Annotated in this window: 24 protein-coding genes and 3 pseudogenes (1 of these 27 cut by a window edge); 19 read left to right on the forward strand and 8 right to left on the reverse strand. The window is 65.7% G+C overall.

The features are described 5' to 3' along the window. The 7 genes from AC1DR7_RS02985 to AC1DR7_RS03015 form a co-directional block, all read left to right on the forward strand. Positions 1-220, forward strand: partial view of a SapC family protein gene (locus tag AC1DR7_RS02985; protein ID WP_478051600.1) — the 3' end only. The gene continues 539 nt to the left of window position 1, outside the view; the window shows 220 of its 759 coding nt (coding positions 540-759); its start codon lies off the left edge, out of view; the stop codon is at positions 218-220. A 21-nt stretch (positions 221-241) separates the two neighbouring features. Further along, the gene (locus AC1DR7_RS02990; protein WP_478051599.1) at positions 242-1,243 is read left to right on the forward strand and encodes a cupin-like domain-containing protein; all 1,002 of its coding nucleotides are present in this window, start codon (positions 242-244) and stop codon (positions 1,241-1,243) included. 13 nt (positions 1,244-1,256) lie between these two features. After that, positions 1,257-2,786, forward strand: coding sequence for a tryptophan halogenase family protein (locus tag AC1DR7_RS02995; RefSeq protein ID WP_478076389.1), 1,530 nt, complete (start codon positions 1,257-1,259; stop codon positions 2,784-2,786). A gap of 64 nt (positions 2,787-2,850) precedes the next feature. Continuing rightward, positions 2,851-4,344, forward strand: coding sequence for a xylulokinase (gene xylB / locus AC1DR7_RS03000; RefSeq protein WP_478051598.1), 1,494 nt, complete (start codon positions 2,851-2,853; stop codon positions 4,342-4,344). Positions 4,345-4,388: 44 nt separating this feature from the next. Further along, on the forward strand, positions 4,389-5,723 hold the full coding sequence (gene xylA / locus AC1DR7_RS03005; RefSeq protein WP_256774338.1) for a xylose isomerase: 1,335 nt from the start codon (positions 4,389-4,391) through the stop codon (positions 5,721-5,723). 47 nt (positions 5,724-5,770) lie between these two features. Beyond that, positions 5,771-7,180 (forward strand): sugar porter family MFS transporter, encoded by a 1,410-nt coding sequence (locus AC1DR7_RS03010; RefSeq protein ID WP_256774337.1) that lies wholly within the window; start codon positions 5,771-5,773, stop codon positions 7,178-7,180. After that, entirely contained in the window at positions 7,177-9,741 is a 2,565-nt protein-coding gene (locus AC1DR7_RS03015; RefSeq protein WP_478076390.1) for a glycoside hydrolase family 3 N-terminal domain-containing protein, read from the forward strand. The genes AC1DR7_RS03010 and AC1DR7_RS03015 overlap by 4 nt, the downstream gene beginning before the upstream one ends. A 17-nt stretch (positions 9,742-9,758) precedes the next feature. Here AC1DR7_RS03015 and AC1DR7_RS03020 read toward each other — a convergent pair whose 3' ends face one another. After that, positions 9,759-10,814: a LacI family DNA-binding transcriptional regulator gene (locus tag AC1DR7_RS03020; RefSeq protein WP_457318997.1), complete on the reverse strand. Its 1,056-nt coding sequence runs from the start codon at positions 10,812-10,814 to the stop codon at positions 9,759-9,761. 111 nt (positions 10,815-10,925) lie between these two features. Here AC1DR7_RS03020 and AC1DR7_RS03025 point away from each other — a divergent pair, with 111 nt between their 5' ends. The 8 genes and pseudogenes from AC1DR7_RS03025 (at position 10,926) to AC1DR7_RS03060 (ending at position 24,345) form a co-directional block, all read left to right on the forward strand. Continuing rightward, positions 10,926-13,040: an alpha-glucuronidase family glycosyl hydrolase gene (locus tag AC1DR7_RS03025; RefSeq protein ID WP_478051920.1), complete on the forward strand. Its 2,115-nt coding sequence runs from the start codon at positions 10,926-10,928 to the stop codon at positions 13,038-13,040. 23 nt (positions 13,041-13,063) lie between these two features. After that, a complete protein-coding gene (locus AC1DR7_RS03030; protein ID WP_478051918.1) occupies positions 13,064-15,049 on the forward strand; it encodes a sialate O-acetylesterase in 1,986 nt (661 codons plus the stop codon). Continuing rightward, positions 15,049-16,740 carry a glycoside hydrolase family 43 protein gene (locus AC1DR7_RS03035; protein ID WP_457319102.1) on the forward strand — a complete coding sequence of 564 codons (1,692 nt, stop codon included), beginning with the start codon at positions 15,049-15,051 and terminating at the stop codon, positions 16,738-16,740. Before AC1DR7_RS03030 ends, AC1DR7_RS03035 begins: the two co-directional genes overlap by 1 nt. Before the next feature lie 71 nt (positions 16,741-16,811). Then, a complete protein-coding gene (locus AC1DR7_RS03040; RefSeq protein WP_478052720.1) occupies positions 16,812-19,436 on the forward strand; it encodes a glycoside hydrolase family 3 protein in 2,625 nt (874 codons plus the stop codon). A 10-nt stretch (positions 19,437-19,446) separates the two neighbouring features. Further along, positions 19,447-20,919: pseudogene (locus tag AC1DR7_RS03045) on the forward strand (MFS transporter); the annotation flags it as partial. A 24-nt stretch (positions 20,920-20,943) separates the two neighbouring features. Then, the gene (locus tag AC1DR7_RS03050; RefSeq protein WP_478052721.1) at positions 20,944-21,909 is read left to right on the forward strand and encodes a glycoside hydrolase family 43 protein; all 966 of its coding nucleotides are present in this window, start codon (positions 20,944-20,946) and stop codon (positions 21,907-21,909) included. Further along, positions 21,899-22,753, forward strand: a complete 855-nt coding sequence (locus AC1DR7_RS03055; protein ID WP_478051629.1) for an aldose epimerase family protein — start codon at positions 21,899-21,901, stop codon at positions 22,751-22,753. The genes AC1DR7_RS03050 and AC1DR7_RS03055 overlap by 11 nt, the downstream gene beginning before the upstream one ends. 200 nt (positions 22,754-22,953) lie before the next feature. Beyond that, on the forward strand, positions 22,954-24,345 hold the full coding sequence (locus tag AC1DR7_RS03060) for an aldehyde dehydrogenase family protein (protein WP_478051628.1): 1,392 nt from the start codon (positions 22,954-22,956) through the stop codon (positions 24,343-24,345). Between the two features lie 458 nt (positions 24,346-24,803). On the opposite strand, the gene AC1DR7_RS03065 is transcribed toward AC1DR7_RS03060, so the two are convergent. From AC1DR7_RS03065 to AC1DR7_RS03080, 4 genes are all read right to left on the reverse strand, one after another. Then, positions 24,804-25,082, reverse strand: a complete 279-nt coding sequence (locus AC1DR7_RS03065) for a hypothetical protein (protein ID WP_256774328.1) — start codon at positions 25,080-25,082, stop codon at positions 24,804-24,806. Positions 25,083-25,574: 492 nt separating this feature from the next. Further along, positions 25,575-25,835 (reverse strand): hypothetical protein, encoded by a 261-nt coding sequence (locus AC1DR7_RS03070; RefSeq protein ID WP_457319194.1) that lies wholly within the window; start codon positions 25,833-25,835, stop codon positions 25,575-25,577. Beyond that, positions 25,832-34,543 (reverse strand): GH36-type glycosyl hydrolase domain-containing protein, encoded by an 8,712-nt coding sequence (locus AC1DR7_RS03075; RefSeq protein ID WP_478076391.1) that lies wholly within the window; start codon positions 34,541-34,543, stop codon positions 25,832-25,834. The genes AC1DR7_RS03070 and AC1DR7_RS03075 overlap by 4 nt, the downstream gene beginning before the upstream one ends. Positions 34,544-34,648: 105 nt before the next feature. Continuing rightward, positions 34,649-35,026, reverse strand: coding sequence for an SDR family oxidoreductase (locus tag AC1DR7_RS03080; protein ID WP_457322154.1), 378 nt, complete (start codon positions 35,024-35,026; stop codon positions 34,649-34,651). A gap of 156 nt (positions 35,027-35,182) precedes the next feature. Between AC1DR7_RS03080 and AC1DR7_RS03085 the strand changes: the two genes are divergently transcribed. From AC1DR7_RS03085 to AC1DR7_RS03095, 3 genes are all read left to right on the forward strand, one after another. Next, entirely contained in the window at positions 35,183-36,025 is an 843-nt protein-coding gene (locus tag AC1DR7_RS03085) for a glycosyltransferase family 32 protein (protein WP_478076392.1), read from the forward strand. A 50-nt stretch (positions 36,026-36,075) separates the two neighbouring features. Continuing rightward, complete coding sequence (locus AC1DR7_RS03090) at positions 36,076-38,241, forward strand: family 16 glycosylhydrolase (protein ID WP_478076393.1); 2,166 nt, start codon at positions 36,076-36,078, stop codon at positions 38,239-38,241. A 78-nt stretch (positions 38,242-38,319) separates the two neighbouring features. Next, positions 38,320-38,442 carry a DNA-binding protein gene (locus tag AC1DR7_RS03095; protein ID WP_457321864.1) on the forward strand — a complete coding sequence of 41 codons (123 nt, stop codon included), beginning with the start codon at positions 38,320-38,322 and terminating at the stop codon, positions 38,440-38,442. Positions 38,443-38,877: 435 nt separating this feature from the next. Here the strand turns inward: AC1DR7_RS03095 and AC1DR7_RS03100 are convergent, their stop codons facing one another. Further along, entirely contained in the window at positions 38,878-39,543 is a 666-nt protein-coding gene (locus tag AC1DR7_RS03100) for a hypothetical protein (RefSeq protein WP_478051927.1), read from the reverse strand. A 413-nt stretch (positions 39,544-39,956) separates the two neighbouring features. Then, positions 39,957-40,909: pseudogene (locus tag AC1DR7_RS03105) on the reverse strand (serine hydrolase domain-containing protein). A 206-nt stretch (positions 40,910-41,115) separates the two neighbouring features. On the opposite strand from AC1DR7_RS03105, the gene AC1DR7_RS03110 reads away from it, so the two are divergent. Continuing rightward, positions 41,116-41,682 carry a hypothetical protein gene (locus tag AC1DR7_RS03110; RefSeq protein ID WP_478051928.1) on the forward strand — a complete coding sequence of 189 codons (567 nt, stop codon included), beginning with the start codon at positions 41,116-41,118 and terminating at the stop codon, positions 41,680-41,682. 9 nt (positions 41,683-41,691) lie between these two features. On the opposite strand, the pseudogene AC1DR7_RS03115 reads toward AC1DR7_RS03110, so the two are convergent. Continuing rightward, positions 41,692-42,130 (reverse strand): annotated as a pseudogene (locus tag AC1DR7_RS03115) (hypothetical protein); the annotation flags it as partial.

Here is a 42,130-nt window from a genome sequence, read left to right on the forward strand (position 1 = left end):
CGAACCGCAGCATCGGGTCAGCGTCAACGGCCTGCACGCGATCGACCGGGACCGCCTGGCCCTGCTGGACGGTCCCGCGCTCGCCGAACTCAACCGTGCCGGCTATCTGGAAGGTGCTTACCTGATGCTGGCCTCGCTGCACAACATGCGACGCCTGATCGCCGAGAAGCAACGGCGCCTGCGCATCGCCGATGTCGCCACTGCGGCCGGCAGGAACTGACGGGTGCTGGACGGCGTTGCCATGCGGACACTGGAGGACGTGGAGCCCACGGCACTGCCGTTGGCGTCACTGGTGTCCGCCGGGGAACCGGTGGTACTGCGCGGCATCGCACGCGACTGGCCGCTGGTACAGGCCGGGCTGCGCTCCGCGCAGGAGGCGCTGGGCTATCTGCGCCGCTTCGAGGCGGGCGTGCCTGTCCCGTATTCGTTCGGCGGGCCCGAGATCGAAGGGCGTCCGTTCTACAACGACGATTTCACCCGCTTGAACATTGAGGTTCGGCGCGGCCTGCTGACCCAGGTGCTGGCCGAGATTGAAGACACGCTCGAGGCACCACGGCCACCTACTTACTATGTCGCTTCGCTGCTGATTGATCGGGCGCTCCCCGGCTTTGCGCAGGCCAACGATGCCGGCCTGGCCGGGCAGGGCATCGAGGCGTCGGCGAGCATCTGGATCGGCAACCGGGTGACGGCCTCCTGCCATTTCGACACCCCGGACAACCTGGCGTGCTGCGCCGTGGGCCGGCGCCGGTTCACGCTTTTTCCGCCGGAGCAGATCGACAATCTGTATCCGGGGCCGCTGGAGCCTACGCCAGGCGGGCAGGTGGTGAGCGTAGTGGATTTCGACCGCCCGGATTTCGCGCGCCACCCGCGCTTCCGTGATGCACTGGCAAGCGCGCAGACCGCCGTGCTGGAACCGGGCGATGCGATCTTCATTCCGAGCATGTGGTGGCACCACGTGCGCGGCCTGGCGCCTTTCAACGTGTTGGTGAATTACTGGTGGCGAAGTTCACCGGCCTTCCTTCCCTCGCCGCTGCCGGCCCTCCACCACGCGATGTGGGCCGTGCGCGATCTGCCGGCGCGCGAAAAGCAGGCCTGGGCAAAGATCTTCGAGTACTACGTATTCGGTCCGGGTGCGCGTGCAGGACAGCACCTGCCCGACGCTGCCCGGGGCGACCTGGCACCGTTCGACGAGACGCAGGCGCGCCGCATGCGCGCCCAGCTGCTGGCTCGACTCAACCGCTGATGAGGGCACCGCATTGAACGTGGCGAACACAACCGAAGGGCGTATCCGCAAGGTCGTCATCGCCGGTGGCGGCACCGCAGGCTGGCTGGCCGGCTGTGCGCTGGCGCACCAGTTCCGCGACCAATTGGACATCACCCTGGTGGAGTCCGAGCAGATCGGCACGGTGGGTGTCGGCGAGTCGACCGTGCCGCCCATCCGTGCGTTCCACCGCTTTCTGCAGATCGACGAGCAGGAGTTCCTGCGCGCCGTTGCCGGCACGTTCAAGCTCTCGATCTCGTTTGAGAACTGGCGTCGACCCGGCGATCGTTTCATCCATCCGTTCGGCACGATCGGGCAGGGAACCCTGGCCACGCCGTTCCACCACTTCTGGCTGGACAGCCTGCGCCGCGGCATGCCGTCGGAACTGGGTGACTTCTGCCTGGAAAGCGTCGCCTCGCGCGGCGACCAGTTCTCGCTGGATACCCAACCCCGGCTCAACTACGCCTATCACTTCGATGCCGGGCTGTATGCCAAATTTCTGCGACGCAAGGCCGAAGGGCACGGCCTGCGACGGGTGGAAGGCAAGATCCGCGAGGTCAAACAACACGCCCATGACGGCTCCGTCGCGTCACTGGTGCTGGAGGATGGGCAGGTCATCGAGGGCGACCTGTTCATCGACTGCACGGGATTCCGCGGCCTGTTGACCGAGCAGACCCTGCAGACCGGTTATGAGGACTGGCACGAATGGTTGCCCAGCGATCGCGCTGTTGCGGTGCAGACCGAGTCCATCGCGCCGCCGGTGCCCTACACCCGTGCGATCGCGCACGAAGCCGGGTGGCGATGGCATATCGCGCTCCAGCACCGGGTCGGCTGCGGGCTGGTGTTCTCCAGCCGGCACATGTCCGATGACGAGGCGCAGGCCAAGCTGCTGCGTGACGTCGATGGCCCGCCGCTGCGGGATCCGTGGCTGGTTCCGTTCCGCAGCGGACGTCGCCTTAAGGCGTGGAACAAGAACGTGGTGGCGCTCGGGCTCGCCAGTGGCTTCATCGAGCCGTTGGAGTCGACCAGCATCCACCTGACCATCAGTGCCGTGGTGCGGCTGATCCAGCTGTTCCCGTTCGACGGCGTCAGCCCGACGCTGATGGCGCTGTACAACGATGTCAGCCGGCAGGAGATGGAGCATGTGCGCGACTTCATCATCCTGCACTACCACGCCAACCAGCGCGACGAGCCGATGTGGAAAGCCTGCCGTGAGATGGCGCTGCCCGAGTCGCTCGCGATGCGGCTGCGCGCCTGGCGCGAACGTGCCCATGCCTGGCAGGACCCCGGTGAGCTGTTCCGTGTGGAGTCCTGGACCAGCGTGTTGATGGGGCAGGGGATTGCGCCGGGTCCTGCGCACCCGCTTGCACGTGCCATCGACGATGCGGATCTGCGCACGCTGTTGGCGCGGATCCGGCAACCGGTGCAGCACGCCGTCGCGACGATGTCCTCGCAGGCCGYGTTCATCGATCGCTACTGCAAGGCTGCGCAGGACGTATGGCCACGGGCCTCAGCCCTGGCATAGCAGAACAGCATGCTGCTGCCTGGAAATGGTAGCGCTACCTTCATGTGGGGACGGAGTGGGAAACATGGAACTGGTTGCCGGAATAGATGCAGGTACGCAAAGTCTCAAGGTCGTGGTGTACGACCCTGCCGGGCGCCGTCTGGTTGCCAGCACCAGCGCGCCCCTGGACCTGGCGTCCGCCGCCGACGGCAGCCGTGAACAGCAGCCGGCCGAGTGGGTGGCAGCACTTCATAGCTGCTTCGCTGCGATTGATCCCAAGGTCCGATCCCGTATCGCCGCGCTGGCGGTCTCGGGCCAACAGCACGGCTTTGTACCCGTCGATGCAGCCGGGGAGGTCCTGGCGCCGGCCAAGCTGTGGTGCGACACCAGTACCTCGGCCGAGTGCGTGCAGATCATGGACGCACTCGGCGGCACGGCGCGCACCATCGCACTGGCCGGCAACCCTGTCCTTACCGGCTATACCGCCTCCAAACTGCCGTGGACCAAGACGCATCGTCCCGAGGTCTACGCGCGGCTTGCCACCATTCTGCTGCCGCACGATTACCTCAATTTCGTGTTGACCGGCCAACGCTTCTGCGAATACGGCGATGCGTCGGGGACGGGCTGGCTGGACGTGCGAACCCGCACCTGGTCGACCGAACTGCTGCGCGCGACCGATTCGCAACGCGACCTCGCCGCCTGCCTGCCGCGCATTGCCGCGCCCGAGGAGGTGTTCGACATCGACCCGACCACGGCGGCGGCCCTGGGGCTGCCCGCGACGGTGAAGGTCGCCGTTGGCGGGGGCGACAACATGATGGCGGCCATCGGCACCGGTTGCGTCGTGCCCGGCCGCCTGGCGATGAGCCTGGGTACCTCGGGCACCCTGTTCGCCTATTCGGACACGCCCGTGGTGGACCCGGAGGGGGCGTGGGCTGCGTTCTGCTCGTCCACCGGCGGCTGGCTGCCGCTGATCTGCACGATGAACTGCACCGTGGTGACCGAACAGGTCGCCGACGCCTTCGGCTTCAGCACCCGCTTTGGCGATGGGCACCTGCGGGCCACGCCGCCCGGCGCCGACGGGCTGGTGATGCTGCCGTTCCTCAATGGCGAACGCACGCCGGACCTGCCCCTGGGCAAGGGGGTGCTGGCGGGCCTGGACACGACCAACATGACCCCGGCGCACTTCTACCGCGCGGCCATGGAAGGGGCCACGTACAGCCTGAAGTACGGCTACGACGCCTTTGTGCGCGCGGGCATGCAGTTCGACCGCATCGTGCTGACCGGTGGCGGCAGCAACAGCGCGCAGTGGCGGCAACTGGTGGCCGATGTGTTCGGCCTGCCGGTGGACGTGCCGATCCAGTCCGAAGGCGCGGCGTTCGGTGCAGCACTGCAGGCCCTGTGGGCGCTGGGTCACGCGCGCGGCGACGCGACCTCCATCGCCGAGCTGACCGACCGGCACGTTGCCGTCGATCCGCTGCAGTCCGCACAGCCGGACCCGACGCGTACGCACGCCTACGCCACGGCCTATGCACGTTTCCTGCGACATCTCGACGCCCTCATGCCGCTGTATCGCGGCTGATCCCCTTTTTCGCGACACCTCGCACAACGGAAGGAACACGCACCATGAGCAATCAGCCCTTCATCGGCGCCAAGACGTACTTCCCCGGCATCGGCCGCATCCCCTTCGAAGGCCGGGGCTCGGACAACCCGCTCGCGTTCAAGGTGTATGACGCCAAGAAAGTCATCGGTGGCAAGACGATGCAGGAACATCTGCGTTTCGCGGCCTGCTACTGGCACACCTTCTGCAACGCCGGGCATGACCCCTTCGGTCCGGGCACGCGTCATTTTCCCTGGGAGGTCGGCTCGCCCATGGCGACTGCCGAGGCGAAGGTGGATGCGGCGTTCGAATTCTTCACCAAGCTGGGCGTGCCGTACTGGTGCTTCCACGATATCGACCTGGCGCCGGATGCCGACGATGTCGGCGTGTACGAAAAGAACCTGAAGCACATGGTGGGCCTGGCCAAGGCCCGCCAGGACGAGACCGGCGTGAAGCTGCTGTGGGGCACGGCCAACCTGTTCTCGCACCCGCGCTACATGAATGGTGCGTCGACCAATCCGGATTTCGCCGTGGTGGCGCGTGCGGCGGTGCAGGTGAAGGCGGCGCTGGAGGCGACGGTGGAACTGGGGGGCGAACACTACGTGTTCTGGGGTGGCCGCGAAGGTTATGCCTCGCTGGTGAACACGCAGATGAAGCGCGAGGTCGACCACCTCGCGCGGTTCCTCGGCATGGCGCGGGACTACGGCCGCAGCATCGGCCTGAAGGGAAACTTCCTGATCGAGCCCAAGCCGATGGAGCCGATGAAGCACCAGTACGACTTCGACAGCGCCACCGTCGTCGGCTTCCTCAAGGAGCATGGCCTGGACAAGGATTTCAAGCTCAATATCGAGGCGAACCACGCCACGCTCTCCGGCCATACGTTCGAACACGACCTGCAGGTTGCCTCGGACCACGGTTTGCTGGGCAGCATCGACGCCAACCGCGGCAACGCGCAGAACGGCTGGGACACGGACCAGTTCCCGACCGACCTGTACGACACGGTGGGCGCGATGCTGGTGGTGCTTCGGCAGGGTGGGCTGGAAGGTGGCTTGAACTTCGACGCCAAGTTGCGTCGCGAATCCACCGATCTCGAGGATCTGTTCATCGCCCACATCGGTGGCATGGATGCGTTCGCGCGAGGGCTGGAAGTGGCCCACGCACTGCTGAACGACTCGCCCTTGGAACAGTGGCGAAACGCGCGCTACGCCAGCTTCGACAACGGTCCCGGCAAGCAATTCGCGGGAGGCGCGCTCAGCCTCACGGATCTGGCCGCATTGGGCGCCAAGGGCGGGGAACCCAGCCAGATCAGCGGCAAGCAGGAGCGCTACGAGAACCTGCTCAACCAGTACCTGCTGCGCTGAGCGTGACCGCTCGCAGCGATGACACCCAACCGGGGAGGGGCAGGGCAATGAACCAGGCAATGAGCGGCGGGGAGAACACCCGACTGATTGTGTTGATCAGCGTGGTGGCGACGATTGGCGGATTCCTGTTCGGGTTTGACAGCGGCGTCATCAACGGCACCCAGGACGGCCTGCACCAGGCGTTCAGGTCCGGCGAGTGGATGCAGGGGTTCGAGATCGCCTCGATGCTGTTGGGCTGCGCCATCGGTGCCTTCAGCGCCGGCCGGCTGGCCGACAGCCTGGGACGGCGCAACGTGCTGATCGTGTCGGCGGTGTTGTTCCTGCTGTCGGCGATCGGCGCGGGCGCGGCGTCCTCTTCGGTCATGTTCATCCTCGCGCGGGTGATGGGGGGCTTTGCCGTGGGGGCGGCCAGCGTGATCTCGCCGGCGTACATCGCCGAAGTTGCGCCGGCGCGTTACCGGGGCCGTCTTGCCACGGTCCAGCAGATCGCCATCATCAGCGGCCTCACCGTCGCGTTCCTGTCCAACTATCTATTGGCGGCCACCGCCGGTGCCTCGACCGAGGCGCTGTGGTGGGGGCACGCGGCGTGGCGGTGGATGTTCTGGATGCAGGCGGTGCCCTCGCTGTTGTTCCTGGCGCTGTTGCTGACCATTCCCGAAAGCCCGCGCTACCTGGTGGTGAAGCGCCGCAAGGACGAGGCGCTGCACGTGCTTACGCGGCTGTTCGGTGGGGCGGAGGCGCAGGCCAAGCTTGCCGAGATCGACGCCTCGCTGTCGACCGACCACCATCGCCCGCGGCTGTCGGATCTGCGCAACAAGGTGACCGGCCGGATCCGCCCGATTGTCTGGGTCGGCGTCGGCCTGGCCATCTTCCAGCAGCTGGTCGGCATCAACGTGGTGTTCTATTACGGCGCCGTGCTCTGGCAGGCGGTCGGCTTCTCCGAAAACGACGCACTGCTGATCAACGTGCTGTCCGGTGCGCTGAGCATCGGCGCCTGCGTGGTGACCGTGCTGCTCATCGACCGCATCGGGCGCAAGCCGCTGCTATGGGTCGGCTCGGCCGGCATGGCAGTGTCATTGGCGCTGTTGGTGGTGGCATTCGCCAGCGGCTCGCTGGTGGACGCCCGCCTGCAGCTGCCCGGGCACATGGGCACGCTGGCGCTGGTGGCGGCCAATGCCTACGTGGTGTTCTTCAACGTCTCCTGGGGCCCGGTGATGTGGGTGATGCTGGGTGAGATGTTCCCCAACCAGATCCGTGGCTCGGCGCTGGCCGTGGCCGGTGCGGCGCAATGGACCGCGAACTTCGCCGTCACGGTGACGTTCCCCATTCTGCTGGCCGCCATCGGGCTGGCGGCGACGTACAGCATCTACCTGGTGGCGGCCATCATCTCGGTCGTCTTCGTGCTCAAGTATGTGCACGAAACCAAGGGCAAGGAACTGGAGCAGATGGAAGGATGAACACGATGACCAATCCACGCCTTACCCGCACCCACCGTGGCGTGCTGCTGGCCGCGCTGATGCTGGCCCTGGTTGCCTGCGGGAACGAAGACAAGCCCGTTGCCGCCGCGCCGGCCGACCCGGAGCCGTGGCCGCAGGTCGCCTGGCCGCTGGCCGAGGACGCCGCGCTGGAGAAGCGCATCACCGACCTGATGGCCACACTGACGGTAGAGGAGAAGGTGGGCCAGCTGGTGCAGGGAGATATCGCCAGCATCACGCCCGATGACCTCCGCAAATACCGGCTCGGCTCGATCCTGGCCGGCGGCAACTCCGACCCCGGCGGCCGCTACGATGCCGCGCCTGCCCAATGGTTGGCGCTGGCCGATGCGTTCTACGAGGCGTCGATGGATACCTCGCAGGGCGGCAAGGCCATTCCGGTGCTCTTCGGCATCGATGCCGTGCACGGGCAGAGCAACATCATCGGCGCAACCCTGTTCCCGCACAACATCGGCCTGGGCGCCGCGCGGAACCCGGAACTGCTGCGGCGGATCGGTGAAATCACCGCGCTGGAAACCCGGGCGACCGGCATGGAGTGGGCCTTCGCGCCAACCGTGGCGGTACCGCAGGATGACCGCTGGGGGCGCACCTACGAGGGGTATTCCGAATCGCCCGAGGTGGTGGCCAGCTATGCCGGCGCGATGGTCGAGGGCCTGCAGGGCAAGGTGGGCTCGCCTGCGTTCCTTGACGGTCGGCATGTGATCGCCTCGGTGAAGCATTTCCTCGGTGACGGCGGCACTGCCGATGGGAAGGACCAGGGCGACACCCGGATCAGCGAGGCCGAGCTGGTGCGCATCCACGCCGCCGGGTATCCGCCGGCCATCGCGGCCGGCGCGCAGACCGTGATGGCGTCCTTCAACAGCGTCAACGGCGAGAAAATGCACGGCAACAAGCCGTACCTGACCGATGCGTTGAAGGGCCGGATGCATTTCGGTGGTTTCGTGGTGGGCGACTGGAACGGCCACGGGCAGGTCAAGGGCTGCACCACCACCGATTGCCCGGCCACCATCAACGCGGGCCTGGACATGGCCATGGCGTCGGACAGCTGGAAGGGCTTCTATGAGACCACGCTGGCCGCGGTGATGAAAGGCACCATCCCCCAGCAGCGCCTGGACGATGCGGTGCGCCGGATCCTGCGGGTCAAGCTGCGGCTGGGGTTGTTCGAGGCGGGCAAGCCGTCGTCGCGTGCGGTCGGTGGGCAGTTCGCGCTCGTCGGTGCACCCGCGCATCGAGACGTTGCACGCCAGGCGGTGCGCGAGTCGCTGGTGCTGCTGAAAAACCAGGGCGGTGTGCTGCCGCTGTCGCCGAGGCAACACATCCTGGTTGCCGGTGACGGGGCCAACGATGTCGGCAAGCAGGCCGGCGGCTGGACACTGAACTGGCAGGGCACCGGCACCACCCGAAAGGATTTTCCGAACGCGGACACCATCTTCGAAGGCATTGCGCAGCAGGCGAAGGCCGCCGGCGGCCACGCCGAGCTTGCAGTGGACGGGACGTACGCGACCAAGCCGGATGTCGCCGTGGTGGTGTTTGGGGAAAATCCCTATGCGGAGTTCCAGGGCGATCTGCCGACACTGGCCTACAAGCCGGGAGACGATGCCGACCTTGCCCTGATCAAGCGACTGAAAGCTGACGGCATTCCGGTGGTCGCGGTGTTCCTGAGCGGGCGCCCGTTGTGGGTCAACCGGGAGATCAATGCCGCCGATGCGTTCGTGGCCGCGTGGCTGCCCGGGTCGGAAGGCGCCGGCATTGCCGACGTGCTGCTGCGTGGGCCGGACGGCCGCGTGCAGCACGACTTCAAGGGCAAGCTCAGTTTCAGTTGGCCGCGCACGGCAACGCAGTACGCCAACAACGTCGGGCAGAAGGACTACAACCCGTTGTTCGCCTTCGGCTTCGGCCTGACCTACACCGACAACGGCGATCTGGCCGCGCTGCCGGAGGTCTCCGGCGTCACCGGCAACGAAGGGGCGGTGGGTGTGTTCTTCGCGCGCGGCGATGCCGGGTCCGGCATGGCCCTGCGGCTGGAGGGCAGCACGGGGCAGGGCGTGACCGTCACCAAGGTGCCGGAATCCCTCGAGGGTGGCCTGCTGAATGTCACCGGCGTGGATCACCTTGCACAGGAAGACGGTCGCCGGCTGGCGTGGACGGGCAAGGGGGAAGCGGTGGCCGCGCTGCAGTCGCACACGGCGCTGGACCTGCAGCGCGAGAGCAACGGTGACCTGATGCTGTTGACCACGCTGCGGGTTGAGACTGCACCCCAGGGCGAGGCATGGTTGGCGGTGGGCTGCGGCACGGGTTGCTCGGCACGCGTTGCGCTGGGGCCGACGCTGGCAAAACTGCCTKTGGGCCAGTGGACGCGCGTGGGCGTGCCCTTGAAGTGCCTGGCGGCGGCTGGCGCGGATGTCGGCAAGCTGGACCGCCCCTGGTCCATCGGGACGGCGGGCGCGATGACGCTCTCGGTGTCACGCGTCGCCCTCGGCGCGTTGAACGAAGCGGAGGCCACCGTCGCATGCCCGGGCGCGTGACGATGCGTCGTGCGCCCTCAGCGCCTGGGCGGGCGCGCGACCGAGTCGCGCACCACCAGCCGGTGTGGCACGACGTGGTCGGTCAACACGCGGGTCTGGTCGCGCTTGCGGCGGATGGTGCGCAGCAGGATATCGATGGCGGCGTCGGCCATCGCGGCGATGGGTTGATGGATCGTGGTGAGCTCGGGCCAGACGGTTGTTGCGGCCGAGGTGTCATCGAAACCCACCACCGACAGGTCACGGGGCACCTCCAGGCCGCGGCGGTGTGCGACGGAGATCGCCGCCGCGCCCATGTCGTCGTTGCTGGCGAAGATCGCGGTCGGTGGCCGAGGGTGGGACAGCAGCGCTTCGGTGGCGGCAAGCCCCGAACGGTAGGTGTAGTCGCCCTGCTGGACGAGGCCGGTTTCGACCTGCAGCCCGGCCTCATGCAGGGCGGTGACAAAGCCATCGTAGCGACGCGCGCTCGCGCTCAGGTCGTTGCGGCCGCGGATGAAGCCGATGCGACGGTGACCGTGCTGGATGAGGTGTTCGGCCATCTCCTTGCCGGCGTGGAAGTCGTCGATGCGGACGCAGGAAATATCGTCACTGAGGTGACCCGATGCGATCGCCACCACCGGGATGCCCGCTTTGACCAGTTCGGTCACGGCCGGCTGCGATTCGCACAGCGGGGGCGGCAGAATGACGCCATCCACGCGTCCGTCCAAGGCACGCGCAGCCTTGCGCTCGGCGTCGGGGTCCAGGTTGTCCCAGTAGTGGATGACCAGCTGGATGGCCGCGTTGGACGCCACCCGCAGCAGGCCGACCAGCAGCTCACGCAGATAGGCACCGCTGGGATTGGTGTAGATCAACGCAATGCGCGTGTGGTGTGCGGCGGCCAGCGAACTGGCGGCCAGGTTGGGCGTATAGCCGAGTTCACGCACCGCGCGCATGACGCGTTCGCGGGTGTCATCGCGCACCTTGCCCTGGTTGATCGCCCGCGACACGGTCATCGGCGATACCCCGGCCAGGGCCGCCACCTCGTCGATCGTCACACCGCTGGCTTTGCGGCGGACCGACTTCTTCGGCTTGTCCAATTCGCGCTCCCGTTCTTCTTTTTGACGCTGTCGCAGCCAAAGCACGTCCGGAGCTTACAAGGTTTGCCGTCCACGCTGCGGCTGCGTTCAAGTGTCGCGCGGTGTCATTGGATGCTCGGCGCAGCAGTGGCGCTGTTTGCCTGCGTGGGCAACGTGCGCGCAGAGGATGGGTACGCGCTCTGGCTGCGCTACGCCCCCGTCGAACCCGCGCGCGCGGCCGACGCCCGCATGCGCTTGGCAGAGGTGGTGGCCCCTGACAGAACGCCCACGCAGCGTGCCGCGCGCGAGGAGCTGGGGCGTGGTCTGCGGGGTCTTACGGGCAACGCTCCCCGGATGCAGGGTGTGGCTGCAACCAACGCTTCGCTGGTGCTCGGTACACCGCAGTCGTCGACACTGATCGCGCCATTCCGCGAAGAGATTGAATCGCTCGGCGATGAAGGCTACCTGCTCCGGCGCGCGCGCATTGACGGGCGCGACGTGCTGCTGGTGGCCGCACGCCGCGATATCGGTGTCCTGTACGGCGTGTTTCATCTGCTGCGACTGCTGCAGACGGGCGCGTTGCCGGACGCGCTTGAGGTGCGCGAATCCCCCCGTCTGCGGCTGCGCTTACTCAACCATTGGGACAACCTCGATGGTCATGTCGAACGCGGCTATGCCGGCCGCTCACTCTGGGATTGGCAGACGCTGCCGGAGTGGCGCGACCCGCGCTATACCGACTATGCGCGTGCCAACGCCTCGCTCGGCATCAACGGCACCGTGCTGAACAATGTAAACGCGAGCGCACAGAGCCTTGCGCCGGCGTATCTCGCCAAAGCCGCCGCGCTGGCAGACGTGTTCCGGCCGTACGGCATCCGCGTATACCTGAGCGCGCGCTTCAGCGCGCCCATCGAGCTGGGCGGGCTGAAGACAGCCGATCCGCTCGACCCGGACGTGCAACGTTGGTGGCGCGACAAGGCTGACGAGATCTACGCGCGCATTCCCGATTTCGGTGGCTTCCTGGTCAAGGCCAATTCGGAAGGACAGCCCGGACCGCAGGACTATGGCCGTTCGCATGCGGACGGCGCCAATCTGCTGGCTGACGCGCTGGCACCCCATGGCGGCGTGGTCATGTGGCGCGCCTTCGTCTACGCGCATGAGGTGCCCGAGGACCGCGCCACGCAGGCCTACACCGAGTTTGCCGGCCTGGACGGTGATTTCCGCCCGAACGTGATCGTGCAGGTGAAGAACGGTCCCATCGATTTCCAGCCGCGCGAGCCGTTCCATCCGCTGTTCGGGGCCATGCCGCGCACGCCGTTGATGATGGAAGTCCAGATCACCAAGGAGTATCTCGGCTTTGCCACCCATCTGGTGTACCTGGGGCCGTTGTACGAGGAGGCGCTGCAGTCCGACACCCACGCCCGCGGCGAGGGCTCCACGGTGGCAAGGTCGCTGACCGGCATTGCCGGCGTCGCCAACCTCGGCAACGACCGGACCTGGAGCGGGTCGCACTTCGATCAGGCCAACTGGTACGCCTTCGGTCGTCTCGCCTGGAATCCGGATCAGTCCGCCCGCGACATCGCGACGGACTGGGCGGCCATGACCTTCGCGCCGGATCCTGCGGTGGTGGCGCCCATTGTCGAGATGATGATGGCCTCGCGCGAGGCGGCGGTGAACTACATGACCCCGCTGGGCCTGCACCACCTGATGGCACGGGGGCACCACTACGGTCCCGGTCCCTGGGTGGACGGTGGCCCGCGCGCGGACTGGACGTCTGTCTACTACCACCGCGCTGATCGCGATGGCATCGGCTTCGACCGGACCGCCCGTGGCAGCAACGCGGTGGGCCAGTACGCACCCGAGGTGGCCGCGCTGTATGGCGACCTGGCGCGGGTTCCCGAGCCGCTGCTTCTGTGGTTCCACCACGTGCCGTGGGATCACCGCATGGCCTCCGGCAAGACACTATGGAACGCGCTGGTCGGGCGCTATTCGCAAGGCGTGGACCAGGTGCAGGCCATGCAGGGGACGTGGGCGAGCCTGCGCGGCAGGGTGGATCGGCAACGCTACGAACAGGTCGCCGCCTTTCTCCGCATCCAGCGGCGCGAAGCACAGTGGTGGCGTGATGCAAGTGTGGCGTACTTCCAATCTGTGAGCGGCAGGCCGCTGCCTGCGGGCGAAGTCGCGCCGCCGCACCCGCTGGCATGGTACGAGGCCCTGCAGTTTCCGTCCGCACCGGGAGATGGGCGATGAGTCGGAGCGCTTGGATCGGATGGATGTTGGCGGCCGGGTTGGCGAGCTGCGCCAACCTGGCGCTGGCGCAGGAACGGGGGGCCGCGCTGCTGCATCCGCTGTTCCAGGATCACGCGGTTCTGCAGCGCGACCAACCCTTGCCGGTCTGGGGCCGCGCCACGCCCGGCGCCAAGGTTTCCGTGACCTTCGCACGGCAGGCCGTCACCACGCGCGCCGACGCCAGTGGAGGCTGGCGCGCCACGTTGCAGCCGACGCCCGCTGGCGGTCCTCACCAACTGACCGTCCGCGCGGGGCCGGCTGTCCAAGTGGTGCGTGACCTGCAGATGGGCGATGTCTGGTTGTGTTCCGGGCAGTCGAACATGGAGCTTCCGGTATGGCGCACGCTCGACGCGGTCAGCGAGATCGCTTCGGCCGCGCAACCGACGATCCGGCTGCTCACCGTGCCGAAGGCGGCAGCCGTCACGCCCCAACTTACGTTCCAGACCCCCGTGTCGTGGACACCCGCGTCTCCGGATACGGTGCGCGACTTTTCTGCTGCCTGCTTCTACTTTGCGCGTGACCTGCAGAAGACCGTCAACGTGCCGATGGGGCTGATCCAGTCGGCGTGGGGCGGCTCGCGGATCGAGGCATGGACCAGCGCCGACGCCCTGCGCAGTCAGGGCGGCATGGAACCGGCGCTGGAGGTGCTCGCGCGGTATGCCACCGACCCCGCCGCGGCAAACGCACACTGGGGCAGGCAGTGGCAGCAGTGGTGGGCAACGCGTGCGGGTGCCGTCGCCGGCGACACCCCCTGGCAGCCCGGCGCGGACGGCGCGGGATGGCAGGACGCGCCGGCCATGCTCGGGGCATGGGAGCACTGGGGCGTGCCGGCGCTTTCGCACTACAACGGCATGGTCTGGTACCGCACCCACGTGACCCTGACGGCCGCCCAGGCCGGGCAGGGGGCACGCCTTGAGCTGGGTCCGGTCGATGAGACGGACATGACCTGGGTGAACGGCGTGGCCGTGGGCAGCCAGTACGGTCCAGGCGAGGCGCGGTCGTATCGGTTGCCACCCGGTTTGTTGAAGGCCGGTGCCAACACGGTGGTGATCAATGTGCTGGACACCTACGGCGACGGTGGTCTGGCGGGTCCCGCGAGCGTCCATGCCGTCCACCTGGACGATGGCATGCGGATCGTCCTGGATGCGGCGTGGCAGTACCGTGCGGCACCCGGTGCGCAGGCACCGCCACTGGCGCCGTGGCACGCGGCCACGGGGATGTCGACGCTGTACAACGGCATGATCGCGCCGCTGGGCAGCTATGGCCTGCGGGGCATTGTCTGGTACCAGGGCGAATCGAACACGGGCGACGGCGCCGCCTACGCGGCACGGTTGCGTAGCTTGCGCGATGACTGGCGCAGTCAGTTCGGCACACAGTTGCCGGTATTGGTGGTGCAGTTGGCCGGATACGGCCTTCCACCTCAGGCGCCGGTGGAGAGTGGTTGGGCGCAGGTGCGCGAGGCGCAGCGGCGCGTTGCGGCGGAAGACCGGCACACCGGGCTTGCCCTGGCCATCGACATCGGCGATGCGTACGACATCCACCCGCCCAACAAACAGGAACTCGGCCGACGCCTGGCCCAGGTGGCGCGCCATGTGGTCTACGGCGACCGGACCGTTGCGCCGTCCGGCCCCACGGCACACCACGCATCGCGCACGCGGGATGGTGTGCGGATCGCGTTCGAGCATGTCACCGGCAGCCTGGTCACCATCGGTGCGAACGGCCCCATAGGATTCGAGCTCTGTGACGCCGACGCACGGCACTGCCGCTATGCCGAGGCGGTGCTGGATGGGCTTGAGGTTGTGTTGGATTGCATGGATTGCGTGGAGCCGGCCAGCGGCCGGCACTACCGGAGCGGCGCGTTGCGCGTGCGCTACTGCTGGGCCGATGGCCCGATCTGCACGCTGCGCGACGGCAGCGGCGCGCCGGCCGGGCCCTTCGAGCTTTCCCTCAACGCTGCAGAGGTTCCCTGATGCGTCTGCTGATTGCCACCGTGCTCCTGCTGTTGTCCGCTGCGGTGCAGCCGCTGGGGGCCGCACCCGCGCCACCGGTCTACTTCGACTGGTTCGACTATGCAGGACACGATACGGCCTTCGAAGCGCCGCTACCCGCCGGTCACTACCGCAACCCGATCCTCGCCGGCTTCCACGCCGACCCAAGCATCGTCCGCGCGAACGGCCGTTTCTACCTGGTCAATTCCAGCTTCACCTACTTCCCGGGCATCCCGGTGTTCGAGAGCGTGGATCTGGTGCACTGGAAGCAGATCGGCAACGTGATCGACCGCCCGACGCAGCTGGACTTCGATGGCCTGAGCGTGTCCCGCGGCATCTTCGCACCGGCCATCGCGTACCACGACGGCGTGTTCTATGTGGTGACCACCGCCGTCGACAGCGGCGGCAACTTCATCGCCACCGCGCGGGATCCTGCGGGCCCGTGGTCCGATCCGCACTGGCTGCCGGGCGTCGACGGCATCGACCCATCGCTGTTCTTCAACGACGACGGCACCGTTTACCTGCTCAACAATGATGTGCCGCCCGGTCGGCCGCGCTACGAGGGGCATCGCGCGATCTGGATGCAGCAGATCGATCTGGCCGCGTTCAAGCCGGTGGGCCCACGCAAGGTGCTGATCGACGGCGGCGTGGAGCCGGCGAAGAACCCGATCTGGATCGAGGGGCCGCACCTCTACAAACGCGACGGCTGGTACTACCTGTCCGATGCCGAAGGCGGCACCGGGCCGCAGCATTCCCAAGTGGTCCTGCGCAGTCGCGACGTGTGGGGACCTTACGCGCCCTATGCCGGCAATCCGATTCTCACCCAGCGCGACCTGCCCGGCGATCGGCCGCTGCCGATCACCAACGCCGGGCACGCCGATCTGGTGGAAGGTCCGGACGGCTCCTGGTGGGCGGTGTTCCTTGCCAGCCGCAATTACCAGAAACGCCACTACAACACGGGACGGGAGACGTATCTGCTGCCGGTGCACTGGCGCGATGGATGGCCGGTGATCCTGCCCGCCGACCAGGCCATCCCGTATGCGGTCAAGGCGCCGTCGTGGATGAAGGGGGATGCAGCGCAGGCACCTTCCACCGGCAACTTCATCGATCGCGACGAGTTCGATGCGCCGACGCTCGGCAAGGGGTGGCTGCGCGTACGGGTCCCCAGACAGGCGTGGGCAGACCTGAACCTGCGTCCGGGCACCTTGGCCGTGCACCCGCTGGCGGAGAATCTGGACACGCTGCACAACCCGGCATTCCTCGGACGTCGCCAGCAGCATCTGCGCTTCGAGGCCAGCACCCGGATGACGCGCCCGGCGTCAGGCGTGGCAGCCGGCCTCGCCGCGTTCCAGAGCGAGCACTACTGGTACTTCCTTGGCGTACGCAGCCTGGGAGGGGATCGCGTGGCAGTCTTCCTGGAAGGACGCGATGGCAGCGGTGTGACCCGAACGTTGGCCACGCGCGAGGCGACGGCGTCCACGTCACTGCGCTTGAAGATCGCCGGTGACGAGGGCCGCTACGCCTTCGCATTCGACGCGGCCGACGGAGGTGGCTGGCAGACCCTCGCCGATGACGTGGACGGAACGGTATTGAGTACGGATCGCGCAGGCGGCTTCGTCGGCGCGCTGCTGGGACCATTCGCGCGCGACGAGCGCGCCTTGAGGAGCAAATGATGACGCGTGCGCCTTACCTCTGCAGTGGCCGTCGTGGCCCCATCGTCCGCATCCTGGCGCTGTGCGCTGCCATGGCAGCGGCGACCGCCGGTCAAGCGGCGGAAACCCAGCCCTGGCTGGACACCTCGGCCAGCTTTGAAACCCGCGCCGCCGCGCTGGTGGGGCAGATGACCCTGGAGGAAAAGGCCGCCCAGATGCAGAACGCCGCGCCCGCCATCGAGCGTCTGGGCGTGCCGGCCTACGACTGGTGGAACGAAGGCCTGCACGGTGTGGCGAGGGCAGGGCAGGCCACCGTCTTCCCGCAGGCAATCGGGCTGGCGGCCACCTTCGACGTGCCGTTGATGGCGCAGGTTGCGACCACCATCAGCGACGAGGCGCGCGCCAAGCATCACCAGTTCATACGCGAGGGGTCGCATGGCCGCTACCAGGGCCTGACCTACTGGTCGCCGAACATCAACATCTTCCGCGATCCGCGGTGGGGCCGGGGCCAGGAAACCTACGGAGAAGACCCGTACCTGACCGCGCGCATGGGCGTGGCCTTCGTGCACGGCCTGCAGGGCGACGACCCGGTGTACCGCAAGCTCGACGCAACGGCCAAGCACCTGGCCGTACACAGTGGTCCCGAGGCGGACCGCCACCACTTCGACGCACGGCCCAGCAAGCGCGACCTGTATGACACCTACCTCCCGGCCTTCGAGGCGCTGGTGAAGGAAGGCCAGGTCGACGCGGTGATGGGCGCCTACAACCGGGTGTACGGCGAGTCCGCAAGCGCCAGCACGTTCCTGCTGCGCGACGTGCTGCGCCGGGACTGGGGCTTCAAGGGCTACGTGGTGTCCGACTGCTGGGCCATCGTCGATATCTGGAAGCATCACAAAATCGTGCCCAGCCGCGAGGCCGCCGCGGCACTGGCGGTCAAGAACGGCACCGAGCTGGAGTGCGGCCAGGAATACGCCACGCTGCCGGCCGCGGTACGCCAGGGGCTGATCAGCGAAGCGGAGATCGACGATGCGGTGACGCGCCTGTTCACCGCGCGGATGCGGCTGGGCATGTTCGATCCGCCCGAGCGCGTGCGCTGGGCACGGATACCGGCCTCGGTGAACCAGGCCCCGGCGCACGACGCGCTGGCCCTGAAGGCCGCGCAGCACTCCCTGGTGCTGCTGAAGAACGATGGCGTGCTGCCGTTGTCACGCAACCTCAAGCGCATTGCCGTGGTCGGTCCGACCGCCGATGACACCATGGCCCTGCTCGGCAACTACTTCGGCACGCCGGCCGCGCCGGTGACCATCCTGCAGGGGATCCGCGACGCGGCGAAGGGGGTGGAGGTGCAGTACGCACGCGGCGTCGACCTGGTCGAAGGGCGCGACGATCCCGGTGCGACACCGCTGATCGAGGCAGCGTACCTGCGGCCGTCGGCCGATTCCCCGGAACGTGGGCTGCGCGGTGAGTACTTCCGCACGCCCGATCTGTCAGGGACGCCGGCCCTGGTCCGCACCGATGCGCAGATCGGTTTCCGCTGGGACCGGGGTTCACCCACCGACAACCTGCTGGCCCGCGGTGAAGCGGCGCCGGGGCAGGGCATTCCCAACGATGGCTTCAGCATCCGCTGGCGGGGCCAGCTGCTGCCGCCGGTCTCGGGCCGCTACCGGATCGAGGCGGCCGCCGATGACGGCTTCCGTCTCTACGTCGATGGAAAGCGGGTGCTGGACCACTGGGACAACAGCGATCGCCTGCGCAGCGATGGTGTCGACCTGGACCTGCAGGCGGGCCGCGCCTACGAGCTCACGCTGGAGTACTTCGATAACGAACGCGACGCAGGCGTGCGACTGGGCTGGCGCATGCCCGGCGCGAAGGCGCCGTTCGAGGAGGCGGTCGATGCCGCCCGCAACGCGGACGTGGTGGTCTTCGTCGGCGGCCTGACCGGCGATGTCGAGGGCGAAGAGATGACGGTGAACTATCCCGGCTTCGCGGGCGGCGACCGCACCGACCTGCGCCTGCCCGCCACCCAGCGCGCCCTGCTGGAAGCGCTGCACGCCACGGGCAAGCCGGTGGTAATGGTGCTGACCGGCGGTTCGGCGCTGGCGGTGGAATGGGCCCAGGCGAACCTGTCCGCGATCCTGATGAGCTGGTATCCGGGGCAGCGCGGTGGCACCGCCGTGGGCCAAGCGCTGTTCGGCGACACCAATCCCGCGGGCCGGCTGCCGGTGACCTTCTACACCGCGGACCAGGCGATGCCGGCCTTCGACGACTACACGATGGAGGGCCGCACCTACCGCTACTTCCGCGGCACACCGCTGTATCCGTTCGGCTACGGGCTGTCCTATACCCGGTTCGGCTACGGCATGCTCAAGCTCGATGCATCCCGCATCGCCGACAACGCGACCCTCAAGGTGCAGGTGGACGTGGCCAACATGGGCAAGCGCGCAGGTGACGAGGTGGTGCAGTTGTATGTGCGACGGCTTGAGGCGAAACCGGGCGATGCACAGCAGGCGCTGCGCGGCTTCCAGCGTGTCCACCTGGCGCCGGGCGAGCGGCGCACCGTGGCATTCGATCTGGACGCGCAGCAGGCCCTGCGTCAGTACGACGAAGCGCGAGGGGCGTATGCGGTACCGCCGGGGACGTACGAGATAAGGATAGGGAGCTCCAGCGCTGATGTCCGCGCCACGGCTGGCTTCACGGTGGAGGCCAGCCGTGACTGACGCCCGCCGCATGGAAGGCGCCGAGCATGCGCTGTCGATCCGGGAGAAGCTGGGCTATAGCCTGGGCGATCTGGCGGCGAACCTGATCTTCCAGACGCTGATCACCTACCTGGCATTCTTCTATACCGATGTATATCGCTTGCCGCCCGGCACCGCAGCGACCATCATTTTCGTGATCGGCCTGCTGGGCGCTTTCGCGTTCACCCCGCTGATCGGCATCGCCGCCGACCGCACCGCCACCCGCTGGGGAAAGTTCCGGCCCTGGATCCTGTGGACGGCGATCCCGTTTGGGGTGCTGGCGCTGCTCGCCTTCAGTACGCCGGACCTCGGCGCACGCGGCAAGGTCATCTACGCCCTGGTGACCTATGGGCTGCTGATGCTGGTGTACGCGGCCAACAACCTGCCGTACTCCGCGCTCAGCGGGGTCCTCACCGGCAGCATGGCCCAGCGCAACAGCCTGTCGGCGTACCGCTTCGTGGCGGTGATGATCGCGCAGTTCATCATCCAGGTGCTGTTGCTGCCGTTGGTGCTGATCCTGGGCGATGAGGATCGCGTGCAGGGCTTCGAGCGGGTGATGACCGTGTTCGCGGTCGTGGGCACGCTGTTCTTCCTGATCACCTTCGCCACCACGCGCGAGCGCATCGTGCCGGCCAAGGAACAGACGAGCGGGGTGATGCAGGACCTGTCCGACCTGCTGCACAACCGTCCGTGGAAGGTGATGCTGGCCCTCACGGTGCTGGTCTTCGTCAACCTGGCCCTGAAGGGTGGCACCTACATCTATTACTTCCAGTACTACATGAGCGAGGCCGCGTTGGCGGGCTTCCTCGACACCTCCGGCTTCAACTCCTTCATCGGGGCATTGAACGCGACACTCAACGGATGGGGCCTGTCCGGCTTCACCTGGCCGGAGGATCCGGCGACCTCGGCCTTCAGCCTGTTCAACGCCTGCGGCATCCTCTGCATGATCCTGGGCATCGGCGTCTCCCGCCGCCTGGCCGACCGCTTCGGCAAGCGTGATGTCTTCGGCGGCGCGCTGCTGGTATCCACCGTGTTCCTGCTGGTGTTCTACCTGTTTCCGCCCACGGCGGTCGGCGTGGCCTTTGGCGCCTTCATGCTGCACGGCTTCTGCTACGGCATCACCATCCCGCTGCTGTGGGCGATGATCGCCGACGTTGCCGACTATTCCGAATGGAAGAACCACCGCCGCGCCACTGCGATCATCTTCTCCGCGATGCTGTGCGGGCTGAAGATCGGGCTCAGCATCGGCGGTGCGCTGGTCGCCGGCATTCTCGCGCACCACGGCTATCAGGCCGGCGCGGAACAGCAGCCCCAGGCCGTGGTGGACGGTATCCGCCTGACGGTGAGCCTCTACTGCTCCATTCCCTTCCTGATAGCTGTTGCGCTGCTCTTCCTTTACAAGATCGACAAGGACATGGAAACGCGCATCGAGCATGACCTGCATCTGCGTCGGCAGGGAGGCAACCTTGATCGGCTCGCGGCGCAGGCCATTTCCCAGCCGCTGGTGACCCACATCTATACGGCCGATCCCTCCGCCCACGTGTTCGAGGGGCGCCTGTACATCTATCCGTCGCATGATATCGACGGCGGCGCGCCCTTCGACGACGAGGGCGGGCACTTCGGCATGGAGGACTATCACGTGCTGCGGATGGAATCGCCCGAGGGCGAGGCCACCGATTGCGGCATGGCGCTGCATGTGCGCGACGTGCCCTGGGCCGCGCAGCAGATGTGGGCGCCGGATGCGGCCCATCGCGACGGCCGTTACTACCTCTATTTCCCGGCCAAGGACGGGCAGGGCAGGTTCCGCATCGGTGTAGCGGTGGCGGATCGCCCCGAGGGGCCGTTCACTGCCGCGCCGGAACCGATGGAGGGCACATACTCGATCGACCCGGCCGTGTACGAAGACGACGACGGCACGCATTACCTCTACTTCGGCGGCATCTGGGGTGGCCAGCTCCAGAAGTACCGTGACAACCGCTTTGATGCGACGCACGCAGAGCCTTCCGGGGAGGCGCCCGCCCTGGGACCGCGTGTCGGCCGACTGGACGCGGGGATGACGCGGCTGGCGGAGCCCACGCGCGAGGTCGTCATCCTGGATGAGCACGGACAGCCGCTGCGTGCCGATGACCATGCGCGCCGGTTCTTCGAGGGGCCGTGGCTGCACAAGTACCAGGGCCGCTATTACCTGTCGTATTCCACGGGCAATACGCATCTGCTTTGCTACGCCGTCAGCGACAGCCCGTACGGACCGTTCACCTATGCCGGCGTGATCCTGAAGCCCGTTGTGGGCTGGACCACGCACCACTCCATCTGCGCGTTCGAGGGGCAGTGGTATCTCTTCTACCATGACGCCTTGTTGTCGCGCGGCGTGACCCATCTGCGCTCGGTCAAGTGCACGCCCTTGCACATGGACGCGGACGGCAGCATCCGGACGATTGATCCCTATGGCGCTTGAAACGGCTTCACCCAGGGACGATGCGCAGGCGCCGCTGCCTGCCGGCCACCTTTACTGGTTGCGGGCAGGCAAGCTGGAGGTCGCGCTTGCACCGGAAGCCGGTGGTCGCATTGCCCATCTGCGCTACGACGGCGTGGAGTGGCTGGTTGGCGAACACGAAGGTAGCGCGGCCGCCATCGGTTGGGGGTGCTACCCGATGGTGCCGTGGGCGGGACGCATTCGGCAGGGACGCTTTGTCTTTGATGGCAGGGCAATTGAGCTGCCTGCGAACTTTGGGGCGCACGCGATCCACGGGGTAGGTTTTACACGGCCCTGGAACATCCAGAGCATCGGCGCGGATGCGGCGACGCTGTCGCTGGCGCTGCCCGAGGATGCGTACTGGCCCTTCGGCGGCAGTGCGACGCAGAGCATCCACGTACGTCCAGATCGCCTGGACCTCCACCTCGCCGTTGAGGCCGGCGACCAGGCAATGCCCGCCGTGCTCGGCTGGCATCCCTGGTTCCGGAGGCCGGATCAGTTGCTGTTCTCGCCGAGTGCGATGTATCCACGGGACGGGGAGGGCATTGCCATGTTGCCTTGCGTCAGCCCCGCGCCTGGACCTTGGGATGACTGTTTCATCAATCAAGCCGAGGTGACGCTGGTGTCTGGCAACCAGCGCCTGCGGCTGTGGGCCGATACGGATCACTGGGTGGTGTATGACGGTGCTGGGCACGCGACGTGCGCGGAGCCTCAGACGGGTCCGTCGGATGGGTTTACCTTGGCACCGCAGCGGCTGGCGCCGGGCCAGAAGATGGAGTTGACGTTCACGCTGATATGGGAGGGCGAGGGGATTACGCAGGGCTAGCGTCCCGTCCACCCTATCGGTGAGCGCATATGCACCGCTGGACCCGGCGGTAAGCTCGATGCGTATTACATCGGAATCAAGCGGCAGGAATGAGATCCAGTGAACTCACAGTGATGCACGTCGCTCAGGAATTCACGGCTTGAAAACTGCACGACGGCGACTCTTTACCGACCTCGTTTTGAAGTGAAGAGCCTCTTTCCATGTCCAACAGCCATCTCACCACGGTAAATCCGCTGACCGAAGAAGTAGTCGCCACCTATTCCTACATGTCTGACGCTGAAGCCGCGGCGGTCGTGAAGGCCAGTCACGAAGCCTTTACTCAATGGCGTCTCCGCAGTCTGGATGAGCGAGCAAAGGTGATTGCCGGCATTGCCAAGGCACTTCGCGAGCGGAAGGAAGAGTTCGCACAGCTGATGACCGACGAGGTCGGCAAGCTAATTGAAGACAGCCGTACTGAAGTCGAGCTGTGTGCCAGCATCTGTGACTACACCGCCAAGCAGGGGCCTGTTGTTCTGGCCGATGAGGAGCGCGATGTGGAGGGCGCCACAGGCATCGTCACCCACGCGCCGATCGGCGTGATTTACGGCATCCAGCCGTGGAACTTCCCGGCCTACCAGGCGATCCGCTACTCCATCGCCAGCCTGATGGCCGGCAATGGCGTCCTGCTCAAGCATGCCGAGAGCTGCACCGGCAGTGGGTTGCTGCTGCGTGACATCTACGAAAGTGCCGGGCTGCCCAAAGGGCTGTTCGGCATACTTTTGATCAGCCACGACCAATCCAACGACATCGTGGAAAACGATCTGGTGCGCGCGGTGACACTGACCGGGAGCGAAGCGGCAGGGCGCACGGTGGCCGCCAAGGCCGGCGCGGCGCTCAAGAAGACGGTGCTTGAGCTGGGTTCCAACGATGCTTATCTGGTATTGGACGATGCCGACCTGGATCTGGCGGTGGCGACCTGCGTCAAAGGCCGCCTGTTCAACAATGGGCAGACCTGCGTCAACGCCAAGCGCTTTATCGTGACGAAGAAGAACTACGAGGCCTTCGTCAGCGCCTATGCAAAGGCGTTCGAGGCGATCCGGATGGGCGACCCGAACGCCGAGGACACCCAGCTCGGCCCGATGGTCTCCAAGGCGCAGCGCGACAAGCTGCACGAACAAGTGACCAAGAGCGTCGCGCAGGGCGCACGTCTGGTGGTCGGCGGTGAGGTGCCAGAGCGAACCGGCTGGTTCTACCCGGCCACGGTGCTGGCGGATGTGGCGCCGGGGCAGGTGGCCTACGAGGATGAGCTGTTCGGTCCTGCGGCGGCCATCATCCGCGCCGAGGACGACGAGGATGCGCTGCGCATCGCCAACGACAGCCGCTACGGCCTGGGTGGGGGCATGTTCAGCCGGGACGTGCAGCGCGCCCGGGAACTGGCGAGCAAGTACTTCGACACCGGCATGGTCTTCATCAACACCTTCGACGTCGCATCCCCGGCGCTGCCGTTCGGTGGTGTGAAGGCGTCCGGCTATGGTCGTGAGCACGGTCCTGAGGGTCTGAAGGAGTTTGTCAACGTCAAGTCCATCAAGATTGCGGCTGCCGCGTCGGGTTGATCCGGCCTCGGCGCCCGGCGACTCCAGATTGCGCGCGCGCCTGGCCACGGATGGCCGTCGCCCACCGCCAACCCCGCACGCTGCTGGCCGGGACGATCCCGATGCGACGCGGAATACGTGGCGGTTACTGAAGGACCCACCGCGCCGAGTAAACAGAATCCCCGGCCCGCCCAAGGCCGGGGGACACCGTAGAGCGGACCGTTGGTCCGCTGCCTCCCAGGTTGCCCGCCCATCGCCTATCTGACGCTACGCGGCCTGCGGCTCCATCCCTTGAAGACTCAGCCGGCACGCAGCTTTATGTAGCGACGAAACCGGTAAGTGACCACCAAGCGGAGCGGCAGCGAGATACGGCGCGCGCCACGAAGGCGGCGCTCGATAGGTTGGTGGAGAGAATCGCCGCGTGAGAAAGCCGCCGGCCAGGCCTGAAGCATCCGCTCGGCCTTGGCCGGGTGTCCTCATCAGCCAGGCAGCTCACACTTCATTTTGCCGTCCACGTAATAAGGCTTGGGCACATTCGGGTTGTCGCTGGTCTTCTCGAAGACCACCTCGAACGAATCACTGTCGGGTGAGCCCTTGCGGTCGGTACAGGCGTCCTGCAGCTTCTTCTTTACCGCCGAGATGCCGGCATCTCGGTTGGCGCCATCTGCACTGTTGGTCAGGTTGACCGTTTCAGCGGAGGCAACGGCACTGAATCCCAACAGGCAGCCGGCAATCATCAGCGTGTGCAGTTTGATCATGGTGTTTTCCCTTGTGGACGCGAACGGGGTCCCAGCATAGGACGGCGCGGTTAAGGTGACGTCGTCAGGCAGGCGCCAGATGGCCGATGGTCCGAGGGGTAGGGCGGCGAAAGCGTGTATTTCACACGCAGGGAGATTCGCCAGTACACCCAGCCCAGGTTGTCGCATGCCAAGGTAATGGACAGCGGGTTCACCCATTGGCAGGCAGTGCTCGCCGCTCTTCGTGCATTCCCGAAAGCCCAGCGCGAACAGCGGCTCCGTTATGTCTGCAATCCGCGAATCAACATGACTGATCGCATGGGCTTGATGTAAGGCGGGCTGCAGCGCCTTGGGCCGTTCCCGTTGCTGCTTGTCCTTCCCGAAGCTGGACCTCGGCGCAGAGCTGAGCCACGCCCAGCGCCGCCTGGAATTGGGGAGGCCGGCGATCTGAACCGGCTGCACACGCACGTGAAGTGCAGCTTCTGACCCTGAGCCCGCACGGGGGATCCGTTATCACGCTCCCGGCTTCCCCGGCGGCGGAGTGTCGCCTCGTTCGTGCCAGGCCGGGATTTCCAGCGCATGGCGTTCGAGCATGGCCTGTATACACGCACGCGCATGGTGCCTCTCCGCGTTCTCGCATTGGTCGAGAATCTCGCCACTCAGCTGTTCAAACTGCGTCCAGAATTGCGCTGGGTGGCGCACTCGCGCCACCCAGTGGTCCAGCTTGTCGGCCAGCGCATCAAGTTGCACCTGTATCTCGGCGCGCACGTTCATCCCGGAGGTGCACCCAGATCAAGCGCGACACGGTAGTAATGACCGTCGTCGCGGAGCAGGACGCTGAGGTCCGGCTGCAGGACGTCATCCACATGCAGCGTCGGCTGACCCTGGGCCGTGCGGGTCACCACGAACTCATACAGGCTGCGCCCGAAGCGGTAGCTCAATTCGAAGGACGGCCAGTGATCGGGCAGGCACGGTTCAAGCGAGAGACGATCGCCGTCGCGACGGATGCCGAGCAGGGATTCGACCAGCAGGCGATACATCCACCCGGCCGATCCGGTGTACCACGTCCAGCCGCCTCGCCCGACGTGCGGCGACACGGCGTAGACATCGGCGGCCAACACATAGGGTTCGACGCGGTAAGTCTGGACCGCCTCGGCATCCAGCGTGTGGTTCAGGGGGTTGATCATGCCGGCCAGCTCCCAGGCACGCACTGCATCGCCCTGTTGGGCGAATGCCATCGCCGCCCACACCGCCGCATGGGTGTACTGGCCGCCATTCTCGCGCACGCCCGGTACGTAACCCCGAATGTAACCGGGGTCCTCCGTGGTCTGGTCGAAGGGCGGGTCGAGGAGCTGGATCAGCTTGGCGTCCTTTCGCACCAGATGCGTGTACAGCGAATCCAGCGCTTGGCTGGCACGCTCAGGCGCGGCCACGCCTGACAGCACCGACCAGCTCTGGGAGATCGAATCAATGCGGCATTCCTGGTTCTGTGACGAGCCCAGCGTGGCGCCGTTGTCGAACCAGGCGCGGCGATACCACGCGCCGTCCCAGGCATGCTGTTCCAGGTTCTGACGCAGGCGTTCGGCCTGTTCTTCGCACCATTGCGCACGGGCGGCATCGCCACGCGCGTTGGCCAGCCCGATGAAGCGGCGAAGCGTGTCATGCAGGAAGAATCCGAGCCACACACTTTCACCGCGCTGCTGGTCGCCGACGCGGTTCATGCCGTCGTTCCAATCGCCGCTGCCCATCAGCGGAAGCCCACGTTCACCGAGCAGCCGGCACCCGCGCTCCAGCGCGACGACGCAGTGCGCATACAACGTGCCGCGCTGTGCCGAAAGGGTGGGCATGTCGTAGTAGCCTTCCTCTTCCGGGGTCACCGCGCGCCCCTCGATGAAGCCGACCACTTCGTCCAGCACGCTGGCGTCGCCGGTGACCTCCAGGTAGCGGCATGCACCCTGGGGCAGCCACAGATAGTCGTCCGAGCAGCGGGTGCGCACGCCGCGACCCTGCGGCGGGTGCCACCAGTGCATCACATCGCCTTCGGTGAACTGGTGTGCCGCGCAGAGCAGCAGGTGTTCGCGGGTCAGGTCCGGGCGCGCGTGCACGAGGGCGAGCGCGTCCTGCAGCTGGTCGCGGAAGCCGAACGCGCCGCCGGACTGATAGTAGCCACTGCGTGCCAGGTAGCGGCAGCCCAGGGTCTGGTAGACCAGCCAGCCATTGGCCAGTGCGTCGAACGCCGGGTCCGGCGTGCGTACCTGCACCGTGGCCAGTACGTTGCGCCAGTGGATGCGCACGGCGTCCAGCGCATCGATGGCTTCCTGGTTGCCCTGGCGGCTTCGTGCCAACGCCAGCGTTTCCTCGCGGTCGCGCCCGGCGCCAAGGCGGAACGTGGTTTCACTGCGGTCGCCCGGCGCCAGCTCCAGCGGCACCTGGATCGCCGCGCAGGGATCCATGCCCGCACCGGCCCGTGCATCCAGACGCTCGCGGCGCAACGCGGCCGGTGCATGCAGGCCGCCGTTGCGGCCGATAAACTCCAGGCGGTCACAGGTCCAGCCGCAGCCCTCGGCATCGGTGTCGAAGAAGGCCATCCGGCCGCCGAACTCGGTGCTGTAGCTGTTGCGCGCCAGCAGCGCCCCGGTCTGCAGATCGCGTTCGGTGACCACGTGCATGCGCGACTTCGGGCGCAGGTCACCCATGACCCACTCCACGTAGCCGATGGCCGACAGCCGCCGTGGCCGGCCCGAGAGGTTGTGCAACCGCAGGACCGAGAACTTCAGTGGCGCGGTGACATCGACGAAGACCCACAACTCGCTGGCGATACCGTCTTCGATGTGCTCGTAGACCGTGTAGCCGAAGCCGTGGCGGGTACGGTACGCACCGGTGCCCCGGCAGGGCAGCGGCATCGGCGACCAGACACGGCCGGTTTCCTCATCGCGCACGTAGAAGGCTTCGCCGCCGGTATCGGACACCGGATCATTGAGCCAGGGCGTCAAGCGGAATTCGTGTGCGTTTTCGAACCAGGTATAGCCCGGTGCACTCTCGCTGACGACCGTGCCCAGACGGGCGTTCGCGATCACGTTCGCCCAGGGCGCCGGCGTCGGGGCGCCTTCGCGCACCACCACCACGTATTCGCGGCCGTCCTCGCTGAAACTGCCGGTGCCGTTGTCGAATCGGCCGGCGCCGCGGTACGGAAGGAACGGCCACGGGTCGTCCACCTCTTCGTCGTGCTCAACGCCCGGGGGCAGTCCGGGTTCGGGTCCCGGGTCGGCGATGACGGGCAGCCCGGGCGTCGCGTCCATCGCCAGGGCCAGCTCCTGCTGCTCCGCCTGCGGCACCAGAGCCGGAATCCGTCGCACAGGCAGCGGTTGGCGCCCCACCTGCGCCGCCAGCGTGCCGTCCTCGTCGCTGAGCACCACCCGTGCCACCGCCTGCAGCAGAACGCGGTCCTCGTGGCTCATGTTCTGCACCGGCCGCACGAAAATGCCGCCGGGGCGATCTAGCAGGCCCGTCTCCGAACTGGCGGCCACCATCCCCAGGATCTGGTCCTGCAGTTCCTGCCGATAGCCGGCCTTGCTGTCGTTCCAGATCACCAGGTCGGTGTTGAGTCCCTTCTGGCGCCAATACGCGTGCGCCTGCACCAGCTGCCTGACCAGTTCCACGTTCTCCGCGTCGGTGACCTTGAGCAGGACGATGGGCAGGTCGCCCGAGATGGCATGGCCCCACAGCCCGGATTGCCCTCGCTGGTTCTGCTGCAGGACGGCGTCGCCCGCTCGCAGCAGCGGATTGGCATACAGCACGTGGCTGGCCAGGCGCTCGTAGAGCGAGGCCTCGGCCTGGCTGGCATTGATCTGCCGGCGCACCACCTGGCTGTGTGTCCAGGACAGGTCGAAGACACGGTCCGCCAGGCGGCGATCACGGTACTTGTCGACCATGGCCTCGCAACCGACGCGGTCGGCGCCGATGCCATACACCATGTCCAGCTGCACGGTCTGCTCGGGCTCCAGCACCACCCGCACGCGGATGGCCACGATCGGGTCGAGCACCGAGCCGTCCGTGCCCGAGAGCTCGGTGTCGGTGGTCAACGCCTGCGGCGTCCGCGGCGTGTTGCCACGGCCCAGGAAGCGCGCACGGTCGGTTTCGTAGGAGATCGACGCGACCTCGGCGTCATGCACCGCGACCAGATGGAACATCCACGGTGGGACTTCGTCGTGCGAACGGGGCCGGCGCGTGCAGAGCACGGCTTGCTTGGCGGCCAGGATCTCGCTCTGCACGAAGAGGTTGCTGAAGGCCGGATGCGCGTCGTCCGACGCTGCGGGCGCCAGCACCACTTCGGCATAGGTGGTGATCTCCACCGTGCGCTGGCGACGGCCGCGGTTGGTCAGGCGCAGGCGCCTGAGCTCGATGTCGTCCTCGGCGGAGATGGCGACCTGCAGATGGCTCTCGCAGCCGCGGCGCGCGCCGCGGAACTCTGCCTTGGCGTCGGAGAAGATCGCCTCGTAATGGTCCAGCGCCACGCAGGTGGGCTGGTAGGCGGCGGACCAGAACTCGCCGTTGTCCACGTCGCGCAGGTAGCAGAACGTGCCCCAGGCGTCGGTGGTGCCGTCTTCGCGCCAGCGAGTGAGCGACAGGTCGCCGTGGCGGCTGTAGCCGCCGCCGGCATGGGTCAGCATGCTGTGGTAGCGCCCGTTGGAGAGCAGCTGCACTTCCGGGCGCGGGCCCGCCGGGTCGCGCAGGACGCGCAGGGAGGTCTCGTGCTCGGCCATGGCCGAATGCTCGCCCAGCGCTTCGACCTCATGCGGATGGAATACGCCGATGCGCGGGATGCGTTCCTGCAGCAGCAGCAAGGTGGCCTGGAACTCGGTATCGGCAACAAAACGGCGCTGCATCGGCTGGTCGCGCAACAGGTAATCCAGCGACAGCAGGCCCATGCCCTGGTGGTGGGCCATGAACGAACGCAACAGAACGTGATCCTGTCCCGGCGGTACCCGGGCGGGGGTGTAGTCGATCGCTTCGTACATGCCAAAGCGCCCGGAGAACCCCAACCCTTCGAGGGCCTGGAGGTTCTGGCACGCCGCCTCCGGTGCCACCATCAGCGCCATCATGCTGGCATAGGGGGCAATGACCCGATCCTGGCCGAGGCCGCGCTTGAGACCCAATCCGGGCACACCGAACGCGCGGTACTGGTAGTTCAGGCGGGCATCGACGGCGTTATAGCCGGACTCGGACACGCCCCACGGCAGGTTCAAGGTGCGGCCGTAGACGATCTGCGCCTCGACCGCATGTCGCGCGGTCTGGTCGAGCAGCGTATCGGGATAGCTGGGCATCACCAGCTGCGGCATGAGGTACTCGAACATCGAGCCACTCCATGACAACAACGTCGGCGTGCCGTTGACCTCGGTGAGCATCCGGCCAAGCGCGAACCAGCTCTCCTGTGACAACTGGCCCTGGGCGATGGCGACGAAGGCGCACAGCCGCGCTTCGGACGCCAGCAGATCGTAGAAGCTGTTGTCGAGGCGATGGTCGTCGACGTTGTAGCCGATCGAGAGCAGGTTGCGGGTACGGTAGAACAGGAACCCGTACTCCATCAGCGAGAACTGCCCGGCGCGGTGCGCCAGCGCCTGCAGCTGCTCGATGCGCGCGCGCGCGTCCGCACCGGCGGAGCCGGGCAGGGCGGACAATTGGCGCAGGCTCGGTACTGGCGCCTCGTCGTCCGCGCCGGCATCGGCAGGGAGGTCGGCAAGTGTCGCGTGGGCGGCATGGCATTCGGCAGCGAACAGGGCGGGCCAGTGCAGCGCACCTTCCTCGGACGACTCCGGTGCCGGCCAGTGCGCCAGCATGGCGTCGGCCAGACCGGCCAGCTCCTGCAACCGGGCGAGCAGCTGCGTCGTCCCACGCGGGTGGTCGGTACGCGTTGCCGCCAGGCGCTGGCGAAGGTGGTTGAGCGCCTCGCTCAGTACTGCGTCAGCGGGGCGATGGCGCTGCCGTTCCTCTTCCAGTACGCCGAGCGTATCGGCCAGGCCATCGAAGGTGTGTGGCGCCAGCACCGGCGCGTCCACCAGCGCGAGCAGGCCTTGGCGCAGCGTCAGCAGGTGGCCCGCCAGGTTGCCGCTGTCCACGGTGGAGACGTAGCGCGGCTGCAGCGGCGCCAGGGTTTCGGTGTCGTACCAGTTCAGGAAGTGGCCGCGATGGCGCGGCAGCTGGTCCAGCGTATCGAAGGTGAGGGCGGTGCGTTCCGCGACCGCGCCCAGCTGGAGCCAGCCGAAATCCCACGCGGACAGATTGGCCAGCAGGGACAGGCCGATGTTGGTCGGCGAGGTGCGCCGCGCCACCACCAGCGTCGGGTGCTCCTGGATGTTGTCCGGCGGCAGCCAATGATCCTGCTCGCGCACCCACGCCTGGAAGAACGACCAGGTGCGCCGCGCCAGCCGGCCCAGGAACGCCCGCTGGGTCACCGACAGCTCGGCCACGCTTGCGGCCGGCGGCCGGCCCAGCCACGCCATCAACGCGGGCGCGAAGGTCCACGCCAACAGCAGGGGCAGGGCGACAGGCAGTGCCTGCGGAGCCACGCTGGCCACGACCGCTGCCAGCGCAACCGCCAGCACCGACGCGGGCGCCATCACCCGCCATTCCGCGCCGCGGTCGCTGCCGAGGCGGCGCTCGACTTCGCTGGAGGGGTTCCATTGCAGCAGATGGCGGCGGGTGACGGTCATGCGCCAGAGCGTGCGCAGCACCGCGCCACCGGCCAGCAACGCTTCGTAGGGCAGACACGCGACCTGGGTGGCCGCGCGCAGCAACGACTGCAGCGTGCCGCGCCCGACCATGATGTAGTGCGCTTCCAGCGGGGTGTCGTCCGGAACGCTCAGCGCATCGCGCAGCATGCCGATCAGCGGCGGCGCGAACCACAGGGCCAGCACCCATGCCGTCCACGCAGCCGGGCTTTCGGCATACAGCCAACCCGCCACCAGCAAGGCCAAGGCTGCGATCGGCACCAGGCTCCGGCGCAGGTTGTCCAGCAACTTGCCGCGCGACAGCAGGCTGAGGGGGTTGCGTTCCCACCCCGATCCCGGGCGCGGTGTCCACGGCATCAACCAGGGTAACAGCTGCCAGTCGCCGCGGATCCAGCGCGCACGGCGCTTGGCGTCGGCGGCGTAGCGTTCGGGATAGTCCTCGTACAGGCGCACATCGCTGACCAGGCCGGCGCGTGCATAGCAGCCTTCCAGCAGGTCGTGGCTGAGGATGCGGTTCTCGGGCAGGCGGCCCTCGAGCGCATGCTCGAACGCTTCGACGTCATAGATGCCCTTGCCCACGAACGAGCCTTCGTCGAACAGGTCCTGGTRGACATCCGAGACCATGCGCGAGTACGGATCGATGCCGGGCTCGCTGCCGAACATCCGGGCAAACCGCGAGGTGCGGCGCGTGCCCAGACTGGTACCGACGCTGGGCTGCAGGATGCCGTAGCCCTCCACCACGCGTTGCAGCGCCGGATCGAAGCGCGGGCGGTTGAGCGGGTGCGCCAAGGTGGCGACGAAGGCGCGTGCGGCATCCCGCGGAAGCTGCGTGTCCGAATCCAGGGTGATGACGTAGCGGACGCCGACCAAGGCAGCCGTGTCACCGACGGTGCGCATGAACGCGGCCGCATCGCCCTGACGGAGCAGGGCGTTGAGCGCTGCAAGCTTGCCGCGCTTGCGCTCGTGTCCCATCCACACCCCTTCGCCCGGGTTCCATTGCCTGGCGCGGTGCAGCAGGTAGAAGCGATCGCCGCGCTCGGCCGCATAGCGACTGTTCAATTCCTCGATCCGCTCCACGGCATGCGCAAGCAGGGTGTCGTCCGTCGGTGTCTCGGCGGCCGCGGCGTCTAGGAAGTCTGTCAGCAGCACGAAGCGCAGCTGAGGATCGCGGTTGGCCAGGAAGCGGACCTCCAGCGCCTCGGTCAGGACATCGATGCCGTCGATACTGGACAGCATCGAGGGGACCGCGACCACGGTGGAGCAGGCGGCCGGGATCCCTTCGCTGAAATCGAGCTTGGGCAGGGGCCGGGGCGTGACCAGTACCGTCGCCGTCCAGTTCACCAGGACGATGCCCAGCTCGCTGAACACCAGCAGCCCGAACAGCGCGGCCAGCCAGACGGGTACCGCGCCACTGCCCGATGCCAGCAGGCCAGCGGTGGCCACCACCGCCAGCAGGGCAATCGGCAGCAGGTATTGGGCAAGTGGCACGCGGTGCGCCAGCCGCCGTGCCTTGCGGTGGCGCGGTGCCGCCTCGGCCACCGCGTCCACGGTGGTGTTCACGCCTTCGCCGACGAGCCAATAGCCTACGTGCGTACGTGGCCCATCGAGCGGCTCAGCTGCTCGTGCCAGGTCCAGCGCGATGGTCGCAACGCGCTCTTCGGCGACGCGGCTACCGCGCGCAATCTTCTCTACGACATGGCGATAGGCGTCGCGGGTGCCGAAATCCATCTGCGGATAGACGGCCATCGGGTCTTCCCGCAGCCGCTGCTCGACCACACTCATGTCTTCGACAAAGGTGCGCCAATCCATGGTGGAGAGGAAGCGCAGGCTGCCGATGCTGTTGCCGATGGAGACCTGGTCGGCCGCCTGCTGCTGGCCCTCGGCGGCGACCAGTTCATCGATGCGCTGCCCAGCCGCGGCGGCCCACTGTTCCAGCCAGGCGATGGGCATGGCCCAAGCACCGCCGCGCCCCTGCAGCGACCGGGTCAGCTCAGCGATGAACGCGCCGGTCAAGGGCGGCTCGGAGCGTGCCATGTCGGCCACCACGAGGACGACATCGGTCGGGGTATCGGACGCCGCGCGATTGAGGCTGTCCGCCCATTGGGCAGCCAGGCCACGGTCCGTCCCGTCGCGCATCACCCGCGCCGCCATGCGCCGCAGATTCTCCAGCAGGGCCAGGCGCAGCATGATCGGAACGGCCCACAGTTCGCCCAGGCTCAGCGGCGCGAGCGACTGGTACGAGGCGATGAAGCGGCCCAGCGTATCGCCGTCAATGCGGCCATCGCCATGCGCGATGGCCTGCATCGACAGCTCATACACCCGCGGCAACCCGGCCGAGGGGCCGGCGACAAGGGAAGGCAACTGCCGGCTGTAGCCGCGCGGCAGGTGACGTCGCGCGGTCTGGATCTGTTCTTCGATCAGGTAGTAGTTGTCGAGCAGCCATTCCCCGGCCGGGGTCACCGGCCGCTGTTCGCGTACTACGTTGCTGAGCAGCGTGTTGGCGTCTTCCAGGACACGCTCGTTGGCTTGCAGGCGATCGAGCAGGCGCTCTGCGCCCGGTCGCATCCGCACCCGATGCTGGCGCGCAAGGGCGCGGCCGTAGACCTCCATCTGTTCAACGCTGTACAGCGCGGCGCGCAGGGGGCCCTCGGTGGCCTCGATGGCCGGTGCCGAGGCCTGGCGCTCACGCCAGCGCCAACGGACAAGACGACGCAGGCGGAGCCAACGACCAAAAAGACGGCGAAAGTGGGGCATGGTTTACCGAGGGGGGCAGGTCGCGGCCTTCATAGTTGCATTCGGGGCGGCGTGGTAGTTGTGAAGGTCGCGAGCGCGAGCGGCCCGGATGGTCACAACGCAACCTCAGGCGGTCGGGACAGTGCCGCCGTCGATCGTGTACTCCGATCCGGAGATGGACGCCGCCCGCGGCGAGACCAGGAATGCAATCAGATCGGCCACCTCGGCTGGCTTGGCCGGGAGCCCCAGCGGAATGCCGCCCAGCCCCTGCATGACCTGCTGTTTGGCGCCCTCATAATCTGTGCCTGCATTGGACGCAATCCGCCCGACGAATGCGATCGCAGCGTCTGTCTCGATCCAGCCCGGCGACACGCGGACCACGCGCCCCCCCTTGGGGGTGACTTCCTTGGAGAGGGCCTTGCTGTGGGTGGACAACGCCGCCTTCGCTGCGGCATAGGCAATCGTGGCGTCATGCAGCGGCAGTAGCCGCTGGATCGACGTCACATGCAGACGTGCCTCAGCCGCTCGCCGCTGAAGGGTGGTCGGGCGACGTATGGGTATCGAACGGTCGGGCTGCGAGTATTATCGCGAGACGGCACACGTAGACAGGCTGACCACAAGCCTCCCAAGTCTCATTGAATCCCATCTCGAGGCCGCCTCATGGCGCTTGAAGCAGACACGCCGGATCATCATCGGCAGCGTTCGGACTACATCAAGGGCATCATTCATCGCCAGCCGCCCAAGCCTTCGCCTGTTTCGCAGGTGGACGGCACGCCTAGGACTATCGTTCAGTTTTGGCACGACTTCCAGAACCTGCCGCCCGACGTACTTCAGTGCATTGAATCTTGGATTTATTGGCAAAAAGCAGGCTATGCCCACCGACTGTTCGATGCGGATGGAGCTGCTGCTTACATTGAAAAGCATCTCAGCCCGTTGCACCTTTCAGCTTACAGGCGCTGTTACCATCCTGCGATGCAGGCTGATTATTTCCGATTGTGCTTCCTGCACGTTGAGGGAGGGCTGTACGTGGACGCAGACGATGTCTGCATAGCCGGGGACATTAGCCCGTTGTTTAAAGGTCACGGACTTAAAGTTCAGCCGCTTTGCTATGACATTGATTCGGATACGATGGTTCAAGCCTGTGACTTCATGTCGCCGTCAGCGAAGGCGGGCAACTGGATCTTCTATCTGAATAATAATCCATTGTCAGCTCAATCGGGCGACCTGGTTATTGAGGGCGCACTTGAAAGAGCCACTCAATGCCTCGTGGAAGCTGTGCAGGSCGAACTGCCGGAAATCCAGGCGACCACCGGTCCAGGTAATTTGTCCAGGGTAATCTTCCAGATGGGCGTCGCGGGTGAGTTAGACAACGCGATCGTAGTTCTTAAAGACTGGAGCGAATTTGCTGTATCGAAGTGGCCGCTAAGCTACCGCAACGATGATCGCAATTGGCGCAACTCCAACCAACGGGTCTTCGAGAGGCCTGGAGATGAAAACGTATGAACCTATTTCCGCGGTTGGGCGGCCTCCAAAGAGTATTGAACACCCTCCGCATGCGAGCTCGGGTCCTACTTCCTCGTCAATTGTGTCGAGCCTTCAGCCGAGGCGGGAAGTCTGACTGCCTGGCGATCAGCCAGATCTATGTCATCAATCTAGATCGCCAGCCAGAGCGGCTGGTGGCCGTTCAGCAAGAGCTGCGTCGTATCTCGGACGCGTCAGGTAGCCCCTTGCTCGATCTTCTCGTTCGGCATTCGGCTTGCGACGGCATGGCCTACACTACCAGCAGCCTTCAAACACCCGATGTGGATATCCATTACACCTTGGCCGACCAGCTTTCCGTCGAGCCACAGCCTTTGACGCTACCGGCCGCGTTTAAGCTGGATGAGCCGATCCGAATGAGCGACGCCGAGATCGCGGTCGCAAGATCGCATATCGCTGTATGGAAGAAGATCGCGGCATCCGCCGGTGGATATGCGCTTGTGTTAGAGGATGATGTCCTATTCGACAGGGGCTTTGGTACGCTCGTCGATGCTGCTTGGGCAGAGTTGCATGCCAGCAGTAGTTCGGAGCCTGCATTTGATGTTCTGTATCTCTCTTATAAGGAGGTCCGATACGGCGCCCCTAAGGCTCCGATTTCACCAAACGTCTTCCGGCCCGAGCGTGGTCTTTGGTATCTATCAGGGTACGTTCTCTCCGCGCGCGGAGCACAGCGCCTTCTCGATCTCGGGCCTTGCCGAGGCCCGGTAGACCTTTGGATCAACCAGAAGTTTGGCGAGATGGATGTTCGCGCCGTTCGACGATCGGTCATTAGCCAGCGCTGTGATCTCGAATCGACCAACTCCTACTCGATTCTTCCTGCATTGGGCCGAATTGGCATTCTGAATGACACGACTCCTGGCGTGTTTCATCGCCGCCCCACTGAAACACCAGTATTTGCCTTCGGCTCTCCTGGATCCGGCTTGTCGTCACTCGCGATGGCTCTGTCCATGCTCGGCTATCGCTGCTGTAGCGACTTGGAGGACTTGCCTGCAGCGGAAATGTCCGCGCTTCTTGCTGGGCGCCGTGAGGCCGTGTTCAATGCATATGTAAATATTGCCTCGCTTTCAGGCCACGCCGACCTGCTCAGACGGATTTACCCGTGCGCCAGAATTATTGTTATGGGAGATATAGAGACGCGCGAGCACTCGCTGTTAGCCCAATTCGTGTCAGAGGGCGCCCTGCATCTGTCAGATGCAGGGAGTTGGCTCGCGATCTGCCAGTACCTACGTTTAGCGCCGCCGCTGGATGCGTATCCCCGAGTTCCTGAAGTCGGACAACGGGCGCTGGCTGATGTTGATCCTTGCAGACCCGGCGCCACTTTCAGCCGGAAACAGCTAATGCACGACCATTCACCATGGATCGTCCCTCGGGATGTGATGTCAATCGGAATAGGTATTAAGCCCTGTCTGCCCAGTAGGCTAGCTCACATCACCAGATCGCGTTTTATTGATCAACTTCAAGATCTTGATCCGGCGCGATGGATGCTGCGGGAAGATACGTTTCCAGGTAATTTAGGCCTATTTAGGCCCGCAAATGTCACGACCAGTTCCGGACAGGGTGCAGTCCTTGCGGTGCGAAGAGAGGCACTCGGTGTGCGCGATCTGAGCGCCGCAGCCATATCAACCCAAAGCCGGTTCCTGTTCGGCCGCTTCGAAGCTACGTTGCAACCTGCGAATGTTCCGGGGTTAGTTACAGGCTTCTTCCTCCATCGTGACTCCCCTCGCCAAGAGATTGACATTGAGATCACTGGTGACCGCCCCGATCGCTTGCTGGTTAACGTATTTTATAACCCAGGCGCTGAGGGGGCGAAATACGACTACGGATATCGCGGGACGCCGGTAAGTATCGACCTAGGATTCGATGCATCGCAAAGCGCACATAGCTTTGCCATCGAGTGGGAACCAGACGAGATTCGCTGGTTCGTAGATGGGCGACTTGTCCACCGGCGAATGCTGTGGGGTCCCACGCCAATTCCACATCTGCCGATGACTCTACATGTGAACGTGTGGCCCACTCGCTCAACCGAACTCGCCGGCCAACTCCACTTGCTCAGGCTGCCCGCAATCGCGCGGATTAAAGGCATCTCGGTGGATGCCATTACAGCCGGTCAAGATTGCTTTGGCCACTTGCGGCTGTCAAGGCCATCCACGCTTGAGGAGATCACGCCTGCCCAAGTCTGACGGATGTCGCGGCCGGAAGCCGCACTTAATGCCAGTACGGTCTCAACGGGGCAGGGCGCCCGCACAGGGGATAGTTCAATGGCTCGCGGCATCACGGAACTAGACGCGCACGGTGCCGCTGAAGCGCTTGTCGCAGACGGCGAGCGCCCGACGGTGGAGCGCGTTCGGACACACACCGGTACGGGCTCCCGAATACGGTAACCCGCTTGCTGGAGACTTGGTGGCCAAGCCCCGGACGTCGGTTGCCCCCTGAGATTCCAGGCGTGGCTCGTTTAGAGGCTGCGCTTAGGCGAAGCCAGGTGACTGCTGGATACATTTCGGCCTTAGCCGACCCCGGCGAAGCCGTTGCGGCAGTGGGCGTTCCGCGCAACCCACGAGCTACAAGCACCAGCATGGCAACAGTCGCCAGCTTTTGCGCAATCCGCGTCCAAGCGGCCTTCTCAGCCTCAGCTGCTCCGCTCGGCCGTGACCAGCGCAGACCACGTTTCGGGACTGTCGCCGATGTCTAGAGCAATCCTCTCCACGAACTGAATTTCCGCGTTTTTGCCTTGTTTCCAAGTGAAAACAGCGGCTCGCGGTACACCGAGCGCGATGGAGAGGATTGATCGTCTTTGGCCTGCAGCGAAGATTCCTTCTTTACAGCACAGCGTCCTTGAACGCGTAGCAGAGTTCATGCACCTCGTTGGCAGCTCTACTTACGGCGACGAAAAGCGGATCTTCAACGCCGTCAGCGTTGTTTTCCATGTCCACTTCTCTGCCGTGCGCTGCAATAAACGCCGCAGTGAGTTTTCGGATGCTTCGAAGCCTCTCATTGATGCGCGCGAAACTTGTCACATCCTTCGTCCGGAGCTGGACGAGTGTTTCAGTGCTGAGCAAGACGAGCTGAGCGGCATCCTCAAATCCATCAAAGTGGACTTGAAGCTGCCAGAACGTCCTCTCGTCGTCAGGAAGTGCGGCGTATCTGTCGCAGGAGCCCTTGATTCCCACGGCCAACCCCAGTGCTGCGCAGGTGGCAACCAGATGTGCGCGTCGCGCCTTTGCCTCAGTCGCGCGTCGCTCTCGATATTCGCTGATGCGTTGATCGTGCCCTTCTTTGGCATACCTCCAGGCCCCGTAGCCGATCACCCATGTGCCCACAGCGGCGAGCCAATCGGCAACGCTACCGCTGTCAGGTATCTGAGTTCCGCCTGGCGCAGCAAAGAGGATCCAGCTCAGGACCCCGCTCAGAAGAGCGCCGGCGATGCCAGAGAGGACTGCATCGCTCCGCAACACGTAACGGAGTCTTTTCTTAGTAAAGCCCATGCCCCCCCCGTACCTTGGCCGTAGCGAATAGGGGGATTCTCGCATGACCCGGCCATAGCTCTGACCCGCCTGGCCGCCGCCTTGTTCGTCTCAATCGGGGTTAGGGCGCCTCGTTGGACCGCTGCTCCAATCGCGTGAGGAAGGCGCGACCCGCCCAATTCGTGATGCAGCCGTAGTCGCAAAGGCACGCGCCGAACTTCAGCCGGACCGGAATCGAATCCGGCACCTCGAAATCGAGGCGACCAAGCGTGGCGATCTGCTGGCCGATGCCGAGTTCGCCAAGCAGGCCGACCGCGACTACGCCATTGCGATGCTCGACCAGGAAGGCTGCCAGTCAATATGTAACATAATATACATTATGCGAAATGGTAGATCTGTCCCAGACACGCTACTTCAGGTGGCTGGGTCCCGCTTCAGCGGTCGATCGGATCAGAATGTTCGCTGGCCGGATCCAGATCCGCCAGGCGCGCGTCCACCAATCCTGCGCCCCCCTGGCCGATCTGATCAGGGCGACTGTGATCGGGATGGAGATTCGTGAACACAGCAACCGAGACGCCCGTTCCCAGGTATCCGGCGAAGTACGACGTAAACCCTTGCCATGCGCCGTCATGCTCCACGATGGGACCTGATGGGTGGATGCGGACAAACCAGCCGAGACCGTAGCCTTCCTCGGGAACCACGCCGTCGACCGGATATGGTGTCCACATCTGCGCCAACGTAGCGGGAGCCAGGACGGAGGCGCTGCACAAGGCGCGACCCCAGTGCTTCAGATCCCGACCGGTCAGGTCGGCCGTGGAATTGAAGGTGGGCGATACCCAGGCCTGGTTACACAGGGTCCCTCCCCTGCGTTCGTAGCCTGCGGCCCGATGGGGGACGATCTCCTGGTCGGATATCACCCGGGATGCGGTCATGCCGAGACGCCCGAAAATCTCCTCCGCCAGGATGTCGCCGTGGAATTTCCCGGTGATGCTGCGGATGACGGCGCCAAGCAGAAGGTAATTTGCGTTGCGGTAGCTCCATGTTTCTCCTGGGGACGCCTCAACGGGCAGCTGGGAAACCTTCTGCACCAGTTCCGCTTCCGTAAAGTCCCGGCGCACGTCGAACGGCCCGTCGCGGCCGGTGAACTCGTCGCCGTCATAATCGGCAATGCCCGACGTGTGCGAGAGCAGCTGGCCGATGGTGATCGCCTGCCACGTCTCAGGCAGTCCGGCCACATGTGAGCGGATGCTGTCATCCAGGCGAAGACGATATCCGGGGTGGCCGGCACGTCGTGCTCGATGTTCGAAAATCCGTACCCCTTCAAGAGCACGGCGTGCCCATGACGATAGACGCCGAGCGTCAAGCCAGGGATCTGCTGCCGAGTCATTTCAGACGCGACATAGCGGTCAATCGCCTGAAGCTGGGTTACAGGAAGTTCGGCCGGATAGAGTCTTCGCAGAAGTACATGGCGTGCAGAGCGTTACACTGCAATCCTGGAAGGCTAAGCTATGGCCCGTAGCCGCTTGGATAGGGCCAGGACAGGAATTGCACGAAACCGTACGTCAAGGTCCCACGAATGAAGAGCGATTTTAGATGAAGAATTGGCTGATCGGCGTAGTAGTCACCATGGCATGGACCAGCCCGTGCGCTGCTCAAATCGCCCCTGAGTTGCTCGGCGGCGCGGATCCTGGCAAGCCGATGTTCAGCGAATCCTTCTACAAGGGGGTTGATGGCAATTGGGTGCTGGCACGCGAACCCGTCAACACCGGTTACCACTGCTCGGTTAATTTCATCACGCCAGATTCCACCTTTTCGCTTCGTGGCCCCGCCGACGCTGGAATGGCGCGAAAGGGTCATGGCGGCGTTTGGTTCATCAGCGAGGCGATCCCTCCGGTGACAAAGACCGAGATCGTTCCCATCACGTTGTCATCTACCAACCACCCCACGCAGAACGTCCAGGCCGCCCATGTGAGCATGCCGGGCCAGAGCAGTGGGGCGTTGTTGCTCACCATCGACGTGCGGAAATCGGTGAAGGAAAAGCCGGACAGTAATGAGCTCGCTATCCAGTTTCAGGGGAAAGAGGTGTTCCGCTCAAAGGTTGTCCATCTGCAGCTGGCGTATCGCCAGCTTTCGGCTTGCATGAGCGCGGCTCAAAAATAGGCCATGATTTCAGCCGTTTGGCACGTTCAAGATGTCGGCGCAGGCGTCACGTATCTTTCTTGTGTCGCCACTTGCTTCACCGAAGACATTCACATCGGCAACCCTCAGCATCCCGGCGCTGTCCGGGATCAGCACATAGCGGACGTTGCAGCTTTTATAACCGCCGCCGCCATACGTCGCGCCGGTCGCGAGATTCTGCCACATGACGCGATTGTCAAAGGACTGCCCATAAGACAGCGTCCGCGCAATCCCGGCCTGACGGACAGCTGGGTTGCCGTTCGCGGCGACGACCTCTTGCTCGGTCTTGCCCGTCCACACCTGGATCAGGATCGATTCACTGCGCGATAAACGCCTTGTTCCCCGGTATTCAGCGGCGGCCTGAGTAAAATCCAGATCGGCCTTCATCGTCGCCAGACTGCCCTGCACCCTCCCCTGCGCTTCGGTTACT

This window comes from Stenotrophomonas sp. P5_A9, assembly GCF_056400525.1.

Excerpts from the sequence above, each read along its gene's own strand:
- AC1DR7_RS02990 (WP_478051599.1), top strand. The coding sequence starts at position 242 with ATGCGGACACTGGAGGACGTGGAGCCCACGGCACTGCCGTTGGCGTCA.
- xylB (WP_478051598.1), top strand. The coding sequence starts at position 2,851 with ATGGAACTGGTTGCCGGAATAGATGCAGGTACGCAAAGTCTCAAGGTC.
- xylA (WP_256774338.1), top strand. The coding sequence starts at position 4,389 with ATGAGCAATCAGCCCTTCATCGGCGCCAAGACGTACTTCCCCGGCATC.
- AC1DR7_RS03010 (WP_256774337.1), top strand. The coding sequence starts at position 5,771 with ATGAACCAGGCAATGAGCGGCGGGGAGAACACCCGACTGATTGTGTTG.
- AC1DR7_RS03025 (WP_478051920.1), top strand. The coding sequence starts at position 10,926 with ATGCTCGGCGCAGCAGTGGCGCTGTTTGCCTGCGTGGGCAACGTGCGC.
- AC1DR7_RS03030 (WP_478051918.1), top strand. The coding sequence starts at position 13,064 with ATGTTGGCGGCCGGGTTGGCGAGCTGCGCCAACCTGGCGCTGGCGCAG.
- AC1DR7_RS03035 (WP_457319102.1), top strand. The coding sequence starts at position 15,049 with ATGCGTCTGCTGATTGCCACCGTGCTCCTGCTGTTGTCCGCTGCGGTG.
- AC1DR7_RS03040 (WP_478052720.1), top strand. The coding sequence starts at position 16,812 with ATGGCAGCGGCGACCGCCGGTCAAGCGGCGGAAACCCAGCCCTGGCTG.
- AC1DR7_RS03055 (WP_478051629.1), top strand. The coding sequence starts at position 21,899 with ATGGCGCTTGAAACGGCTTCACCCAGGGACGATGCGCAGGCGCCGCTG.
- AC1DR7_RS03060 (WP_478051628.1), top strand. The coding sequence starts at position 22,954 with ATGTCCAACAGCCATCTCACCACGGTAAATCCGCTGACCGAAGAAGTA.
- AC1DR7_RS03065 (WP_256774328.1), bottom strand. The coding sequence starts at position 25,082 with ATGATCAAACTGCACACGCTGATGATTGCCGGCTGCCTGTTGGGATTC.
- AC1DR7_RS03070 (WP_457319194.1), bottom strand. The coding sequence starts at position 25,835 with ATGAACGTGCGCGCCGAGATACAGGTGCAACTTGATGCGCTGGCCGAC.
- AC1DR7_RS03090 (WP_478076393.1), top strand. The coding sequence starts at position 36,076 with ATGCGAGCTCGGGTCCTACTTCCTCGTCAATTGTGTCGAGCCTTCAGC.
- AC1DR7_RS03095 (WP_457321864.1), top strand. The coding sequence starts at position 38,320 with ATGGCTCGCGGCATCACGGAACTAGACGCGCACGGTGCCGCTGAAGCG.
- AC1DR7_RS03100 (WP_478051927.1), bottom strand. The coding sequence starts at position 39,543 with ATGGGCTTTACTAAGAAAAGACTCCGTTACGTGTTGCGGAGCGATGCA.
- AC1DR7_RS03110 (WP_478051928.1), top strand. The coding sequence starts at position 41,116 with ATGAAGAATTGGCTGATCGGCGTAGTAGTCACCATGGCATGGACCAGC.